The sequence below is a fragment of the Stenotrophomonas sp. YJH_SMC_27 genome, from assembly GCF_059369815.1.
The window spans coordinates 1-57,671 of sequence record NZ_JCAFTA010000019.1; the positions used below are offsets into that span (position 1 = coordinate 1).

Sequence of the window (57,671 nt, forward strand, 5' to 3'; positions counted from 1 at the left end):
CCCGAGCGACTCGGCCAACTCCACGGCTTGGTGCTTGAACTCATCGGTATAGCTACGACGGGTGATACGGGACATAAGGGACCTCCAGGTGCGATCAAAGTATCGCTTCTTGGCGTCCGCTGACGGGGGGCCAGATCAGTCAGCCGCATGGATGCGGCTGCCAAGCCTCCAGGGACGGATTCACGGCGTCCCCCGCGTACCCAACCCGACCGGCCCACCCGCGGCTTCTCCTTTCCGCGACCACCCAGACACCACCCACGAGGGGCTGCGCCGATGGCTGGAAACTTCCTGACTCTGCGCAACGCCAGTTATGGAAGCGTTCTCACAACGCTGCACGACAGCACACCCGCTGACCAAAGTCCGCAAAAAACGTTAGCTGGTTCACACTTTTACGCCGCGTTGATCTTGATCAATGGACTTGTCGTAATCGGCCTGCACAATGGCGGCCCGTTCGGCACGGCGCGCCGTCAATCGATGCAGCGCGAGGGGGCGTCGGGCGGGAGCAGTACTGATCCAACGGGTACAGGGAGCGCGGGGAACTGTCACTGGGGAGCGGCAGCCGCGCAGGTACCGACCGGATCCGGTCGCCGGTTGCGTCTGCGGGGATGGGGACGCAACCGGCCACCTCTATCTGAATGGGGAAGCCCGATCACGACGTCTTCACATTTCCCGCTGAACGGGGCAAATCGTTGTGATTCATGGTGTTAGGGGTTTTAATTCATCCATGACCTGCTAACCTGCGACGATGATTCGACGCACTCTGGCCTGCATGCTCACCCTCGGCCTGGTCGCCTGCGCGACCCAGCCGAAGTCCCCACCGTCTTCGCCGCAGGCCAGCAGCACGCCGCGCCAGCCGTCCGCCAAGGCCCATGGTCCGGCCGAGGCCGCGCCTGAAGCCGCTGCCGCCACCGCACCGCCGGTCGATCTCACCCCGGTGCCGTTCGAGGTTGCACGGGCCCGCTTCATTGCCGATACCGCCAAGCGCTATGGCCTGAGGCCGGAGCAGATCAGCAGCGTGCTCGACCAGGCGCAGGTGCGCCAGCCGATCATCGCCGCCATGTCGCGTCCGGCCGAACGGGTCAAACCGTGGAACGAGTACCGGCCGATGTTCATCAGCAAGGCACGCATCGATGGCGGCCGCGCGTTCCTGGCCCAGCATCGTGCCGAACTGGATCGCGTGCAGCAGCGCACCGGCGTGCCGGCCGAGGTGATCGTGGCGATCATCGGCGTGGAAACCAGCTACGGAAAGAATGCGGGCAATCATCGCGTGCTCGATGCGCTGTACACGCTGGCGTTCTACTACCCGCGCAGTGGCGACCCGGCCAAGCTGGAGCGCGAAGTGCGCCGCGAGCTGTTCTTCCGCGATGAGCTGGCCAAGCTGTTCGAGCTGGGCCGTGAGGAAAAGCTGGACATCACCACGCTCAAGGGCAGCTATGCCGGTGCGATGGGCATGGGCCAGTTCATGCCGTCCAGCTATCTCGATTACGCCGTGGACGGTAATGGCGATGGCCGTCGCGACCTGTTCACCAGCTACGACGATGTGTTCTCGTCCATCGCCAATTATTTCGTGAAGAAGGGCGGCTGGGTCCGTGGTGGCCAGGTGGCCGTACCGGCCACGCTGGCGCCGGGTCGCGAGGAGTTCAACCCGACCGAATGGATGCCGACCTGGTCGCTGGCCGACCTAGCCCAGCGCGGCTACCAGCCCAGCGCTACGGTGCAGCCGGGCGCCACCGCAACGCCGATCACGCTTGAGGGCAGCACCGGCAAGCAGTACTGGCTGGGCTTCCAGAACTACTACGCGATCACCCGCTACAACCTCTCGAAGATGTACGCGATGGCCGTGTTCCAGTTGTCGCAGGCCATCGCCGGACAGGAGCTGCCCCCGGCATGAACATCAGATGGCTGGTCCCGAGCTTGATCGTCCTCGCGCTGGCTGCCTGCAGCAGTGCGCCGAAGAAGCCGGCCACGGCCGGCCACGGTGGCAAGCCCAGCGGCACGGTGGTGCAGGGTCGGGGCTCGCGCCCGGCGCATTGCCCGGAAGGCTCGCCCTATGCCGCGGCCAAGGAAGACCCGAACACGCGCGGCAACTACACCGCCGGGGGGCTGTACAAGCCAGGCGTGCGCGACAGCACCCCGGACTACATTCCCAACGTCGCCTGCATTCCCGAGCCGGAAGTGACCGCCGAAGAGCGTTCGGCCATCGGCAACAAGTCGCCGTACGTGGTGCTGGGCAAGTCGTACAAGGTGCTCGACGACACCCGCAATTATGTCGAGCGCGGTACCGCGTCGTACTACGGCGCCAAGTTCCACGGCCGCCTGACCTCCAACCGCGAGGTCTACGACATGTACCAGTTCACCGCCGCGCACAAGACGCTGCCGCTGCCCAGCTTCGCCCGTGTGACCAACCTGGACAACGGCGAGTCGGTGATCGTGCGCGTCAACGACCGTGGCCCGTTCCATGATGGCCGTGTGGTCGACCTCAGTTATGCCGCCGCAGTGCGGCTGGGCATCACCCAGCGCGGTACCGGCAATGTGGAGGTGCGCGCGTTGCAGCCGGGCGAGGGCAACCTGCTGGCGCAGAAGCCGTCGCGCCGCGAGCGCCGTGCCGCCGAAACGGCTGTCGCGGCGGCCAGTACGCGCCCGGTAACGGCTGCGCGTGCCACCGCCGACAGCGACATCGATCGCCTGGTCAAGCGCCTTCCGGCCGACGCCACGCCTGCGCGTGGCCAGCCGGCCACCACACAGGGCGTGGCCAGCGCGGTGCCGGACGTGGCGGTCAGCAGCCTGCCGCCGAGCGCACCGCCGGTGCGCAGCCCCACAATGGCGCCGGTTGCAGTCGCCAGCGCCGCGCCGCGCACGGTCGCGCCGGCCGCAGTGCGTACGGTGCCCGCCACCGCAGCAGCCCCCAGCCTGTCGCAGCAGGTGGTCGGCGCGGTGATGGTGCAGGTCGCCAGCTTCTCCAGCCGCGACAATGCCAACCGCGCGATGGGCCAGCTCAACGCGGCCGGCATTGTCGGCGCGACCATCAGCGACATCGCCGCCGGTGGCCGCACCCTGTTCCGGCTGCGCGTTCCCGCCAGCGACCATGCCAGTGCCGCGGAACTTGTCGGCCGCATCGCCGGTCTGGGCCTGGGTTCGCCGCAGATCGTCAAGGATTGACCCGCCTGGGCTGGTGCTGCCGGCCCAGGCTCGCCCGGCCTTACAATGGCCGCTTCGTTCCACCCTCCATTCCTGGCCGTCCCCTGGAGCCTGCTGTCCAATGAATTTCCGTTCCGCCGCCACCGCCCTGGCCGCCACCCTGGTGGTGGGCCTGGCTTCCGCCCAGACGCCGCTGCCGACCCCGGCCACGCCTGCGCCTGCCGCCGCCGCCCCGGCCACCGTTGCCACCCCCCCGGCGCCGGTGCCGAGCGTATCCAAGGCCTGGGTGCTGATGGACTACGCCACCGGCCAGGTGCTGGCTGGCGAAAACATCCACGAGCAGCTGGCCCCGGCCAGCATCACCAAGGTGATGACGTCCTACGTGGTTGCCGCCGAGGTCAAGAACGGCAAGGTCCGTGCGGATGACCAGGTGATGATGAGCGAGCGCGCCTGGCGCGAAGGCGGCGCCGGCACCGATGGCAGCTACAGCGGCTTCCCGGTCAACCAGACCGCACGCCTGGAAGACATGGAAAAGGGCATGGCGATCCAGTCCGGCAATGACGCCGCGATCGCCCTGGCCGAGCATGTGGCCGGCAGCGAAGAAGCCTTCGCGTCGCTGATGAACAGCTACGCCGCCAAGATCGGCATGAAGAACTCGCACTTCGTCAACGCCCACGGCCTGACCGCCGAAGGCCACCACAGCACCGCCTATGACCTGGCACTGCTGGGCCGCGCGATGGTGCGTGATTACCCGGAAACCTACGCGTACAACAAGATCAAGGAATTCCAGGTCGGCAACATCAAGCAGCCGAACCGCAACCTGCTGCTGTGGCGAGATGGCAGCGTCGACGGCATCAAGACCGGCCACACCTCCGAAGCCGGTTACTGCCTGATGAGTTCGGCGCAGCGCGGCGACCAGCGCCTGATCGCCGTGGTATTGGGTGGTGCGTCGGAAAAGCAGCGCGCTGATGACAGCCTGGCCCTGCTGAACTGGGGTTTCCGCTTCTTCGAGACCCACCGCCTGTACGAGCCGGGCAAGCCCGTGGCCGAGCACAAGGTCTGGAAGGGCACCGCCGACAAGGTGCAGCTGGGCGTGGCGCAGCCGATGCTGGTCAGCGTGCCGCGCGGCCGCTACAACGACCTGAAGCCGAGCATCGACGTGCCCAAGACCCTGGAGGCACCGTTCACTGCCGGCCAGCAGATCGGCACCGTGAAGGTCACGCTGGACGGCAAGGTCGTCGCCGAAGCGCCGCTGGTTGCCGTGGCTGCCGTCGAACAGGCCGGCTTCTTCAAGCGCCTGTGGGACAGCTTCTGGATGTGGTGGGAATCGGAATGATCCACGCCCCGGCGTGGTGAATGAAAAGGCCGGCGTATGCCGGCCTTTTCGTTCCGGGATGTCGGATGCGGATGGGGGGGGTGCCGGCCGCTGGCCGGCTCCCCATGAATCAATCCGGAAATGCGAGAGCCGGCCAGCGGCCGGCACTACCGGCAGCGCCTCACTTGCAGCGAGCGATGCAGTAACCGGTGTGCCGACCAACGGTCGGCACCTACCCGCTTCACCCTCAGCGCCTCGCCTACAGCGAGCGGCTGATGGTGAAGCTGCCGAACACCGGCGATTGGCGCTGGCCGTTGAATTCGCGCGTGCTGTGGTACCGCGCGGCAGCGAACTTCCAGCGGCCGTACATCACCGCCACGCCGTACCCGCCGTAGGCCACCACATGGCGCTTGTCCACGCTGTGGCTGTTGCGGAAGGTGTTGCCATCCAGCGTGATGTCGCGGATCACCCAGGCAGCGTCGGAGGTCGCGAACAGGTGCCAGGACCACCCGCTTGGGCGGCCGCCGCGGGTCGGCGCCGTGTTCTCACCTGCCGGGCGCAACGGCGTGCTGCCGAAGTCATCCGGCAGCTTCCAGCCGAAGCGCACTTCACCGCCCAAATTGGCCTTGGTTTCCAGGTTGCCGATCGACCCGCCGTAGTGGCTGATCGCGTCCCAACCCCAACCGTCGGCATTGACGCTGGCATCGCCCGGCCAGCGGCGCATGCGCTCATGGGTCAGCATGAACAGTGGTTCGTTGTGCAGCTGGTTGTCCCAACCCTTGAATTTCTCGTCGCCCAACACTTCATGCACGGCATTCTGCACCTGCTTGCCCTGCGCCCACGGGCCGACCACGCCCAGTGTCAGCTGGGTGGTCTGCAGGCGGTCGCCGCTGCGCGCATTGAAACCGAAGTTTGCGATCAGCACGCCGGCGTAAGGGCGGTCGTCCTCGATCAGGTCCCTGCGGCTGAAATCGGTTGGGGTGAAAATCCCCTGGCCGATGCTGAAGATCATGTTCTGCTGTTCGAACCTGCCCGGATGCAGCCCTTCCAGGTACCGGTTCACCCAGCGCGCCATGCGCGGCAGGCAGGGGTCGTCGGTGTAATCGACCAGATTGGGGGAGACCAGGGTCAACAGCGCACCGTTGGTATAGCCCTGGTCCTGGTGGCGGCCGCCGAACAGGTCGTTGTCGACGCGGAAATTGACCTGCGGCGGATGGTCGCGCATCGCGTCCGGGCCACATTGTTCGGCCGCCTGGGCGGCAAGCGGGAGGGCAGCAGCCAGCAGGCCGTACAGGCCGAGGGCCGCAAGGCGGCGGTGGGAAGGGGGACTCATTGGGAGGGCTTTGTTCTGTCTGTCGTTGTATGCCGCGACACGGTACTCGCGGGGACGTGACGGAACGAGCGCGTTCGAATCACTTGTCTGTTCCGAAAACGACATTGTCTCGTGAGGACAATCCTGAACCCTCCTGTAGCGGGCTTTGGGGCAATGACCAATGCTGAACGTCTGTTCAGCTGCAACGCAGCGACTCACCAGTGCGCCGTTTGACGTTGATGAATACTCTTGGGTTTGTTGCCCTGCGGCCCGATAATGGCTTCATGGAAATCAAGTCCGACAACCCCGACCACGGCTTCCAGTTCCCCGGCCAGTTCGAGCTCAGCGCCATGGGCCCGGCCAACCGCGGCCTGGAACATGAGCTCCCCCGCCTGCTGCTGGCTGCCGGCATCGATGTGGTCAACGAACGCATCAGCTGGAAGCACTCCTCCAACGGCAAGTACGTGTCCGTCCGCATCGTGTTCAAGGCCGAAAGCCGCGAGCAGTACGACCTGGCGCACCAGGCGCTGCGCGACCACCCGGAAGTGAAGTGGACGCTGTAGCCGACAGCTGCCCGGCCGAAGCCGCCCCGGAACACCGCGCGCCGCGTCCGGCGGTGGTCCGTGACCTCGGCCGCCAGGCCTACGAGCCGGTATGGCGCGCCATGCAGCGCTTCACCGACCAGCGCAACGACAACGATGCCGACGAGCTGTGGGTGGTCGAGCACGACCCGGTGTTCACCCTGGGCCAGGCCGGCAAGGACGAGCACGTGCTGGCACCGGGTGAGGTCCCGGTGCTGCACGTGGACCGAGGTGGCCAGGTGACCTACCACGGTCCCGGCCAGATCGTGGTCTATCCGCTGCTGCGCCTGCCGCGGCTGGGGATCGGGGTCCGCGACTACGTGTGCCGCATCGAGCAGGCCCTCATCGATACGCTGGCCGAGTGGAACATCGGTGCCGAACGCCGCGAGGGCGCCCCGGGCGTCTACGTCGGTGGTGCCAAGATCGCTGCGCTCGGCATCCGTGTGCGGCGCGGCTGCACCTTCCATGGGCTGGCCTTCAACGTGGCCATGGACCTGGAACCCTTCCACCGCATCAATCCCTGTGGCTATCAGGGGTTGCAGGTGACCTCGGTAGTAGACTTGGGCGGGCCCTCCGGCATGGAGGCCGTCAAGCCGGTACTGCTGGAGCACCTGGCCCGCCAGTTCGGCCTGCTGCTCCAGCCCACGCACGAACTGCCCGATCTTTCTGCGGCCGCCTGACCGCTCCCGGAACTGCCATGACTGAAACCACCGCCCGTTCCATTCCCCTGCAGATCGTGCAGGGCGACTCCCCATCCGCCGCGCCGTTGCAGGCCGGGGTCAAGCAGCTGGGCGGTGACAAGATCAACCGCTCGCCGGTGCAGTTCGCCGACGCGCCGGTGCTGCGCAAGCCGTCATGGATCCGCGTGCGCATTCCCTCGGGAAATGCCGTGCAGAACCTGAAGGCCAAGCTGCGCGAAAACCGCCTGGTGACCGTATGCGAGGAAGCCAGCTGCCCGAACATCCACGAATGCTTCGGCCATGGCACCGCCACCTTCATGATCCTCGGCGAGGTCTGCACCCGCCGCTGCTCGTTCTGCGACGTGGCCCATGGCCGCCCGAAGCCGCCGGATGCCAACGAACCGGCCAGCCTCGGCCAGACCGTGGCCGACATGGGCCTGAAGTACGTGGTGGTGACCAGCGTCGACCGCGATGACCTGCGTGACGGCGGTGCCCAGCACTTCGTCGACTGCATCACCGCCATCCGCGAAAAGTCGCCGGGTACCCGCATCGAAGTGCTGACGCCGGACTTCCGTGGCAAGGGCCGCATGGAGCGCGCGCTGGAGATCCTGGCGCAGAACCCGCCGGATGTGTTCAACCACAACATCGAAACCGTACCGGACCTGTACCGCAATGTGCGCCCGGGTGCGGACTACCAGTGGTCGCTGAACCTGCTGAAGAACTTCAAGGCGCAGCACCCGGGCGTGCCGACCAAGAGCGGCATCATGCTGGGTCTGGGCGAAGACTTCGAACAGATCAAGGCCACCATGCGCGACCTGCGCGCGCACGATGTGGACATGATCACCATCGGCCAGTACCTGCAGCCGACCGCGCATCACCACCCGGTACTGAAGTACTGGACTCCCGAGGACTACAAGGCGCTGGAGGACTACGGCTACGAGCTGGGATTCAGCCACGTGGCCTCCGGCCCGATGGTGCGCTCGTCGTACCACGCCGACGTCCAGGCCAAGGGCGCCGGCATTTCCTGACACCCTGCCGGTGGGTGGGAGCTACTTCTCCTGTGGGTGCGGACCCTTGGTCCGCACACCTCTGCCTGCCGTAGAGCCGAGCCCATGCTCGGCTGCTTGCTGCCGGCCAGCCGAGCATGGGCTCGGCTCTACATGCATTCACAATTTGCTACACCGGCCCGGCTAGGCTGGTTTTCCACCGAGCGCGGCCGGGTGACAAACCCGGCAACTTTCGGCACTGTCGTGGTGTCTTAACACCCCGCAGTCTCCCCCTTGGCAAGGCGCCTTCGAGCACGTCAATGAAATTCAAAGCCCCCGCATTCCTGATGGCCCTGGCGCTGGTGGCGCCGCTGGCGCTGGCGGCCAAGGCCGACTCGCCGGCATTGCCCGCTGCGGTAACCGCCGATCAGGTGACCACCTCCAAGCTGGTGTACGGCCTGCTGTCCGACAGCCGTTATGCCTACCGCCCGCGCGCGCTGGACGAGGCCACGTCCAAGGACGTGTTCAAGCGCTACCTGGAGACGCTTGACGGCGGCAAGCAGTACTTCACGCAGGCCGACGTGGCGCGCTTTGCGCCGTTCGAAGCCAACATTTCCTCGGCCATTCGCGGCGGCGAGCTGGAGCCGGCATTCCAGGTGTTTGCGGTCTACAAGCAGCGCGTCGGCGAGCGCGTGGCCTACGCGCGCAAGCTGCTCAAGCAGGAACCGGACTTCACCACCGACGAGCGCTTCGAGTACGACCGCAAGAAGGTGCCGTGGGCCGCCAGCAGCGCCGAGCTGGATGAGCTGTGGCGCAAGTCGGTGAAGAATGACTGGCTGCGCCTTAAGCTGGCCGGCAAGAAGCCCGATGACATCCGCAAGACGCTGGACAAGCGCTATGCCACGCTTGAAAAGTCGGTCAACGAGCTGAAGGGCGAGGACGTCTTCCAGTTCTTCATGAACGCCTACACCAGCGCTGTCGATCCGCACACCGACTACTTCACCCCGCGCACCGCCGAGAACTTCAACCAGGCGATGTCGCTTTCGCTGGAAGGCATCGGTGCGCAGCTGCAGCGGCAGGACGACATGGTGGTGATCCGCGAGATCATCGCCGGTGGCCCGGCTGCAGTGGATGGCACGCTGAAGCCGGGTGACCGCATCGTCGGCGTCGGCCAGGGCAAGTCCGGCCTGGTCGAGGACGTGATCGGCTGGCGCATCGACGACGTCGTGGCCAAGATCCGCGGTGCCAAGGATACCCAGGTGAAGCTGGAATTCATTCCGGCCGCCGAGGGTGCCGACGGCAAGCACCACACCCTGGTGCTGACCCGCCAGAAGGTGCGCCTGGCCGAACAGGCCGCGAAGGGAGAGACCATGACCATCCCGGCCGCCAATGGCGAGCCGGCACGCAGGATCGGCGTGATCAAGCTGCCGACCTTCTACCAGGACTTCGAAGGCCGTCGCCGCAATGCGGCCGACTACGCCTCGGCCACCCGCGACGTGGCCAAGCTGCTGGCCGGCTTCAAGAACGACAAGCTGGACGGCGTGGTGCTGGACCTGCGCAACAACGGAGGCGGTTCGCTGGATGAAGCCATCGAACTGACCGGCCTGTTCATCGAGCAGGGCCCGGTGGTGCAGGTGCGCGAGTCTGGTGGCCGCGTCACCGTCAACAGCGACCGCAACCAGGGCGTGGCGTGGGATGGCCCGCTGGCGGTGCTGATCAACCGCGGTTCGGCCTCGGCCTCGGAAATTTTTGCTGGTGCCATCCAGGACTACGGTCGTGGCCTGGTGATCGGTGAAACCAGCTTCGGCAAGGGCACCGTTCAGAACATCGTCGACCTCGACCGTTGGCCGAGCGGCGAGACCCAGCGCTTTGGCCAGGTCAAGCTGACCATCGCCCAGTTCTTCCGCATCAGCGGCAGCAGCACCCAGCACAAGGGGGTGGTGCCCGACCTGGCCTTCCCGGCCAGTGTCGACGCCACCGAGTTCGGCGAGAGCACCTACGACAACGCCCTGCCGTGGACCCGCATCGCCGCCGTGCCGCACACCCAGTACGGCAACTTCGCGCCGCTGCTGCCGAAGCTGGAAATCCGCCACGACGCACGCATCGCCACCGACAAGGAGTTCCAGTGGTGGAACGAGGACGTGGAACAGTTCCGCACCGAGGCGGCCAAGAAGTACATTTCGCTCAACGAGGCCACGCGCCGCGCCGAGCGTGAGCGCCAGGATGCCCAGCGCAAGGAACGCCAGCTGCAGCGCAAGGAGCTGGGCCTGGCCCTGGACCCGCTGGCCGATGACAGCAGCGATGACGGCCTGACGGGCAACGAGCGCGACATCGTCAAGGACGCCGCGCGCGAGAAGGCGGCCGAGAAGCGCCCGGACCCGCTGCTGCGCGAGTCGGCGTCCATCCTGGCCGATGCGGTGAACCTGCTGGCCAACGACCGCCCGCTGTCGGCACAGGTGCTGCCGCAGTCGACCGGCGCCGGTCGCTGGGCGGACTGAGCCGGACACGGTATGTGATACCCGAGGGCCGGCATTGCCGGCCCTTCTGCTTTTTTCGTGCATGAACCGGCTGCAAACGGGGCCGCCTGACGCGGGTGCTTTCGACCTGCCGCACACAGCAACGGGGCTACCCTTGCCGGTACCGTCCTCGCAGGAGCACCCATGCGGTCCTCCCTCGTTTCCAGTGCTGTTGTGGCGCTTGGCAGCGCCCTGATCCTGTCGGCCTGTGGTGGCCGTGCCGCCGACAGCACGCTGCTGCGCGAATCCTTCGATTCCGGCGACACGTTCTCGCGTACCGTCGATGGCCGCCCCGGCGATGCCTGTGAAGCGGCGCGACGCACCCTGCTCAGCCAGGGGTACGCCATCGCCCGTGCCGATGACGCACAGGTGGAAGGCAACAAGAACTTCCAGCCGCGCGAAGACGACCATGAGCAGCTGGTGCTGCGCATCTCCTGTGCGCCCCGGGGCGATCAGGCGTTGGTGTTCGTAAGCGCCGTGCAGGACCGTTATGCGTTGAAGAAGAGCCCGACGTCCGCCAGTGTCGGCGTCGGTGCACTGGGCTCGGTATCACTGCCGTTCGGCAGCAATGACGATTCGCTGGTGAAAGTGGCGAGCAGCACGGTTACCGACGCCGATTTCTATCGCCGTTTCTTCCAGCGCCTGCAGCAGTACCTGCCACAGGCTGCGGGCACGCCACCGCCGCCACCACCCGCAGCAGTTCCTGAGCCCGCGCCGGTCCGCACGGACCAAGGGTGAACGTGCACGGCTGGCTGATGGGCGCGGCCCTGTTGCTCGCGCCTGTGATGGGCGTGGCGGCCACAGCCGGCGACTGCGCCCAGGGGCTGCTGCTGCGGCTGGGCTGGCGCTTCGACGAGGCCGCGCTGAAGGAGCCGCAGGTGCATGGTGGCGCGGTGTGCACCCGTGCGTCGCTGGCCGAGGCGCAGGCAGCAGGCGATCTGCACGTGCGCTGGCCGGCGCACATGTCCGCTGCTGCACGCCAAGCGCTGCTGCAGCAGTTGCTGGACGATCCGGCCACGATCTGCGCCTATGCGTTCCAGCTGGGGGCGGCCACGCAACGCGCCGCCTCGGCCTTGCAGGCCAACACCCGCTTCCGCTTCTCCGGCCTGCAGATGGGCTGGATCGGTTTCGGCCTGCAGGGCCCGCGCGCTCAAGGCTGGCAGCGTACGCACAGTCTTGGCCGCGGTTTCGTTCCCAGCGCGGGCAACAGCAAGGCGCTGCAGGCGTTCTACAACGGTGCCGTGCGTGCCGAATGCGGTGTCGGCCGCCAGGTCGCGCAGCTGGCCACCCAGCGCGAGCTGTATGGCGATGCTGCCTTCGATACCGAGTTCTCTGCGGATGAGCTGTCGATCGGCACCTTTCTCGCCCTGCATGGGACCGACAGCATCCTGCTTGGCGCGCATGCCGGCGATTTCTTCGCCGATGGCAAGGCAGTGCGTACCTCGGCGATGGGGCGCCAGGCGTTCGTCGGTGTGCCTGGTTTCATCGAGCATGCATACGACAAGGGCACGCTGGACGACCTGAGCAACCAGGCCGAGAACTTCGTGGTGGTCGAGGTGGGCGAGGACGCTGCGCGGGCGCTGGCCACGCATGGCGGCCTGGCCTGGTACGACCAGCGCAACGTCGAACTATGGAAACTCGCGCAGGACATCCCGCGCACCGGCCAGCGCTACTTCGAACGCCTGCTGTTCGAGCGCGACCCTGAGGTGCGCGCGGCGCTTGCGCCGCGCTACCACGCCACGCTGGCACGCATGGACCGCCTGCTGGACGATCCGTTCTACCAGCAGTTCGTGATCTATGTGCATCCGCGCGGTATACGTCCCATCGGCTACCACATCGCCCGCCTGCTTGACCGCAACCCGCGAACCCCCTTTTCGATCGACCTGGCGGTGCACAATCTGCATACCACGCTCTACCGGCGTTGGCGCGAGGCGCAGCTGCGCCACTGCGCGGCTACCGGCAGGCCAGGCAGCCTGACCCTAGACCCCAACTGAAGGTGAAACAATGGATATTGCAATGATCGGCCTCGGCCGCATGGGCGCCAACATGGCCCAGCGCCTGCATCGCGGCGGCCACCGCGTGGTCGGCTACGACCCGGGCGAAGGGGCCCGCCAGCGCGCCGCCGAGGCCGGCCTGGAGGTGGTTGATTCGCTGGCCGCCGCGGTGGCCGCGCTGCCGGTGCCGCGCGTGGTGTGGCTGATGGTGCCGGCCGGCGAAACCGTCGACCAGACGCTGGGCCAGCTGACCCCGCACCTGGCCGAGGGTGACATCGTCATCGATGGCGGCAACTCCAACTACCAGGACTCGATCCGCCGCGCCAAGGCGCTGGCCGAGGACGGCCTGGGCTACGTCGACTGCGGCACCAGCGGAGGCGTGTGGGGCCTGCAGGAGGGCTACAGCCTGATGGTCGGTGGCGAAGCGCCGGTGGTGGAGCAGATCGCGCCGCTGCTGCGTACGCTGGCACCGGCCGAGGACCGCGGCTGGGCGCGTGTCGGCCCATCCGGCGCTGGCCACTTCACCAAAATGGTGCACAACGGTATCGAGTACGGAATGATGCAGGCTTACGCCGAAGGCTTCGCGCTGATGGAGCGCAAGCAGGAGATGGAGCTGGACCTTGCCCAGGTGGCCGAAGTCTGGCGGCACGGCAGCGTGGTGCGTTCGTGGCTGCTGGACCTGAGTACCGAAGCACTCAAGCGCAATCCGTCGCTGGATGGCATCGCGCCGTATGTGGAGGATTCCGGTGAAGGCCGCTGGACCGTCGCCGAAGCCATCGCGCTGGACGTGCCGGCCCCGGTGATCACCTTGTCGCTGCTGGAACGCCTGCGTTCGCGCGAATCCAACTCGTTCACCGACCGCCTGCTGTCGGCGATGCGCAACGAGTTCGGTGGGCACGCCATCAAGAAGTCGTAAGCAATCGGGGTCGGACCCCTTTCCGCAGGAAAGGGCGCTGACCCCCATGGCGCCAGGGGCAGTCGAGCATGGCTCGACTCTGCAAAAGCATTTTCCGATTGTTTGCACGTCATCCACGCATGGCGTGGATCTACTGGCAGATCGCGGGAAAGTGCCGAAGGCCAGGTGGGGGCGGTTGCGGGGGTGTCTGCGGCATGGATGGCGCGGCCAAGCCTCCAGGGACGGATTTACGGCGTCCCCCGCAACCCGACCCACCCCGCCATCCCACGGATAGCCGGCTTTTGCTGTTGAGGTTGCCGGCCAGCGGCCGGCACTACCGCTTCTGCGGGTGCAGGGCGCAGCCCTGCCGATCACCCCAACGCGATTCGCCGCCCTTCGCGCGCACTGTCCATGCCCGCCTGCAGCAACTGCATCAACTGCAGTGCCTGCACCGGGCTGACCGTAGCTTCGCCGTCGCCGTGCATCGCCGCGGCGAACTGCGCATACAGCCGCCGGTAGTCGCCAGGCAGGTTGTCCACCGTCGTGCGCTGCACGTTGTCTTCGGCATCGCAGCGCACCAGCTCACCATGCCGCGGATCGATACCCCAGCCTGGCGCACCGGGTGCCACACCGCGGCGCAGCTGCGCCTCCTGCACGTCCAGGCCGTGCTTGATCCAGCTTGCCTTGCTGCCATGCACGCTGAAGTGCGGGGTCTGTGCCGCGACCAATGAACCGGAATGGAGGATCGCGCGATGCCGCGGGTAGTGCAGCACGGCGTGGAAGTAATCGATGCCGCTGCCGCCTTGGCGCAGCACGGCAAGATCCGCATCGATCGCCTCGGGCCAGCCGAACAGCACCAGCATCTGGTCCAGCAGATGCGGACCCAGGTCGTACCACAGGCCACTACCGGGCCCGTCCTGCTCGCGCCAGCGATCGCGCACCTGCGGCCGGTAACGGTCGAAATGCGCATGGCACTCGGCCACGTCGCCGAGTGCGCCTTCGGCCAGCAGCGCCTGCAGGGTGAGGAAATCCGCATCGAAGCGCCGGTTCTGGAACACGGTGGCGATGCGGCCGGCGCTGCGTGCCGCAGCCAGTACCGCTTCGGCTTCAGCGACATCCAGCGCAAACGGCTTGTCGACCAGCACGTGCTTGCCCGCGGCCAGCGCCGCGATTGCAAGCGGCGCGTGCTGCGCGTTCGGTGTGGCAATCACCACTGCGTCCACGGCCGGATCGTCGAACACGTCCTGCGGCATCGCACGCACGTGCACGTCGCTGAACGCGCGCAGCAATGTGTCGCGCTGCGAACTGACGATGCTGTGCAGCGCCAGCCCGGGTGTGTGCTGGATCAGCGGCGCATGGAAGACGCGGCCGGCGAGGCCGTAGCCGATCAGGGCCAGTTGCAGGTCGGGGCGCATGGCAGAGCTCCGGCTGTGGGAAGGGCAGGGTATACGACGGGTGGTGACAGGCCAAACTGAACCGTTGCCCCAGGAAACGGTCCGATTCACGGCGGCATGACCGCAGCGCCACGCCTGCTCTACGGCGGCTTGTCCAGACTGGCAGCACATCCCGAAGGAGTACGACACGATGAGCAATACCTCCCGCACACTGATTGCTTCTGCCTTGACGCTGGGCCTGGCGCTGTCCTCCTCGGCTGCATTTGCAAAGGATCCCGCTGCCAAGAGCCCGCCGACCAGCAGCCATCCGGCCACGCATGCTGATCGCCATGACTCCAATGAGCCTGTGACCGATACCTGGATCACCACCAAGGTGAAGGCCGACCTGCTGGCCAGCAGCAACGTTCCGGGCACGGAGATCAAGGTGGAAACCGTGAACGGCGTTGTCAGCCTGAGCGGCGCGGTGGCCTCCCAGGCCGAGAAGGACAAGGCGGTTGCCACTGCCAAGGGCATCAAGGGCGTGACCCGCGTCGATGCCGCTGCACTGAAGGTCAGCACTGCTGCCAAGCGCTGACCTGGCGGAGTGGGCGCCCCGGTATGGGGCGCCCACTCCCGCGTGAAGCCGAGCCGTGCTCGGCTGCCGTTGGGTTCCAGCCGACCGTGGGCTCGGCCGTACAGCGCCGAAGTACCAGCCGTTCAGCCAGCGGCGCTGGAAACTCCAGAGTTTTGACCCGCCTGCGCTATATTGCCGGTTCCGCCGCACTGGGGCCGGGTACGGCCCATGCTTTGCGGCCGTGTTGATGAGGAACTATGGCGCTGGTTTTCAGTGATGACATCTGGGACCGCTGGCGGATGCCCGCCCTGGCGCTGGCCGCCGCAGCGATCATCGTGGTGCCGTGGTTGACACTGCGCCACCTGCAGCAGGACAGCGAAGATGCGATGGCCTGGGTCAATCATACCCAGGCTGTCGGCGTGGCCTTGCAGCAGCTGCAGGCCGATGTACGCGATGTCGAATCGGCCGCGCTGACCCTGTCCAAGGGCGTGGACGCGCCTGGCCTGCGCGAGCGCATGGCCAAAGCCAATGAACTTCCCGGTCGCCTGGCTGAACTGGGCCGGATGACCCGCGACAATCCTGAGCAGCTGATCCGCATCGGCCGCATCGAGTCGATGCTGGAAGGGCGCATGGCGCTTGCCCGCGAACTGGCAAAGTCAGAGCCCAACAGTGACCAGCGCGAGCTGGTGCAGGACCTGAGCACGCGTTATCCGATCCGCGGGCTGGTGGAGGAACTGCAGGCCAGCGAGCAGAAGCTGCTGGCACAGCGCGCCGAGCAGGCCGCCCGCCAGCGCAAGCAGACCGAGTTGGTGTCGTGGAGTTCGCTGGTGGTCCAGCTGGCGTTGCTCGGCCTGGTGCTGTGGCTGCTGCAGCGGCAGATCGGCCGACGCCTGCACGCCGAGCGGCAGTCATTGCGTTCGGCCGCGCGTGCAGCGTCGGTGCTGCAGACGGTGCGCGAGCCGATCGTGCTGCTCGACCGCGATCTGCGCGTGCAGCTGCACAATCCTGCTTTCGCCGAGCTGTATGGTCTGCAGGATGAGCGCGCCGAGGGCCTGGTGCTGGATAACGTCGGCAACGGTGCGTGGCAAGACCCGGTGATGCGCCAGCGACTGTCCGATGTGCTGCTGCGCGGCCGGGAACTCTGGGACTTCGAGCATGAACAGCGCACCGCCGATGGCTTGGTGCGCTACATGCTGCTCAACGCTCGGCGCATGCCGCTGCCGGACACCGATGACGAAGTGGTGTTGCTCACGGTCAGCGACGTCACCGTGCAGCGTGCGGTGCAGCTGCGTGTGGAGGAACTGAACCGCCAGCTGGAAGGCAAGGTTGCACAGGTGTCCGAGGTCAACAGGGAACTGGAAGCCTTCAGTTACTCGGTCTCGCACGATCTGCGGGCGCCGCTGCGCCACGTGGCTGGATTCTCCGACAAGCTGTCGCGCCATCTCGGCGATGCGGCCGATGACAAGAGCCGCCATTACCTGGAAGTGATCTCCAGTTCGGCGCGGCGCATGGCCGCGCTGATCGACGACCTGCTGGTCTATTCGCGGCTGGGCCGTGCGGCAATGCGGCACCAGGCGGTGGACATGCAGTCGCTGGTGGCCGATACCCGCGCCATGCTCGATTCCAATCTGCAGGCCGAGGCTGAGGCCAGCGGCCACGTGCACCAGGTGGAGTGGAACATCGCGCCGCTGCCGATCGTGGTGGGTGACGAGAACATGATCCGCCAGGTCTGGCTGAACCTGCTTGGCAACGCTGTGAAGTACTCGGGCAACCGCGAACCGGCGAAGATCCGCGTGGATTACCAGCCCCAGCCCGACGGCGGCCATCAGTTCACGGTCAGCGACAATGGTGCAGGCTTTGACATGGCCTATGCCGGAAAGCTGTTCGGTGTGTTCCAGCGCCTGCACAAGGCCAGCGACTACCCCGGAACCGGTATCGGCCTGGCCAGCGTCCGTCGCGTGCTCACCCGCCATGGCGGCCGTATCTGGGCCGAGGCCGAACCGGACGTCGGCGCCACCTTCCACTTCTACCTGCCCCCCGCGACCGACGCGGACAAACAAGGTCCCTCTGCATGACGACTCTGCGCACCATTCTTCTCGCCGAAGACAGCCCGGCCGATGCCGAAATGGCGATCGACGCCCTGGAAGAGGCGCGTCTGGCCAATCCCATCGTGCACGTCGAGGATGGCGTGGAAGTGATGGACTACCTGCTGCGCCGCGGCGCCTTCGCCAACCGCGAGGAAGGCCTGCCGGCGGTGCTGCTGCTGGACATCAAGATGCCGCGCATGGACGGCCTGGAAGTGCTGCGGCAGATCCGCGAGCACGAAGAACTCAAGCGCCTGCCGGTGGTGATCCTGTCGTCCTCGCGCGAGGAAAGTGATTTGGCCCGCAGCTGGGACATGGGGGTCAATGCCTACGTGGTCAAGCCGGTGGACGTGGACCAGTTCTTCGGTGCGGTGCAGACCCTGGGCAAGTTCTGGGCGTTGATCAACCAGGCACCGGAACTCGAGTGAGCCCATGCCCCTGACCGGTCCTGCCCTGGGGGCGCTGCGCATCCTGCTGGTGGAGGACTCACCGGAAGATGCCGAGCTGATGTCCGAACAGATGCTCGATGCGGGCCTGGACGCTCGTTTCGAGCGCGTCGAGAGCGAGGCGGAGCTGCGCCAGGCACTGGCCGCGTTCCAGCCGGACATCGTGCTGTCCGACCTGAGCATGCCGGGGTTTTCCGGTGATGATGCGCTGCGCATCGTGCGCGAGACGGCGCCGGAAGTCCCTTTCATCTTCGTCTCCGGCACCATGGGTGAGGAGAACGCGGTGGCGGCGCTGCAGAAAGGCGCCAACGATTACATCATCAAGCACCAGCCGGCGCGCCTGCCGTCGGCGGTGGCGCGTGCGATCCGCGATGCCCGCAGCGCCGTAGAGCGCGCACGGGTGGAGACCGAACTGATGCGCGCGCAGCGCCTGGAAAGCCTGTCGCTGCTCGCCGCCGGCCTCAGCCATGACCTGCGCAACATCCTGCAGCCGCTGCTGATCATGCCGGACCTGTTGAAGGCGCGTACCGACGATCCGCAGTTGCACCACCTGGCCGACGTCATCGCCGAGTGTGGCCGCCGCGGCCACGAGATGGCCGAATCGATGCTGTCGTTCGTGCGCGGTTCGCGCAAGCCGAGCGAGCGTATCGAGATCAAGGGCCTGTTCGATGCGGTGGCCCTGCTGTTGCGCAGCAACGTGCCCGATGCCGTGCGCCTGGAACTGCAGGTGCAGGACGAAGGCCTGGTAGTGGATGCCAACTACACCGAACTGCAGCAGGTCATGCTGAACCTGGCACTCAATGCGATCCAGGCGATGCCCAACGGCGGCCGACTGAGCCTGACCGCCAGCCATGCCGGCCAGCGCGATGGCGTGGACTGGATGCGTATCTGCGTTGCCGATGAAGGCATTGGCATGGATGCGGACACGCTGTCGCACCTGTTCAATCCATTCTTCACCACCAAGGCAGATGGCACTGGCCTGGGCCTGATCTCCTGCAAGCGCATTGTTGAGGGCGCTGGTGGCAGCATCCATGTCAGCAGCCAGCCGGGACAGGGCACCTGCTTCGAACTGCGCCTGCCGATGCACGAGATCATCGACGGCAGCGAGCCGATCGAACAGCTGGTGGCCTTGGGCAGCGGCCAGTCGATCCTGGTGGTCGATGGGGAAGCCACGCGCCTGTCGCTGCTCGGTAACGCGCTGTCCAGCCAGGGCTACCAGCTGCAGTTGGCCTCCGATGGCCCGGCGGCGCTGCGCTGGATGCAGCAGGAGGCAATGCCGGCGCTGGTGATTGCCGATGCCGGCTCCAAGCTGCTGCCGGCCAGCCAGCTGCTGGGCGAGATGGCTGCGCTCGGTTACCGCGGCCCGGCGCTGGTGCTGGAAGACCCTGCGGTGCCGGTCTCGGCCGACGCCTTCCCGGCCGGAGTGGAGGTGCATGTATTGCACAAGCCGCTGCAGATGCAGCAGGTATTCCGCGCCGTGGCCGAAGCGCTGGGCTGAGTAAGCATCGCCGGGCATGGCCCGGCGCTACCCACCGCCTTCGGTAGCGCCGGGCCATGCCCGGCGGCAGGTCAGGTCGATCAATCCACGGTTTCCCAGGGGAACCGCGGCAGGGCGTCCACCGCCTGTTCCAGGCGCCGTGACCAGTTCTGGTGGATATCGGCATACAGCGCTGAATCCGCGCCCAGCCGCAGTTGCCGGCCGATACGCAGTTCACCGTCGCGCAGCAGCGCCAGGTCGATCGGCAGGCCCACCGACAGGTTGGACCGGATGGTGGAGTCCAGCGAGACGATGGCCGTGCGCGCGGCGTCCTCCAGCCGCGTGGTCGGGCTGAGGATGCGATCCAGGATCGGCTTGCCGTACTTGGATTCACCGATCTGCAGGTAGGGCGTCTCCGGCGAGGCGGCAATGGCGTTGCCGAGCGGGTAGATCATGTACAGCCCGGGCCGCTCGCCGGCGATCTGGCCGCCGAAGATCAGCGTGGCCTGGGTGTTGACCCCGTCATGGCCGTGTTCGCTGTGGCTGCTGTGCACCTGGCTGTCCACCAGCAGCTGACCCACATACGCGGCGGCTTCGAACAGGTGGGTCATGTCGCGCAGGTTGGGCACGCGCCGCTCTGCGGCGTCGCGGCCCAGGCGCGACACCAGCAGCTGGGTGGTGGCCAGGTTGCCAGCCGCCATCAGCACGTAGGCTGCCTGGCCGGGATATTCGAACACGTGCAGCTTGCGATGCACGCGCACATCGTCCAGCGAGGCATTGGTCCGGGTGTCGGCAGCGAAGACCAGGCCCTCGTCCACCTCGATTCCAACGCAATAGGTCATGTCGGTGCCCTATCATGTGCGTCCCGGATTGTAGGCAGGCCGCCGTGACGACGGCATGTCCACGCCCCCCAAGTGCCGTCACCTGAACCGCATGACCACCGTGCTCCTGAGCCTGGGCAGCAACGTCCAGCCCCGCCGCTACCTCCACGCCGCGGTGACGGCCCTGCGCGAGCGTTTCGGCGCGCTGCGGGTGTCGCCGGCCTACCGTACTGCCGCGGTCGGCTTCGACGGCCCGGCCTTCCTCAACAACGCCGTGGCGATCGACACCGACCTGCCGCTGCAGGAACTGGACGACTGGCTGCACGCGCTGGAAGACGCGCACGGCCGCGATCGCAGCGGGCCGCGCTTCTCCGACCGGACCCTGGACATCGACGTGGTGTTCTACGGCGACCTGGTGGTGGAAGGCCCCGGCCACCTGCGCATTCCGCGCCCGGAACTGAAGCATGCCTTCGTGCTGAAGCCGCTGGCGGACATCGCGCCGGGCTTCATCGACCCGGTCAGCGGGCAGGACCTGGCCACGCTGTGGCGGGCGCACGCGCAGTTTGGCGAGGCGTTCGAGGTGGTGGACCTGGAATGATGGGTTGTTGTTGCCGCTGCGCTCGCCGGGCATGGCGCGGCGCTACCGGTGGTGCCGGCCGCTGGCCGGCAAGATTTCAGCTGACGGTGCGCCCACCATCCACGCGCAGGGTGTGGCCGGTGACGAAGCTGGCTTCGGCCACCAGCCAGTAGACCGCTTCGGCGATCTCCTCGACCGTGCCGATCCGCGCCAGCGGCGTGCGCGCCAGCAGCGCCTCGCGGGCGAAATCGTCCTTGCCCTGTTCCGGCCAGAGGATCGCACCCGGCGCCACCGCGTTGACCCGCACCTTCGGCGCCAGCTCCAGTGCCAGTGCGCGGGTGGCCATCTCCAGCGCGGCCTTGGCCATGGTGTAGGCGATGTGGTCGCGCATCGGATCGGTGCCGTGCAGGTCGGTCAGGTTGACGATGCAGCCCTGCTGGCGGCGCAGGTAGGGCGCCGCCGCTTGTGACAGCAGCAGCGGCGCACGTGCATTGACTGCATACAGTGCGTCCATCGCCTCGGCGGTGACCTGGCCGAGCGGGGTGGGGAAGAAGTTGGAGGCGTTGTTGACCAGCGCGTCCAGGCGGCCGAAGTGGGTGACGGCCTGTTCCACCAGGTCGGGCAGGGCGTCGGCGTCACGCAGGTCGGCCTGCAGGGCCAGCACGCTGCCCGGCCGCACATTGTCGAAATCGAACGCGGCCTGCTGCAGTTCGGCGCTGGAGGTGTTGGCATGCAGTACCACCGACCAGCCACAGGCGTGGAACTGGCGGGCGATGGCCGCACCGATCCGGCGCGCGCTGCCGGTGATCAGGACCACGGGGTGGGTATCGCTCATCGAGGGTCCTCCAAGGCTCGGCTATCCTGTGCACCATTGTCACCGCATTCGAAGACGCCATGCAGCCCACCTTCCCCCTGCCCGAAGCCGATGCCCTGGCCCACAGCGACCAGCTGGCCGCCGCCCTGCGCGCCGAGATCCTTGCCCAGGGCGGGGCGATGCCCTTCTCGCGCTTCATGGAGCTGTGCCTGTATACCCCTGGCTGGGGTTACTACAGCGCCGGCGCCAGCAAGTTCGGTGGCAGTGGTGACTTCACCACCGCGCCCGAGCTTGGCAGCCTGTTTGCCGGCAGCGTGGCCAATGCGCTGGCGCCGGTGTTCGCCCAGCTCGGCGCGCAGGCGCGGATGCTGGAGCTGGGCGGCGGCACCGGCGCCTTCGCCGAGGCAGTGCTGCTGCGCCTGGCCGAGCTGGATGCGCTGCCGTCGCGCTATGCCATCCTCGAACCCAGTGCCGATCTGCGCGAGCGCCAGCAGCAGCGTCTGCAGCAGAACCTGCCGGCCGAGCTGGCCGCGCGCGTGGACTGGGTCGACCGCCCGTTCGACGAGGACTGGGAAGGCGTGGTGTTCGCCAACGAGGTGATCGACGCGCTGCCGACCCCGCGCTTCCTGATCCGCGATGGCGAGGTCTACGAGGAAACCGTCGAGCTGGACGCCGAAGGCAATTTCATCCGTGGTGCGCAGCCGGCCGACATCCTGCTCAACGGTGCGGTGCGCCATATCGAGCGCTACCTGGAAAAGCCTTTCGCCGAGGGCTACCGTTCCGAAGTGTTGCCGCAGCTGCCGTACTGGCTGCAGGCGGTGGCTGGTGGCATGCAGCGTGGTGCGATGCTGTTCGTCGACTACGGCTACAGTCGCAGCGAGTTCTACCAGCACGACCGCGATGAGGGCACCGTGCGCGCGTTCTACCGCCACCACGTGCACAACGACGTGCACCGCTGGCCGGGCCTGCAGGACATCACCGCGTCGGTGGATTTCACCGCGATAGCCGAGGCCGGCATGCACGGCGGTTTCGAGCTGGCGGGCTACTGCAGCCAGGCCAGCTTCCTGCTCGGCAACGGCCTGGACCAGGTGCTGCTGCTGGCCGAGGAACGCACCGACGAGGTCGGCCGCATCCAGTTGCGCGACCAGGTGAAGAAGCTGACCCTGCCGACCGAGATGGGCGAGCGCTTCCAGGCCATCGGCCTGCAGCGTGGCGTCGATTTCGAACCGGCCTTCGAACTGGGTGACCTGAGCTGGCGCCTGTGAGCGAGGTGTTGCCGGTGATCAAGCCGCTGCGGCGGCCGCGGTTTTGGGCCGTGCTGTGGGGTTTGGCCGTGCTGCTGGTGATTGTGGTCTGCCTGATCCCGCCACCGCCGATTCCGTTGCCGGAAAACAGCGACAAGGGCGAGCACTTCGTCGCCTACTTCATCCTGGCCGGCAGCGCTGTGCAGCTGTTCCGCCGCGGCAGGCCGCTGCTGTGGGTGGGCGTGGCCCTGGTGTTGATGGGCATCGGCATCGAGTTCGCGCAGGGCGCACTGACCAGCAACCGCATGGCCGACCCGATGGACGCCATCGCCAACACGGTGGGCGTGCTGGTCGGCATGGTCACGGCCCTGACCCCGCTGCGCGACCTGCTGCTGCGCTGGCGAGGGTGAGGTTCCTGTAGAGCCGAGCCCATGCTCGGCTGCCTTTCAACCGGAAAGCCGAGCATGGGCTCGGCTCTACAGTAGATCCACGCCATGCGTGGATCCGGCCGCAAAGCGCCAACCAAGGTTGGCACCTACCTGAGCGTGACCTCATCCAGCACCCACATCGCCGGGCGCGTGTCGCCGGTGAAGTTGATGCACAGGTCACCGGTGCCCTGCGTCCCCTTCGGCAGCGCCGCACGCAGCGTCACGAAGCCATCGGCATCGGGCGTGGCCGGCAGCGGTACTTCGGCCAGCACCTTGCCGCTGCAATCTCCGCGACGCACCTGCATCTCGCCATGCGCGCGCCTCGCTTTTTCGAAGCGACGCTTCGGCTCGTCGTGGGCCAGCTGGAAGTAGTAGGGGATGCGCCCGGCACGGACTTCCACGCTGCCGACGCCGTCCAGCTGCGCCTGCGGCCAGCGCCAGCAGGGCTGGAAGATATCCACGTTGAACACCGCGCGATTTCCTTCGCGCGGGCCATCGTCCTCCAGGCGCAGCACCAGCCCCTTCTTGCCCACGCAGCTGAGCAGCTCATCGCTGCGGCGGCTGAGCAGCGATTGTGCGCTGAACGCCGCGACCGTCGGCTTCGCCGCCAGCATCTGGCCCTGGTAGAACGCGGCGGCCTGCACGGTAGCGGGCAGCTGCGCGGTCAGCGGCTGCTGGTACAGCGGCGACTGCGCCGTCACCGGCTGGCCATCGGTGCTGTAGCGCACTTCATAGCCCAGCGGATTGGCCAGCGACACGGTCACCGTGTTGGCGGCGCGGTTGTTGGTGTAGTCCACGCCCACTTCGAACGGGGTCTGCGCGTAGGCCAGGCCCCAGGCGCGGTAGCGCTGCAGCTGCGCGGGCAGGCGCGCGAGGAAATCGCGGAAGTCGCGATGTTCCGGCGTGCTCCAGCCGGTCTCGGCCACTGCCGCCAGGCGCGGGAACAGGTTGTGCTGCAGGCGTGCGTAGGTGCGCGTGTGCTCGGTGAACATGTTGGCCTGCAGACCGAGAATGTGCTGGCGCTTGTCGGCCGCCAGCTCGGCCGGCACCGGCTCGTAGTTGTACAGCTTGCCGAGGTTGACCTGGGCCGGGCGGCCCGGCGGTTCGTTCGGCGAGGCCGTCTGCAGGTAATCCAGATAGAGGTAGCCCACCGGCGACATGACCACGTCATGGCCAGCACTGGCCGCGGCCAGGCCACCTTCGGTGCCCTGCCACGACATCACCGTGGCCTGCGGTGGCAGGCCGCCTTCGAGGATTTCGTCCCACCCGATCAGGCGCCGGTCGTGCTTCTCCAGGAAGGTCTCCAGGCGCTTGATGATGTGGCTCTGCATGGCCATTTCATCCTTGATGCCCAGTGCACGCATGCGCTGCTGCACCTGCTTCGAGGCTTCCCACTGGTCCTTGACTGCCTCGTCGCCGCCCACGTGCACGTACTTCGCAGGGAACAGTTCGATCACTTCTTCCAGCACGTTCTCGAGGAAGGTGACGGTGCTGTCTTCCACGTTGAACAGGTTCGGGAACACGCCCCATTCACTGATCGGCTTCAGCGGGGTGTCGATCGAACCCAGTTCCGGGTACGCGGCAATCGCGGCGGTGGCATGGCCGGGCACGTCGATTTCCGGAATCACCTGGATATGCAGCTTGGCGGCATAGGCGATCACTTCGCGGATCTGCTCCTGCGTGTAGAAGCCGCAGTACGGATGCTCCTGGCCATTGGCCGGATCGACGCCGCCATCACCCGCCGGCAGGCGGCAGCTTCCCACCTCGGTCAGCTTGGGGTAGCGCTTGATCTCCATGCGCCAGCCCTGGTCATCGGTCAGGTGCCAGTGGAAGGTATTGAGCTTGTGCGCGGCCATCGCATCGAGCACGCGCTTGATCTCGTCCAGGCTCTGGAAATGCCGTGCCGAGTCGAGCATGAAACCGCGCCAGCTGAAGCGCGGCGCGTCCTGGATCTGTACCGCGGGCAGCACGCCGTTGCTTCCGCCCGTGGCCAGCTGGGCAAGCGTGGTTGCGCCGTAGAACAGGCCGGTTTCGTTGCCGGCCTGGATCACCACGCCCTGCGCGGTGCTTTCCAGCGTGTAGCTCTCGCCGCTGTCACGGAAGGTGGGCACGATCTGGAAGCGGATGCCGCCCGGGGCGGCTGCCGTCTTGCCCTTGGCCGGCGTAAGGCGCGGACCGCCACTGCGCGCCAGCAGGTCGGTGAACTGGGTGGCGACGCGCTGCGCGGCTTCGCCTTCGGCGTGCAGCGCGGTATCGGCGCGTACGGTGATGCCGCTGCCCTGGCCGCGCTGCACGGTGGCTGGCGCGGGAATCAGCATCAGGCTGCCGGTGCGCAGCTGCGGGCCGGGTGCTTCGGTGGCCGGCGTGGGATCGGCGGCCAGCGCCGGCAGTGCCGGCAGCAGGGCAATCAGGCTGCCCAGCAGCGCGCTGCGCATCCGGGCGCGGGAAGGCTTGACCATCGGAACGACTCCTTGGAACGGTGCGATGAACGCTATACATGAAAAACGCCGGGCCCGGAATGACCAGGCCCGGCGTGCGTGCACGACTCGGCGATGTTGCCGCCGCTGGATCAGTACTTGAAGCGGAAGTTGAGGTAGTACTGGCGACCGTTCTCATAGAACGCGCTCGGGATCGAGGCGCTCTGGTAGTACTTCAGGGTCGGGTTGTTGAGGTTCAGCGCATCGAAGCTCACGCTCATCCAGTCGGTCGCCTTGTAGCTGAGCGACAGCGACAGTGTGCCGAAATCATCCTGGTAGTACGGGCTCGCGCCCTTCAGACCGATCAGGAACGAGGACCGGTAGGTGTAGCTGACGCGCGCACCGAAGGTATCATTCTCGAAGTAGGCACCCACGTTGTAGGTGTTCTTCGAGGTACCCAGCAGGTTGTTGCTGCCGTCTTCCCAGGTGTGGGAGGTGCTGCCGTCGGCGTAGGTGTAGTTGGCGTTCAGGCCGAAGTTCTCACCCAGCGGCTGTTCGTAGGCGAACTCCATGCCGTAGACCTTGCCGTCGGCGTTGACCGGCACGGCGACCTGGTAGGCCTCCAGCTGGTTGCTCAGCTCGCTGTACAGCATCTGGGTCTGGGTGCCGAAGGCCACGTAGTCCTTCAGGTTCATCGAGTACGCGCCCAGCGACACCAGGCCGCGCGGCATGAAGTACCACTCCAGGTTGGCGTCGAAGTTGGTCGACAGCACCGGCTTCAGCTTCGGGTTGCCGCCACCGCCGACCTTGGTCAGGTCCGAACCCCAGGACGATGCGCCCAGTGCCGAGAAGTCCGGCAGGGTCTGGGTCTGCGACGCGGCGAAGCGGAACACCAGGTCATCGGCCAGATCGAACTTCAGGTTCGCGCTGGGCAGGATGCGGTCGTGCTTGTTTTCGAACGACAGCGCCTTCCATTTGCCGAACAGGCTGCTGACGTCGGCGTTGGCGATATCGCTGACCGCCTGGTAGGTGTCGATGTCCTGCTTGATGTTGACGTAGCGCAGGCCGACGTTGCCGCTCCAACGGTCGCCGCTGAAGTTGGCCTGGACATAGCCGGCGAAGTTCTTTTCGGCCACCTTCCACTCGGCGCCATAGTTGTGGCGACCGGTCGGGCCGTCATTGCCGGCCAGCCAGGTGGAGTTGTTGAGCACTGCGTCCTTCAGCGCACCGGGGGTGTAGTACCAGATGTTGCGCGGGAAATTGCCGCCGATGCCGCCGGCGAAGCCACCCGGGAAGCTGCCGGTGGGGGCGCCCTTCAGTGCGTCCCAGATCGCGCCCGGCGTTGCGCCTTCCGGCGACAGCGCCTCGCGCTTGTGGTCGGCATAGCGCACGCCGAAGTCGAGCGAGTTCAGCACGCCGCCATCGTTGAAGTACTGATTGAAGTCCGCCGTGAACCACTTTTCCTTGTCTTCGGCAGTGACTTCCTGGTTGCCCCAGGTGCCGAAGCTGGTCACGCCGTTCGGGCTGATGTCGCCGCCGACGTTCCAGTCCACCGGCGAACCGTTGCCGTGGGTGGTCCAGTTGGCGCCGCCGCCGTCAGCCACGGTCACTTCCGCGATGAACTGGCGCGGCGTGGTGCCGGTACCCTTGGTGCTGCCGGCCTGGAACTTGGCGTTGAGGCTGTCGTTGATCTGCCAGTCGGCATCGAGGGTGATGTAGTTGCTCTTGGCGGTGGCCTCGCGGTAGATCATGTCGTACACCGCGTACGGCGTACCGGCGACGCCTGCGAAGTTGGCGTTGGTCAGCACGCCATCCTTGACCACATAGCCTGGCAGCGGGGCCTGGCCCGGGCGGGTGATCACGCCGGCGTCGTCCTTGTCGTCGCCCATGATCTTGCTACCCCACAACATGAAGTTGCGGTTGTAGTTGTTGGCTTCCATCTTGGAACTGAAGCCTTCCAGGCCCAGCGTCAGATTGTCGGCCGGCTTGAACTGCAGTGAGATCAGGCCACCCTTGCGCTCGCGGGTCTGCTCGAACAGGGTCGAGCCGAGCAGGGCGGGCGCATAGACACCGGCCAGGTCCGGGTTCGACTTGGCTACGGTGCCGTTCGGGTCGATCTTGAAGAAGCCCGACGGGATTTCCTGCGCTTCACGACGCAGTTCACGCTTCTGGCTGAACCCCTGCACCATCACGCCGAAGGTGCCGTCGTCGTTCTTGTAGTTGAACAGGCCCGACAGCTGCGGGTCGGTCGACTTGGCCTGGTCCGAGCGCACCGCGCCGATCGAGGCTTCAGCGGTGATCTGCTTGGAAAATTCCAGCGGCTTGCGGGTGAGGATGTTGACGGTGCCGGTGGTGCCGCCGTCCTGCAGCTTGGCCTGCGAGGACTTGTTCACCTCCACCGAGCGCACCAGTTCCGACGGCAGCAGGGTGTAGCTGACGCTGCGGCCGACATTGCTACCTTGGCTGAGCACGAACCAGTCGGCCGAGCCGACGCTGTGGCCGTTGATCAGGGTCTGGGTCAGGCTCGGGCTGGTGCCGCGCAGGCTGACACGGTCGGCTTCGTCGAAACCGCCTTCATCGGCGCTGGACGAGCTGATGTTCACGCCCGGCAGGCGCTGCAGGGTATCGGCCACGTTATGCGCGGGCAGCTTGCCCACGTCTTCGGCAGTGACCACTTCCACACGCGCATTGGCTTCGCGCTTGGTGTCCAGCGACTTTTCCATCGAGCCACGGATGCCGGTAACGGTCACGGTGTCCAGATCGGTGGCGGTCGGGGCCGCCTGCTGCGCGTGCGCACTGAAGGCGATGCAGCTGACGATGGCGGCCGAAAGCAGGGTCTTGCGGGTGTTCATGATGTCTCTCCTCATCACTCGATTGGGTGCCGGCGGCGGTGTTCGGTTACGGTTGCGATGACATGCGCGGGGCGGCGGCGAAGTCCCGTGCGTTGGCGTGCCACGTACTGCGTGCTGCGATTGCGTTGAAGCCTGTTGCGGTGTCAGGCGGCCGATTGCTGCAGGTACCAGCTGGCAGCGCCGACCACGCCCAGCTGGCCGTGCTCGACGACCTTCACCGGGATGCGTGCCAGTGCTTCGCCCATCGGCCCCTTCTGCAGGTAGCGTTCGACGAAGGTGCTGGCGCGCAGGTATTCGCGGATCTGCGGCAGGATGCCGCCGGCCAGGTAGACGCCACCGTGGGCGCCGTAGAACAGGGCCATGTCGCCGATGGTGCTGCCGAGCAGGCCGCAGAACACATCCAGCGCCTGGCGCGCATGCGCATCGCTGTCGGCCATGGCCGCAGCGGTGACTGCATCGGGGCTGGCCAGCGTCGGTGCCCGCCCCTGCAGCGCACACACCGCGCGGTACAGGTTCATCAGGCCCGGGCCGGAGATCGCATGTTCGATCGACACATGGGCGCGGTCGCGCTGCATGTGGCGGACGATGGCCATTTCCAGTTCGGTGCTGGCGGCCAGGGTCGGCTGGCCGGCCTCGGTGGGCAGCACCACCGGGCCGTGCGCGGTGGGGATCCACAGCGCGGCGCCCAGACCGGTACCGGGGCCGACCACCAGGGTCGGGCCGCGCGTGGCGGTGTCCGGCCCGCACAGGTGCAGCACGCCGCTGGCGTCCACCTGCGCGGCGGCATAGGCCACCGCTTCGAAGTCGTTGACGATGTAGACCCGCTGCAGGCCGACGTCGGCTTCCACCTGGCGCGCCGACAGCGGCCACGGCAGGTTGGCGGTGATCACGGTGCCGTCCTCGCGGGCGTAGCCGGCGCTGGCGACCACGCAATGCGTGGGCCGCGGGCCTTCGCCGAGGAAGTCGGACAGGATCGCGCTGAGGCCGGCGTGGTCGGCATTGCGGTACTTGCGGTACTCCAGCACCTGCACCGGGTGGGCGGCATCACCGCTGGCCTGGACCCGGGCCACGCGCACATGGGTGCCACCGACGTCGGCGGCCAGGAACGAGGGCGCAACGCGGGACAGGACATGGGCCGGGGCGGGGTGGCTGGCGGTCACGCGGGCTCCTGCTGTCAGGTGGGGCCGGCCCGGAACCGGGGCGGCGATTGTGGCGGAGTCTGTAACCGCGCTGACAACGATGTCAACGAGTTCGTGACACTTTCGTTGCTGCGTTGCAACGAACGCGGCGTGCAGTAAACGTTTACATGGTGTGAGTGCGAGTTTCACGTGGGAGCCATTGCCGCACGTGGCTCTAGGACTGCCGCGCATTCAGCGGGGCGTACCGCGGTGGACTTGCGCAATGCAGCACGAGGTTCAGGCAGGCGTGCATGGAAGTTGACAAACCGCCGTTGTCCATCGAAAGAATGTGACAACGTTGTTCCCAGCCACTCTCCGACGCCGCGTTCTGCGGCCGTCGCCGCAGGAGCCCTCCTGATGTCCGCCGTCCCCGCTGCAAGCGCGCGCCCGAACGTGGCCACCTCCATCGCCATCGTTGGCGTGTTGTTCTTCCTGATCGGCTTCTTCACCTGGCTCAACGGCCCGCTGATCACCTTCGTCAAGTTGGCCTTCGAACTCAGCGAGGTCGGTGCCTTCCTGGTGCTGATGGTGTTCTACCTGTCCTATTTCTTCCTGGCCCTGCCGGCGTCCTGGATCCTGCGCCGCACCGGCATGAAGAAGGGCCTGAGCCTGAGCCTGCTGGTGATGGCCGGGGGGGCCGCGCTGTTCGGTGAGTTCGCGACCCAGCGCTGGTACCCGGGTGCGCTCGGCGGGCTGTTCGTGATCGGCAGCGGGCTGGCCCTGCTGCAGACGGCGATCAATCCCTACATCTCCATCCTCGGCCCGATCGAGACCGCAGCGCGTCGCATCGCGCTGATGGGCATCTGCAACAAGATCGCCGGCATGCTGGCGCCGGTGCTGATCGGCACCCTGGTACTGCATGGCATCGGTGACCTGGACAAGCAGGTACAGGCGGCCGACGCGGTCACCAAAGTGGCCCTGCTCAATGAGTTCGCCGCCAAGATCCATGCGCCGTACCTGGCCATGGCGGGCCTGCTGGTGCTGCTGGCCGTCGCCGTATTGTTCTCGCCGCTGCCGGAGATCAAGTCCTCCGAGGCCAACGCCACCCCGACGGCCGCCGGCGCAGCCGAGCGCAGCAGCATCTTCCAGTTCCCGCACCTGTGGCTGGGCGTGCTCTGCCTGTTCGTCTACGTCGGCGTGGAAGTGATGGCCGGTGATGCGATCGGTACCTACGGTCATGGTTTCGACCTGCCGCTGGACCAGACCAAGATGTTCACCTCGCTCACCCTCGGCGCGATGCTCATCGGCTACGTGGTCGGCCTGCTGGTGATCCCCAAGGTGGTCTCGCAGTCGCGCTACCTGACCATTTCGGCGGTGCTGGGCGTGGTGTTCTGCCTCGGCGCCTGGGCCACCCACGGCTACGTGTCGGTGGCCTTCGTGGCCCTGCTGGGCTTCGCCAACGCCATGATGTGGCCGGCGATCTTCCCGCTGGCGATCCGCGGCCTGGGTCGCTTCACCGAGACCGGCTCGGCCCTGCTGGTGATGGGTATTGCCGGCGGCGCGATCATTCCGCAGCTGTTCGCCGTGCTCAAGCAGCACATCGACTTCCAGCTGGTGTTCGTGCTGCTGATGGTGCCGTGCTACCTGTACATCCTGTTCTACTCGGTGATCGGCCATCGTGCCGGCCTGCCGCAGGACAAGGCTTGATCGGCGATGATGGACGGCAGCCAACCCCAGGGAAAACCCATGCGCAGAGCGACCATCAAGGACGTTGCGGAGAAGGCCAAGGTCTCGCTGAAGACGGTCTCGCGGGTGATCAACAACGAGCCCTCGGTGATGCAGGCCACCCGTGCGCGGGTGCTGCGTGCCATCGCCGAGCTCGACTACGAGCCCGATCCGTCCGCGCGCAACCTGCGCAGCGGCACTACCTTCGTGATCGGGCTGGTCTACGACAACCCGAACCCGTACCACATCATCGGCGTGCAGAACGGCGTACTGGCCGCGTGCCGCGAGACCGGTTTCGGCCTGCAGATCCACCCCTGCGATTCCAGTTCGCCGCTGCTGGCCGACGAGCTGGCCGATTGGGTGCAGCGTTCGCGCCTGGCCGGGCTGGTGCTGACCGCGCCCATGTCCGAGCGCCGCGACCTGATCCAGGCGCTGACCGCGCGCGGCATCAAGCTGGTGCGCATCATTGCCGCCACCGAAGACCCGGCCGATGGCGCCTGTGTGTTCGTGGACGACCGCGAGGCCGCCTACGAGATCACCGAGCACCTGATCCAGCTGGGCCACCAGCGCATCGGCTTCCTCTGGGGCGGCAGCTCGCACCGGTCTTCGGGCGAGCGCTACGCCGGTTACGAAGCCGCGCTGAAGGACTACGGCATGACCGTGGACAAGCACCTGGTGGTGCAGGGCGATTACACCTTCGATGACGGTTTCCGCGGTGCGCGCCGCCTGCTGGCGCTGCGCGAGCCACCTACCGCCATCTTCGGTTCCAACGATGAAATCGCCGCCGGTGTACTGGCAGCCGCAAAGTCGGCCGGCATGAACGTGCCCTACGACCTGTCCATTGCCGGTTTCGAGGACAGCCCGTTCTCGCGCCAGTCGTGGCCGCCGCTGACCACCGCCAAGCAGGCCACCGAAGACATCGCCCGCCACGCCGCGCGCCTGCTGATCGCGCAGCTGCGCAGCGATGCCTACGACGACGCGCCGGCGCCGCTGCACAACCAGGGCTTCGTGCCGCAGCTGGTGGTGCGTGGTTCGACCGCGCCGATGCGCCCCGCCGGCGCACGCCCCCTTCCTTCCGATCCTGCCTGAGCCTGCCATGTCGCTGTCAGACCCCACGTCCACCCTGATGTTCGCCGAGGCCGCTGAAGCGGCCGACGTGGTTGCGCGCCAGTTCTCGCGCAACCACGCCATCATCGAAACCCTGGCCGCCAGCCTGCGTGCTGCACCGCCGCCGTTCGTGGTCACCTGTGCACGCGGCAGCTCCGACCATGCCGCCACCTATGGCAAGTATCTGCTGGAAACCCAGCTGGGCCTGGTGGTCGCGTCGGCCTCGCCATCGGTGGGGTCGGTCTACGCCGCACCATTGCAGCTGCGCGGCGCACTGTTCATCGTCATCTCGCAGTCGGGCAAGAGCCCGGACCTGCTGCGCAACGCCGAGGCCGCCAAGGCGGCCGGTGCGCGCGTGATCGCGCTGGTCAACGTCGAGGATTCACCGCTGGCGCAGCTGGCCGACACGGTCATTCCGCTGCACGCAGGTGCCGAAAAGAGCGTGGCGGCGACCAAGAGCTACCTGGCGTCGCTGGCCGCGCTGCTGCAGCTGGCCGCGTACTGGAAGCAGGACAGCAGCCTGCGTGCGGCGCTGGACCTGCTGCCCGACGCGCTGCGTGAGGCGTGGCAGTGCGACTGGAGCGCGGTGACCGAAGGCCTGGTCGAGGCCACCAACCTGTTCGTGCTCGGCCGTGGCCTGGGCTTGGGGGCGGCCCAGGAAGCGGCGCTGAAGTTCAAGGAAACCTGCAGCCTGCATGCCGAAGCCTACAGCTCGGCCGAGGTCAAGCACGGCCCGATGGCGCTGGTTGACCGTGGATTCCCGGTGCTGGCCTTCGCGCAGCCCGATGAAACCGGCGCCGGCACCCGCGCGGTGGTCGAGGAATTTTCTGCCCGGGGCGCGCAGGTGTGGCTGGCCGGGGCCGGCGGCAACCTGCCGGTGGCTGCAGCGCCGCATCCGTTGTGCGCACCGTTGCTGACCGTGCAGAGCTTCTATCGCGCAATCAATGCGCTGGCGCTGCGCCGTGGTTTCAACCCGGATCTGCCGCCGCATCTGAACAAGGTTACGGAGACGGTGTGATGGCCACGGTCCTGCGCAACGCCCGCATCCTGGCTGGCGAGGAGTTCCGCGACGATCTGGCGGTGGTGATCGAGGACGGTCGCATCAGCGCGCTGCTGCCTGACGCTGCACCGCAGCTGGGCCAGGCGGCCGAGCAGATCGATCTGGACGGCGGCTGGCTGCTGCCCGGCTTCATCGATGTGCAGGTCAATGGCGGTGGCGGCGCGCTGTTCAACAACACGCCGGACGTGGCGGCGCTGCGCACCATTGCGCAGGCGCATCGTCGTTTCGGTACCACCGCGATGCTGCCGACGCTGATCAGCGATGACGTGGCGGTGATGCGCGAAGCCATCGGTGCGATGCGCGAGGCCATCGCGCAGGGCGTGCCGGGCGTGATCGGCATCCACCTGGAAGGCCCGTACATCGCGCCGGCGCGCAAGGGCACGCACGATGCCAGCAAGTTCCGCGTGCCGGACGAAGAAGAGATCGCGCTGGCCGCCTCGCTGGACAACGGCGTGACCCTGCTGACACTGGCGCCGGAACGCGTGCCGCTGGAGACCATCCGTGCGCTGGTCGAACGTGGCGTGATCGTTGCTGCTGGCCACACTGCTGGCACGTACGAAGAGATTCGCGCCGGACTGGATGCTGGGGTGCGTGGCTTCACCCATCTGTACAACGCGATGTCGCCGCTGCAGGGCCGTGAGCCCGGTGCGGTGGGCGCTGCGCTGGAAGACCGCGACAGCTGGATCGGCGTCATTGTCGATGGCGTGCATGTGCATCCGGCCAGCCTGCGCGTGGCGCTGGCGGCCAAGCCGCGCGGCCGCGTGCTGCTGGTGACCGATGCGATGCCGCCGGTCGGTGCCGATGATCCCAGCTACGTGCTCTACGGCGAAACCATCACCGCCATCGACGGCGTGGTGCGCAATGCCGCCGGTTCGCTGGCCGGCTCGGCGCTGGACATGGCCACCGCCGTGCGCAACACCGTGCAGCTGCTCGGCCAGCCGCTGGCCGAAGCCGCACGCATGGCCTCGACTTACCCGGCGCAGTTCCTCAACGTCGACGACCGCCTGGGGCACATCGCCGAGGGCTACCAGGCCGACCTGGTGCTGCTGGATGATGCCCTGCAGGTGCGTGGCACCTGGATTGCCGGACAGTACGAGGCCGCCTGATGAACCCGACGCCGCCACGCCGACTGGGCTCGATCGACGCCCTGCGTGGCATCACCGTGGCGGCGATGCTGCTGGTCAACAACCCGGGCGACTGGAGTGCGGTGTTCGCACCGCTGCGCCATTCGGAATGGCATGGCTGCACGCCCACCGATCTGGTGTTCCCGTTCTTCCTGTTCCTGGTGGGCGTGTCGATGGCGTTCAGCGTAGCGCCGCGCGCGCTGGACGTGTCGGCGCGACCTGCACTGGCGCGCGGCGTGCTGGAGCGCGCGCTGCGCATCCTGCTGGCCGGTGCGCTGCTGCACCTGCTGATCTGGTGGGCGTTGGATACCCATCACTTCCGCATCTGGGGCGTGCTGCAACGCATCGCGGTGTGTGCGGCGTTGGTGGGCGTGCTGGCGGTCTACGCGCGGCCGCGCGTGCAGGTGGGCGCTCTGATCGCGCTGCTGGTGGGGTACACCGTGTTGCTGCTGGGCATCGGTGACCTGGCGCCATGGACCAACCCGGCCAGCCGCCTGGATACCGCGTTGTTCGCGCCGTGGATCTATCAATGGCACGCCGATGCCGGGCTGGGCCATGACCCGGAAGGATTGCTGAGCACGCTGGGCGCGCTGGCCAGTACCGTGCTCGGGCTGTTGGCCGGAGGCCTGCTGCGCAGCGGACGTGCCGCGGCGCTGGCCGGGCTGGGTGTGGCGACTGCGGTGTTGGGCCTGCTGCTGGCGGTGGTGCTGCCGTTGAACAAGCAGTTGTGGACGCCCAGCTACGTGCTGTGGACCGGTGGCCTGGCGGCGCTGGGGCTGTGGCTGGGCCACCTGTTGATCGACCAGAAGGGCTGGCCGGCGCTGGGCCGGCGCTTCGGCGTCAATGCGATCACGGCGTATCTGGGCGCATCGGTGATGTCGGTGGTGCTGATGGCTACCGGGGTTTGGGGGTGGGTCTGGCAGCGACTGGCCACCGCAATGCCGCAGGCGCTGGAGCTGGCGTCCATGCTGCAGGCGCTGGTGTTTGTCGCGCTGTGGTGGGGCGTGGCATGGTGGCTGGACCGGCGGAAGATCTATCTGAAGATCTGATGGCACCTCATCCACGCCATGCGTGGATGCTCTCCGCGCGGCCTGTGACCGCTGCAAAGATGAATAATTTCAGCCACGTGGAGGTGGGGTGATGGCCGATCAAGTTCGCAACTGAACTGTGATGGCCGCCACGCAATTTCACCTATCGAAACCGTTCACCACACGGCAGACTGCCTGCGCAGTACCGCATATCCGCAGTTCCTGATCCCTTGTCCAGGAGTGCTGTATGTCCCGTGCCGTTCCGCGCGCTTTCCGTCCGCGCCGCCTCACCGTTTCCGTGCTGCAGGCCCTGGCTGTCCCGTCCGTCATGCTGCTGAGTGCCAGCGTCGCCTGGGCCGGCTGTGACAGCGCCGCCCCCGTCGCCGGCCAGACGGTCACCTGCGATGCCAATGCGCCGAACCCGCAGACTGTTCCCATCACGGCCAATGGCGCGGCCGGCATCACCATCAATATCGCCAACACGGCACAACTGCAGCAGAGCGGCGGCAGCAGCGCGATTTCGCTTGTTGGTGCTGGTGGGCATCTGTTGTCCAACCTGGGCACGATCAGTTCGGTGGGCGGTGTGGCGGTCCAGCTCGGTGGCGGCAGCCGTGTCGAAAATGCGGGCAGCATCAGCACCGGCAACAACACCGCCCTGCAGTTCGTCGGTGCGGGCGACAGCGTGCTGGTCAACCGCGGAACGATCAGCGGGCGCACCGGCGTACAGTTCGATTCAGGCAACGACCGCCTGGACATGCAGGCCGGCAGCATCAGCGGCGGCGTCCTGCAAGGGGATGGCAACGATGTGCTGCTGCTGGGCAATGGCACCATCGACAGCGTCGACCAGGGCAACGGCGATGACCAGATGACCGTCACCGGCGGCACCGTCACCGGCCTGGTAGCGCAGGGCAGTGGCCGCGATGATTTCGTCATGAGTGGCGGCACGATCGGCGCGCTGCAGCAGGGCGACAACATCGATACCTTCCGCATGAGTGGTGGCCGCATCATCGGCGCGTTCGAGGATGGCGACCAGGCGTGGATGACCGGTGGCCGCATCGGCCGCGTCAACATGAAGCTGGACAAGAACCTGTGGGACCAGTCCGGCGGCACCGTGGATGGCAATGTGGTGACCGGTTTCGACACCGATACCATCATCATCTCGGGTACCGCCTACATCGGCGGCAACATAAGCGTCAGCGGCGGCAACGACAGCGTGACCATCACCGACGGCACCGTGCGCGGGCAGGTACTGCTCAGTACCGGCGATGACACCTTCAACTGGAATGGCGGCGGCATCGTCTACGGCGCGATCGACATGGGCCCGGACAACGACGTGGCCAACCTCAGCAACCTCAACCAAGGCAACCTAGGTGCGGTGCCGCTGTTCGACGGCGGCAGTGGCATCGACCAGCTCAACCTGAGCAACGTCAAGACCACGGGCGTGGGCCGCTTCCAGAACTGGGAGACGATCAGCCTGACCAACAGCACCGAGCTGAGCTTCGATGGCGACCTGGTGCTGGGCGACAGCGCAACCGGCACCGGCACGCTCACCGTGGATGACACCAGTACCGTGTATGCGGGCAGTGGCAGCCATGCCATCCGTCCGTTCAACAGTGGCGCACTGGTGGAGATGGTCAATGCCGGGCGCATCGACCTGACCGGTACCGGCGCGGGCGACGTGTTCACCGTGCGTGGCAATTATCGAGGCGATGGCGGTGGCCTTTACCTGCGTACCGTGCTGGGCGCGGACAAGTCCACCAGCGACCGTCTGGTGATCGACGGCGGTACTGCCACCGGGACCACCGGCATCGGCGTGCTCAATGCCGGCGGTAGCGGCGCCGCCACGCTGGCCGATGGCATCCTGGTGGTGCAGGCCTTGAATGGTGGCCGCACCGCGCCGGGCGCGTTCTCGCTGTTCGCACCGGTTGCGGCCGGTGCCTACGAGTACTTCCTGTTCAAGGGCGGTGTCAGTGCCGGTACCGCCGAGAACTGGTACCTGCGTTCGACGCTGGTGACCGGGCCGACGCCAGCACCCAACGGTGGCGGCAGCGCGACACCGCCACCGCTGACGCCTCCAGTGGCCCCACCGCCGCCGATCATCCCGGCACCGCCGCCGCCGCCCGAAGGCGCCACCGATCCGGACCTGACCGCGGGCGAGACCGCGCCGCCACCACCGCCACCGGAACCCGCGCCGGTGGCGCCACCCAGCGATCCAGCCGTGCCGGACGTGCCAGTGGCCGGCGGTGCGCTGCCCGGAACCGGTGCCCCGCCGACGCCGGGTGCACGCCCCGCCGAGGGCGCGGTGGTGCCGCTGTACCGCGTGGAGACTGCCACCTATGCCGTGGTGCCGCCGCTCCTGCGCGAGACCTCGCTGGCCAGCCTCGGCACCTTCCACGAGCGGCAGGGCGAGCAGCGCCTGCTGTACAACCAGGGCGCATTCCGCACCGCCTGGGGCCGCTTGGTGGGGCAGAGCAGCGAGATCCACTGGAAGGGCGATGCGCAGCCCGGCTTCGATGGCGATGTGATGGGCCTGCAGGCTGGTCTCGACGTGTGGGCCGCTGCCTCCGACAACCATCGCAACCAGATCGGCGTGTTCGTCGGCCGCACCCGCGCGCAGGGCAAGACCACCGGCCTGGCATTGGGCTGGGAGAACGTGCAGGTGGGCCAGAACCGCCTGGACGACAAGCACGTGGGCCTGTACTGGACGTTCACCGACAGCAGCGGCGGCTACATCGACGCCGTGGCGATGCAGAGCCGTTACGACGGCCGCGTGCGTTCCTCGCGCGGGCTTGGCTTCGGCTTGAGCGGTGATGGCACCAGCGTGTCTGTGGAGGCCGGCAAGCCGCTGCTGCGGTTTGGGCAGTCCGCATGGTGGCTGGAACCGCAGCTACAGGTGATCTGGCAACGCACGTCGCTGGACGACCGCCGCGATGAGGTGTCGAGCGTGCGTTTCGACAACGACAACGCCTGGACCGGCCGCATCGGCCTGCGTCTGGCCGGCGATTATCAATTGGCCGACAACGGCTGGCAGCCGTATTTCAAGCTGAATTACCGGCATGGCCGCTCCGGCGAGGACCGCATCCGCTTCGACGACGACACGATCATCAATTCGCAGCGCTCACGCGCGCTCGAAGCCGGTGTCGGCGTGGTAGGGCGCTTCAACCGCACCATCAGCGCGTACGCGGTGGCCGACTACACGCGCGAGCTGGGCGGTGACCGCAACGAGAAGCGCCGCATCATCGAAGGCAACATCGGCCTGCGCGCGGACTGGTAGCGCGCGGTACGGATGTCATGACTCGTTCCGGTGGGTGTCGACCTTGGTCGACACGTCCTGAAATGCCGTTCGCTTTGGGCGATCGGGAATTGCTATGAATTTATGAATCCGTAGATGAGATTACCTTTCTCGAAATGGACATGAAGAATGGCTTCGCTGGGCTCGCCATCCCCGAGGAGATAGCACTCAACTGCAATGTCACCATCACCATAGTCATACGTGGTCATCAACGGTATCAAGTCGCCTGCTGCGCCGTACGCAGGTAGAGGGATGGAAATGGCGGCACCTTCTAGGAAGTACACCGGCAGAAGCTCGTAGATTTCCAGAATCATGACTGAGGTCAGGCCAAAGTCCTCCTGCAGTGTGCTGCTATCCCGATCTGATATCGCCTGCACGAATTTCCGAAGTAATTCATATCTCTTGTCGTCCATGGCTTGATCTGATGGCTTTCTCATGGGGCGATTTTTCCAGCAGGATTGCAACATCTAGCAGCATTCGTTGGCTCGTATCGGCAGCAGCTCGGGCGCGACCAGCGCCCCGGCATGATCGGCCAACACCACCACCGCATGCAGCAACCCTTCCTCCACCTGCGGCGGACACTGCGCCTGCGCATCGTCCGTCTCGCGCGCCGACTGTGCAGCCAGCAACACGCCGCCGCAGGCGGACAATGCGGCAAGGCAGCGCGTTGCCTCGGCCAGTTCCCGACCGCGCGCCTCGCTGAGTTGCCGCTCGCGCCACGCCTGGCCGTCGGCTCCGTGGCTGTGAGCGACGCCGTGCAACCGCGCGAAGAATGCGGAGGGCGGCGCCTGTTCGTGGACTTCGGTGAGCGCATCTTCCAACGCTTCGGCTGCGGTAGTGGACAGCTGCAGGCCGGGCAATGCAGCACCGAGCAGTGCATGCAGGCGTGGATAGGTGGGGTAGGGCGTGTTCATGGCAGCAACCTCACAAGGCAAGGCCACCTGCGGGATGCAAGGTGGCGGGCGGTGCGGGTTGGCGTGCCGGTGAAGCTCTTCACGAGGAAGGACGCCGGCGGATCCGGGGATCCCCACGCACCGCCCGCCGCAGAACGACGGACGGTGCATTGTTCGGGCCGGCAACGACGTTGCAAGCCCGCTCGTGAAAAGCTTCATTCAGGACGCCAATCCCGGTCAGCGCAGGAAGCGCCGACGGAGGCAACCTTCTCGCGTTCTACGTGGCGATGACATGGGCAAAGTTGCAATTTACTGATCGCGTGCACGCTGTCTTGCTGCAACCCGCGGCGGGGCCAGATACGACAGTTCGCGCATGGCGAAAGCCATCACCTGCGGGCTATGCTGTGCGCCTGCCTCAACGACAAGGAAACGTCACATGCAGGTTCGCAAGGGAGTGCGTCGCATTGGTGCGCTGGTGATCGCGCTGGTGGCTGCCAACGCCATGGCCGATACGCCCAAGGCAATCGAAGTGCCCTCGCCGGAGGCGGAGGCCGAGATCCTCAACCTGCTTGAACGGCAGGCGCTGTATCGCGACCGGGTGGACTGGCCTGGCACCCGCACACGACTGCAATCGGTGCAGGGCGACCCCGTGAAGCGGCTGGCGTTGCTGCGCGAAGCCATTGCGGTCAGCACGGGCAATCATGGCGTATGGACGACGACCCAGCGCCAGAGCGAATCCCTTGCGCGCGCTCAGCAGGTCGCCGCCGCCGCCGTGGAAAGGGCCAAGGCCGCCGATGCGGTGGATGCGCGCATCGGCTGGCTGGTCATCGAGGGCTATGCCTCCACGCCCGGCGCGACGCCACAGGAAGCGTTCCGCCAGAACATCCAGCGCGCCGCGCGGTGGCAGCAGGTCATCCGTAGCATGGACGACGGCATGCGCTGTGGCTGGATCGTCGACCTGCGTGACAACAGCGGTGGCAACATGTGGCCGATGCTGCTGGGCATGGCACCGCTGCTGCGCACCTCGGTGGTGAACAACGAAGATGTGGGGGCGTTCGAAACCGCACAGGGGCCGGAGCGCTGGACGTTGACCGCGACCGCCGTGCAGCGTGCAGGCAAGTCGGTGCTGGACTTCGGCCAGTCCGGGTATGTGCTGCGGCAGCCCGGCGCGCCGGTGGCAGTGCTGTTTGGACCGCGCACCGGCAGTTCGGGCGAGGCCTCGGCGCTGGCGTGGCGTGGTCGTCCGCAGACGCGGAGTTTCGGTCAGCCCACTGCGGGTGTCTCCACTGGCAATGTCGTGCACACGCTTGCCGATGGCAGCCGCCTGCTGCTGACCACCAGCGTGATGCGGGACCGCAATGATCGTGGCGACGGCTTGAAGATCGAGCCCGACCAGCGCGTCGAGGGTGACGCCGCCACCGTGGCCGCCGCCCAAGCCTGGCTGCTGGCCCAACCCGCCTGCCAGGGCCGCTGATCCATGATCCTGATCGGCCAGCAGGAGCGGGTGGTGGTGGTCGGCCCCACCGAGGCCCACCACTGCCTGCGCTGCCAGACGGAAACCGAGTTCGCGCCCCAGTTGCGCTACAAGATGGCGCGCATCGACCTGCTGTTCGGCCTCACCTACCATCGCCGTTATGAGCTGGCCTGCACCCGGTGCGGGCACGGCTGGGTGCTGGACACCGACACCATGGACCAGCAGCTGGGTGGGGTGCCGATCCCGTGGCGGCACCGCTTCGGCCTGCCGCTGATGCTGGTGGTGGTGGCCGGTCTGGCGGCGTTGGGCTGGCTGTGGCGGCATGGATTCCTCGGTTGAGGAGCGGGCCTGCTAAAGTCTGCCCTGCAATCACGTACCGGAAGCGACCATGGACCACGACACCCCGTTCGACCCCCTCAACGACCTCGAGGTGCGCCTGCTGCAGGCCCAGGACGGCACGCTGACCGCAGCGCAGTTCCTCGATGGCCTGCTGACCTCGACGGCGTTCGTGCTGCTGGACAAGGCCATTGGCGAAGATGGCGCCTGGGACGAGAGCATCTCGCCGCTGGTGCTGACCAGCGAAAGCGGCGAACCGATGTTCGCGGTATTCACCGCCCCCGAGCGCGCGGGCCTGTGGCACGAGCAGCTGCCGCAGTTTGCGCATGCCATGCCGATCGCGGTGCACGCGCTGCTGGCCGGTATCGGCGACGGCGTCGGCCTGGTGCTGAACCCGGGCCTGGACGTGGGCATGGAGATGATTCCCGATGCCGTGGCCCAGCTGAAGCAGCGTGCGGCGGCGATCACCCGTGGGATGGCGCACTGATCCAGGGAATTGGGGTTGCCGGCCAGCGGCCGGCACTACCAATAGCGGTGCACGCGGCTGTCGCGGATCAGCGGGCCGCCGCGAAGGCTTTTACCCGCGCCTTGGTGGGAGAGACAGTGTGTCTTCTCCTATTGAGGGTCAGTCTTTTCTGACTCTCACACAGCTGACAAATGTGATAGCGTCGCTTCGGGCGGCGTAAGGATTGTGCAGTCGCCTTCGGGAAAAGGACGGTGCAAGGCCGGCCTTTGGGAAATGGAATCCAAATCTGAAGGAATGCCTAGTGATCGATGCATTGCGTCGTGTTGCGTTGCGTTCGACTGTGCTGCCAGTTTTCTTGATCGGTCTTATTATCTCGGGACCAGTCGCGGCTCAGTCGGTTGCGGACGGTATCCATCCCTATTTGGAATACCGGAAGCGAATCCAGAACGCTGAATCGCTGTCCACTTTGGATACGGGGCTGTTCGGCGAGGGCGTAAGTCTATACGACGGAAGCACGCAGTTCCGCGTGGTCGAAATCGACCTGCCAGGCAACAGTAATCTGCCCGTGCAGTTTGCACGCCGATTGAATATGCAGTTGCAGCCGCAAGGTAGCATCCGCGACCACGATGCTCGCCTGTTGGGCCTGGGAAATTGGGATGTTGAAGTGCCTCATGTGGCGGTAACCTACGCGAATTCCACCGGTCTTCCTGCAAGGGTATGCACTGTGGGGAGTGTGCCGGGCAGCGGCATCTTCAATGTCAGGGAGTTCTGGAGCGGGCTCAACGTACACCTCCCAGGTCGAGGCGACACTGCCATGCTTGGCATTATCGCAGGCACCCCCTTGCCTACTGCAGGAACGAGCACCCGACTTACAACCAAAGAGCGCGATGCTATTGACTGCATCACTATGGACAATGGTAGTCGCGACGGGTTCCGGCTTACAACGACCTCGGGTGAGCGCTACTACTTCAATCAATTGACCACGCGCCGTGAGGCACCGTTGCAGAAGCTCGTACCCACTACGCGTGGCAACGATCCGGTGTCAGTCATCCTGGAGCGAACGCGCTATTACCTTTTGGCAACCAGGTTGGAGGATCGGTTCGGAAACTGGGTCCAGTTCTCATACAACGGCGAGGGCCTGCCCACGCGGATCTGGAGCAACGACGGGCGCGAAATCGGGTTTGTCTACAGTCAGGGACGAATGACCAGTGCCACTGCCAATGGGCGCTCCTGGGGCTTCCAGTACCAGACGACCCTGGCGGAAAACCTGTTGACAAAGGTCACTCGTCCAGACGGTAGCTCATGGCGCTATGCCTACTCAGGAACACTTCTGCCGTCGGCCCCGCTACCCATCGATACGCTGCCAGGCTTGCCGTGGTGTAGGGACTCCTCCCTTCCGCTGTCAGCTGACTATGTTGTGACTGCAACACATCCGGCGGGCGCTACGGGTACCTTTTCGTTCGTTAATCAACGGCATTGGCGACACGGCGTGCATCTCACCGAATGCATGCAGAAGGGCGATCCCCGTGAGGATCCAGAGTACGTATTGGGTGTTCCTCATTTCTTCGATGTACTCAGCATCGTCGGCAAGGCCATCACCGGTCCTGGCCTGTCGACCATGCAGTGGACCTATGACTATGGCAATTCTCCTTCTGACCTGTGGGGAAGCCAGAATGAGCCCGCCGTCTACCCTTGTGCGACGTGCATCCAGACGAAGGTCGTACAGGTTCGTCGCCCGGATGCTACTACTCAGAAGTTGACCTTTGGCAATCTCTACATGCTCAACGATGGGCGGGAACTGCGCGAGGAGGTTCTCGATGCCCAAGGGCGTGTGGTACAGACACGATCCAGTGACTACTTGGCCGATGCTTCGGCTGCCGGTCAACCCTTCATTGGGGAGTATGGTGCGATTCTCGGAAGCTTGAACGATCCAGCAACAGTTCGCGTGCGTCCTGTTACGCGGACACAGTTGCAACAGGACGATACTACCCACACTTGGCAAGCGGCAGCCTACGACCGCTTTGCACGCCCAGTGGAGCAAGTTCGCACTGGACCTAGCGGATCCGTTCGTGAGCGGCTCGATTATCACGACAATACAGTTCACTGGGTGTTGGGACAGCTGTCACGAGTGACCGATCTTGCCAGTGCAACCATAGTTGCCGAAGCGGCCTTCGATGCCAATGCCATGCCAGTCGAGACGTTCGCATTTGGAAAACGGACCCAGACAAGGACTTATCATGCAGACGGTACCGTCGCATCGGTCCGTGATGGAAACGGCAACACCACTAAACTCTCCGAGTGGAGGCGCGGGATTCCTGGGCTGGTGCAGTTTGCAGACGCGACGACGTCAAGAGTTCTGGTTGACGAGAATGGTTGGATAGCAAGCGCAACTGATGAAAGTGGATTTGCCACCAGCTACGGCTATGATGCAATGGGGCGAGTTGCCAGCGTCGTCTATCCCGCAGGGGATGCGGTGAACTGGACTCCGATGACCCGCGTCTTTCAACAGGTGGGTGCGGAGGAGTACGGCATTCCTGCGGGGCATTGGCGACAGGACATCGCAACTGGAAATGGGCGCTTGGAGACGATCTATGATGCCCTCTGGCGACCCGTTTTTACGCGCGAGTACGATGCTGCCAACATCGCGGAAACGCAGCGGTTGCAGCGCTTCAGCTATGACCATGAAGGTCGGCTGTTGTTTGCGTCTTACCCGGGCAGGGGAGCGAATCTGACCACGGGAAACTGGAGTGAGTACGACACGCTCGGTCGCAGGACTGCTGCTATCCAAGACAGTGAGCTGGGTACGCTGGTAACAGTGACCGAGTATCTGCCAGGCGCCCGAATCCGGGTGACCGACGCGCGCGGAAAGCAGACCCAGACCAGTTTCCAGGCTTTCGATAAGCCGGCCTACACGGCCCCGATCGCTATCGTGAAGCCTACAGGCGTCGTGCTGGATATACCGAGAAATGTATTCGGTAATCCGGTGAGCGTTACGCAGCGTAGCAGCGATGGATCGGTCTCGCTGACACGTCGATATGTCTACGACATGCATCAACGTCTTTGCAAGAGCATCGAGCCTGAGACTGGTGCCACTACGCTTGGCTACGACGCGTCCGACAACATCCTCTGGTCAGCCACGGGAATGAATCTTCCCGCAGTCGACTCCTGCGATGCATCCAGTGCCTATTCCTCTGGACGTCGCGTAGACCGTGGCTACGACGCCCGCAACCGGTTGAGGACCTTGACGTTCCCGGATGGCAACGGCGACCAGCAATGGGTCTACACCCCAGATGGGCTACCGCAGCAGGTTACGACGAGGAACGCCATCAATACCAGTCCGGTCGTCAACACATACGTGTACAACCGGCGGCGATTGCTGGTGGGCGAGAGTGCCACGATTGCCGGTGCGTTCAACTGGGCGCTTGGCTATGGCTATGATGCGCGCGGCGTGATGGCCAGCATCCAGTATCCCAGTGGCCTGTCGGTTGATCTGGCGCCCAACGGTCTGGGGCAGATCACGCGTGTTGGGGGATTTGCATTGGGTGTTTCCTATCATCCCAACGGGGGTATGCGCGCATTCACTTATGGAAATGGCATCGTCCATGGCATGACCCAGAACGCGCGCCAGTTGCCTGGGCGCGTAACAGATTCCGCAGGTGTGCTGGACGATGTCTACAGCTACGACGGCGGCGGAAACGTGACGAGGATCGAGGACGTTCTCGACGCGGGTCGCAATCGGACCATGCAGTATGACGATCTGGACAGGCTCACCCGGGCGAGCTCAGCAAGATTCGGTGGCGACGGAGTAATGACCTATAGCTACGACGCACTGGACAACCTGCGATCAGCTCGATTAGCCGGAGTGAAAGACCACATCTACTGGTATGACAGCAACAATCGTCTTACCAATGTGCAGTCTTCCGATGGTGCAACCACCATGGGGCTGGGATATGACGTGCAGGGCAATCTCGCCACGCGCAATGGACAGGCCTTCAGGTTCGATTTCGGAAATCGCCTGCGCGAGGCTGAAGGTGCCGAAAAGTATGCTTATGACGCACATGGGCGTCGCGTGCTGAGCCAGGCGCCAGGCGGGGATATCCTGTCGCTCTACGACAGCGCAGGCGTGCTGCGCAGACAAGAAAACCAGCGGACGGGTGAAGGCACGGAGTACATTCACTTGAATGGCAGTCTGCTTGCCAAGTCTGTGACCGCCATGGCGCCGGGGGTGCCGGTGATTACTGCGCCCTCATTCAGCAGTACTGGGAGTTTCACGGTTGGCTGGTCGAGCGTAGTGGGTGTATCGACTTATGAGCTGCAGCAGAGAACCGGACAGGGGGGCTGGCTCTCTGCCTATTCTGGATCGGCGCTGGCATGGTCGACCACTGGCAAGCCTGCCGGGAGTCATGGGCTCAGGATTCGCGCTTGCCGTGCCGTACTGTGCGGCGGTTGGAGCGCCGAAGTGACAGTGGTGGTTGAGTTGGCACCGACGGCTGCGCCCACGATCACGGCTCCAGCCAGCGCAACGGGCGGCAACTACATTGTGGGCTGGACAGCGGTTGCAGGCGCTACCTCATACAGGTTGGAAGAGCAGAAGGATGCCGGTGCGTGGGGGGAAGTGCAGAATTCTGCAGAGCGCAGCCGATCTTTCAGTGCGAAGCCAGGCGGAACTTACGGGTATCGTGCACGTGGCTGCAACACGAGTGGCTGTGGTGTCTATTCCCAAGCTGTGACAGTGAAGTCCGTTCATCTGCCGACTTCGGCCCCGGCATTGAACGCTCCAGCCAAAGTGCTGGGGTCTGCATATTCGATCAATTGGAACGCGGTGAGCAACGCCACTTCGTATCAACTGGATGAGCGCTTCAATGGAGGAGGCTGGGCTACCATTTCCAGTGCGGCGGCCGTCAGCTACGCCGCTTCCGGCCGCGCTCATGGGGTGTACGAATACCGCGTTCGAGGCTGTGCTTCGGTAGGGTGCGGACCATATTCGGGCGTATCCGCAGTCCAGGTGGTGATTGCTCCGGCAGCAGCGCCGTCGATCAGTTCGCCAGCGTCGAGCAACACGGGTAGCTACACCGTGAACTGGTCGTCTGTGGACCGCGCAACGAGCTATCTGCTGCAGGAGCAGATCAACGGCGGAGGCTTTGGCAACCTTCAAAACGACGGGTCGCAGCAGCGAGCTGTCAGTGGCAGGAGTAACGCTACTTATGGATATCGAGTTGCCGCATGTAACGAAGCGGGCTGCAGTGTCTTCTCGCCAGCTGCAGTCACGGCGGTGAACATTCCTCCACCAATTCCAGAAGCACCGGTCCTGTTTGAAGCCTGGTACTACTATTCCGAGGGACATACGACCTACCAAGGCGGGTGGACGGAAGTTGCGGGCGCCACGCGTTATGAATTCAGCGGAACGGCGGGTTGTGTGGCCACGCTTCCTTTCTGCTCAGTTGTTGTGCGTGGCATGCCCAAAATCACTGCCTTCCGGGTTGTAGCCTGTAATGCGAGCGGCTGTTCCCGGCCGTCCAACGAGTTGGTAGTGCAGGATGGCTTTGAGCGATGAATTGCCATGAAGGCCGTCTGGGAGGCGACAGTGATGCTATCGATCATTTTCAGAACGTTGCTGATCTTGACTCTGGTTGCGTGGGGCTCTGCTGCCAGGGCGCAGACGATCACCTATATCCACACCGATGCGCTTGGATCGGTGGTGGCCGAATCGGATGCCAATGGCGCAGTGACCAAGCGCCACATCTATGAACCCTACGGGACAGTAGTTGGTGGTCAGGTTGATGATGGTCCTGGATATACCGGGCATGTGAGCGATTCGGCCACTGGGCTGAGCTACATGCAGCAGCGGTATATGGATCCGCAGTTGGGTATATTCCTGTCGGTGGATCCGGTGACGGCACATCAACAGCCAGCTAGCCAATTCAATCGATACCGATATGCGGACGGAAATCCCTACAAGTTCACGGATCCTGATGGGAGGGCCGCGCTGCAACTGCTCGTTCCTTTCGTCTTCATTCCGATTGCTGGTGCGACCATCTACTACACAAGTACCACTCCTGAACAACGTGTGGAACTTGGCAATAGGCTGGAAGCGGGAATCAGGGAGCTGGTGCAGGAGTCAAAACCGGCACCACATGAGCCTGCATTGAAGAGTGATGGTTCGATAGTCTCGGATCGAGAGCCTGGAAGTGATGGAAAGCGTGGCTCAACTGGAGGGCCTGGTGCGGGGAAGCGGTTCCCGAAGGAGTCTCCCGAAGCTAAGGGGAGCAAGGAGGGTGTCCCATGCGTCTACTGCGGAGTTCCTACAACCAATACGCAAGGATTGCCAAATTCCCGAGAGAGGGACCACATTGATCGAAAGTCGAGAGGTGGAAATAATAGTCCTGAGAACGAGAGAGACGCCTGTAGGACGTGCAATCGAGACAAGGCGGCAAGGAACCCCGATGAGTGGAGTGGAAGATGAATGACAGAGCGACGAAGGTGAGATTTGCCTTGGATGACGGCGGGGTGGAGATTATGCATGTCCGACTTTTGCCGGATGGTTCGCTTGTGCTGGACAATATTCCATTTTATGCATACGGGGTTAGTTGTGGAGATACTATCGCGACGGAGCGTGACGAAGATGGCTTAATGTTCGTGGGAGTTCTCGCTCGGGGGGGGCATTCCACATATCGAGTCAGGTTGCCAGCATTCGCAGGAGATGAGCGCTTCCTGATGCGTTGGTCAGAACTGGAAGTTCTTGGCTGTACCTACGAAGGCTCTAACGTTGGTGAAAGACTACTCTATGCCGTGGATGTGCCGTCTCACGCTGCAGTGGCCGAAGTGTATAGGCTCTTGGAGCAAGGTGAGAGCGAGGGTGATTGGGAGTTTGAGGAGGGATTCTACTGTTCTCCTGATTTCATTTCTTCGGAACTTCACTAATCGTGGTCTTACCATGTTTTTCCTTTGCATTGGGGTTGCGGCGGCGAAAGTTCAGTGGGAAGGAAGTCGATGAGCGTAGGGTCATCAACTCGCAGAATTTCCTATTCGGATCCTTAAGCGCATCAAGGCTCTCATGTCTCCGGTGAAATGTTCTGTTCCGGTCCTCAGGCGCGGCGAAACGTCCCCATTGTTTAGCCCATTGACGGTAGCCCAAGGGCTCCCATCAGGCATTCGACTACTCTCAGGCATGGCCGCCCATTCACCGTGCGGTTTAAGGCGTACGCGGGGCTGGTATGCGTCACGATGCGAACGGGCAGAAGCAATCCTCCAAGAAGTCCATCGGCAAAGCGGGCGCTTCTCCGGCGCAGCGAGGCCTGCAACTCGTATTCGCCCAATCGAATTCTGTTCGGATTGCCACCTCCGATCGAGTTCGAAGGCGTGGATACGAATTAGATGGTTGTAGTCATGGATGGGGCAGGGAAGTGACCCGGCACTGTGACCCAATTGAAGCAACGGGCTGCGGCGATCAACCGTGGGAAGGCGCACTGATCGAGGAAGCTAAGGCGGCAGGCAAGTACGTACTGTTCAATGGAGAGGAGCATCGTGGGCAGGCGTTCTAACCGATCGCTGTGGGTCTATGAGATCGGCCTTGTTGCGGGTTTGGCACTGGTAGCTGCGTTCATCACCCGGTTCAATCCGGTGGAGACACTCCGGCTGGGTGGATGGCTGTTCCTCTTGATGCAACCCATCTTGTTGGGTGCTCATGCTGTCGACCACTTCTCGCGTAAGCGTCGTCGATAGACGGGCGATCGGTGCCGGCCAGCAGCCGGCATCACCAGGTGCTTCAGCGGGCGGCGGCGATGGCTTTCACCCGCGCCTTGGCCAGCGCTTCGCCGATGGCCGGGCCCTTCAGATGCGTGGTATCCAGATCCCGCGCCTGCACTGACAGCGCCGCCTGGTGCAGGCGCTTGAGCGTTTCGCCCTGTGGGTAGTCGGCGTCCTCGAAGCCGAGCCGGCCGCGCTTGTCGGCCTCGCAGCACAGTGCGATGCGGGCCACGCGTTCCGGCCGGCGCAGCGCATCACAGCGGCCCAGCAGTTCCAGCACGGTGGCATCGCGCAGTTCATCGATGCGGTGCACGTTCAAGTGCTCGCGGCACACCGCTTCGGCCAGCTGCTGGTGTTCGGTGGGAATCTTCAACCGCGCACACAGTGCCTTCAACGGCTTGATGCCGCGCTGCTCGTGCATGATGTGGCGCGGCCATTCCTCCGGCGGGGTCAGGCCCTTGCCGAGATCGTGGGTGAGGGCAGCGAAGCCGACCAGGTCATCGCCGGGGGCGAGCTTCGCGGCCATGTCGCTGACCATTTCCTGGTGGATGCCGGTGTCGACTTCCGGGTGGAATTCAGCACGCTGCGGTACGCCGTACAGTGCTTCCAGTTCGGGCAGGATCGGGCCCAGTGCCTGCGCATCGTGCAGCGTGCGCAGGAAGGCGGAGGGCCGTTCACTGACCAGCGCCTTGCGCAGTTCCTGCCAGACGCGTTCCGGCACCAGCGCGTCCAGTTCACCGCTGGCGGCGACCTCGCGCATCAGTGCCATGGTCTCTTCGGCGACGGTGAAGCCTAGTGGTGCAAAACGGGCCATGAAGCGCGCCGCGCGCAGCACGCGCAGCGGATCTTCCACGAACGCAGGGCCGACATGGCGCAGCAAGCGTTGCTCGATATCGCGCACACCGCCATAGGGATCCACCAGCGTGCCGGTATCTTCGTCACAGGCAATCGCGTTGATGGTGAAGTCGCGGCGCTGCAGGTCTTCTTCCAGCGTCACCGCCGGATCGGCATCGACCACGAAGCCGCGATAGCCACGGCCGGATTTGCGCTCGGTGCGCGCCAGCGCGTATTCCTCGCCGGTCTCCGGGTGCAGGAACACCGGGAAATCGCGGCCGACGGCGGTGTAGCCCTGCGCTTCCATCTGCGCGGGCGTGGCACCGACCACCACCCAGTCGCGGTCGCCGGCAGGGCGCTGCAGCAGGCGGTCGCGCACGGCGCCGCCGACAAGATAGATCTTCATGGTCGGGATCATCGCATGCCCGACTTGTAGAGCCGAGCCCATGCTCGGCTGCTCAGGCGGTAGCGCTACCGGACAGAACAGCAGCCGAGCGTGGGCTCGGCTCTACAGAAGGAGGGTGATCAATCGCCGCCCTGCTCGGCGTCGGCCGCGCAGCTGAAGCGCTTGCGCTTGTCCACCAGGCGGCCCATCAGGCGGTCGCTCAGCGGCAGCGCATCACCATTGAGGCGCCAGTCGTAGATCACGCTGAAGGCCAGCACGCGGGCAACGTACTCGCGGGTTTCCTTGTAGCTGATGGTCTCGATCCACAGGTCCGGATCGAAGCCCGGGCGCTGGCCCTGCCAACGTGCGGTCGGGGTCGGGCCGGCGTTGTACGCGGCGATGGTCACGTACGGCAGGCCGTCGTACTTGTTCATCAGCTGGCGCAGGTAGGCGGTGCCGATCGCGATGTTGGTGTCCGGGTCGTACAGGCTGTCGGCGCCGCCGTAGCCGGTCAGGCCGATGGACTTGGCCACGCTGGCACCGGTGGCCGGCAGCACCTGCATCAGGCCCATGGCGTTGGCAGGCGAGCGCGCACGCGGAGTGAAGGTGCTTTCGGCTCGGATCTCCGCAGCCACCCAGGCCGGGTCGATGGCATTGCGTGCCGACTCGCGGCGGATGGTGGCGTCGTGGTGCAGCGGGAAACGCAGGTCGTACAGGCGCTGTTCCTGCGGCTGCTTGCCGAGCGCGAACACGGCGCGGTCGAACCAGCCGTTGTCCTGCGCGACACGTACCGCCAGGCGGCGCTGGGTGTCATCGAAGCGCGACAGCGCGCTGTTCCATTCGGCCACGGCCCAGCTGGCGCGGTCGATCTGGTACAGCGCCATCGCGCGCTGGATGGCCGGGTCGCGCGCGACCGCTGCCTGTGCCTGCGCGCTGTCATTCGGCTTCCACGGGCACAGCGTGTAGCCCTGCTGCAGCTTGTCGGCGGCCAGGAAACCGTGGAAGGTCGGTGCGCGTGCGGCTTCGCGGAACAGCGGCTGCGCCTGCTGGGCCTGGCCGGTCTTCTCCAGCATCCGGCCTTCGAAGTAGCGCCAGCGCGGGTCGCTGCGCTGCTTGCTGCCCATCTTGCGGATGGCGGTCAGCGCCGCCGGCCAGTCGCCGCGCGACATCGCTTCGCGCACGCGCCATTCGTGCAGGCGTTCGTCATACGCCGATTCCGGCACCGCGTTGAGGCGGCGCGCCGAATCGGGCAGGTAGGACGCCACCGTCCACAGTGCGATCTGGTATAGCACCTGGCCCTGCTGCGCGGCACTCAGGCCCAGCGCCTGGGCGTACTGCGGCAGCTGCTGTTCGGTGGCGGCCGGGTCGGCCTTGGCCAGCTTGGCCAGGCCATCGGTGGCGATGCGCCGGCTGCGTTCGTTGCGCGGCCAGTTCAACGCGCTGGCATTGGGCTTGTCGACAAAGGCAGCGTAATTGTTCGCCAGCGCCAGGTCGGTGGCAGGCAGGCCACGTGCGGCGCTGCGCATCACGGCCGGCTGCTGGGCGTCGGCGGCGGCATCGATGCGTTCCCAGCGCAGGGCGTCGCTCAGGCCACCCTGCGCCTGCAGCACGGCGAAAACGGCATCACAGCCGTCCGGCAGCGACTTGCCGTTCTTGCGCCACAGGTCCTGCGCCTCGCTGATCCACTGCGGATCGACCTTGCCCGTCACCTGGCGCGCGGTCAGTTGCGCACAGCGCAGGCCGGCGTTGTCGGTGGGCACCCAGTTGGCGAGCAGGGTGGGCCAGTCCTGGCGGCGTGCGACCGAGGGCAGCCACACGCTGCGGAACGTGTTGGCCACGGCCTGGCCGTCATAGCGCTTGAGGAAGGCCTGTGCCTGCGCGGTATCGACAGTGTCGATGTTACGGCGCAGGTTGGCGTACTCCAGCCATCCGTAAGCCGGATGGCGGCTGAGTGCAGCGGCCTGGCCGGGATCGAACTGGCCGCGTTCGGCGGCTGCGATCGCGGCCTTCAGCTGCGCGTTCTGGGCGTCGAGGGACTGGGCGTTGGCGCAGCCGATCAGCAGCGTGGTGGCCAAGGGCAGCAGGGACAGGGCAGTTGAAGTGCGTCGGGTCATGGCGACCAGCATAGCGGGCGATGGCTGAATTCAGTTTCGCATTGCGTGCACGCCGAGCGTCGGCAACGACAGCTGAATGACCCCGCGCAGGCCACTGCCGCAGGGGACGGGAGGCGTCGTAACGTCGGCCTTGGGCGAACGGCCCGGCTGCAGGGAGCGGCACATGGCGTTCAGTAGCGCAGGAAGAAGCGGTCCGCTGGCGGACATCAATGTCACGCCACTGGTGGATGTGATGCTGGTGCTGTTGATCATCTTCATCGTGACCGCGCCGATCGTGGCCCGGCCGATTGCCGTGCAGTTACCACAGGCCACCGATCGCACGATCGATCGCCCCGAACCGCCGCCGCCTATCGAGCTGCGCCTGGATGCTGCCAACCAGCTCAGCTGGAATGGCCAGCCCATGACGATCAGCGAGCTTCAGGCGCGCCTGCAGGCACAGGTGGGCGAACATGCCGGCAACCTGCCGGAGCTGCGCATCGCCACCGATCCGGCGGCCGAGTACGAAGGCATGGCGAGGATTCTGGCCGCGGCCGAGGCGACCGGTATGGAGCGGATTGCCTTCGTGCGATAGAGCGTTGTCTCACTGCCGCTCATGCGGTGATTGCTGCATGAGCGGCGCTTGCCCCGCTGACAGCGTCGCATCCAGGATCCGCAGAAAAGCCATTTCAATCTGCGCTGGAACCGGGGTCGGATTTGCTCGCCACTTTCCGCTCTCAGGGTCATGTTCAACGTCGAAAGCAGTCAACTCGGCTCTCTCGAAATCCACCACAACCGTCAGTCCCTCTCCCGAGGCCAAGGCCGCATTGCTGGGAGAGGGGCAGTCGTTGCACTCGATTACGCCGCCCGCTCTCGATTCGCCTGCCAGGAAAAGAAGCAGCGTCATCACCATCGTAATGCCCGGCGCGCCACTTGCTGGTTTCATGATCGATCCTCCTGCGATTGGCTGGAGGTTCGAGTCTGCACCGGACCGATCAGCGGGGCCTTCTGAATCAAGCAATTTCAGACTACTTCTGAAATGGTTCGGCAAAGACCTGTTCGATAAATGCGGCAACTCCCGGCGCGCGATGTCGCGGCCGGCATCAAGGCCGCGTGCCGTGAACACCATCGCAAGGTCATAACTGTAGCTATTTGACGCAAAGCGCCTGTAATTGCGTCAATTCCACGTGAAAGAGTGTCGACCGTCACGCCGGGCCTTTTACCACTTGTTTACAAAGGAGACGCTGCCGCCATGCAGGGGGGAGCGCGGCAGTCCATGTCCCGACATTCCTTTGGAGAGAGAGCGAATGAATCACCTGCACCACCGCCCGTTGGCGGTTGCCGTCGCGCTGTGCGTGATGGCCCTGGCACCGCTGGGTGCCGCTGCACAATCCACCACCAACCTCGATGCGGTGGAAGTGACCGGCACCCGCATCAAGCGCGCTGAAGTCGAAGGCCAGGTGCCGATCCAGACATTGACGCGCGGTGACATCGAACGCACCGGCCTGACCTCGATCGGCGAAGTGCTGCAGCAGCTCACCGGTTCCGGTTCGGCGCTCAACGCCAAGTTCAACTCGTCCGGCAACTTCGGTTTCCCGCCCGATGGCAGTGGCGTGGGTGCCGGCTCGGCGCAGGTCGACCTGCGCCACCTGGGGGCCAAGCGCGTGCTGGTGCTGGTCGATGGCATCCGCTGGGTCAATGAGTCGTCCGCCTCCGGCGTCGGCTCGGCCACCGACCTCAACACCATTCCGTTGGCCATCGTCGAGCGCATCGAGGTGCTGGAAGATGGCGCGTCGTCACTGTACGGCTCCGATGCCATTGCAGGCGTGGTCAACATCATCACCCGCCGCGATTTCGATGGTGGCCAGGTGACGCTGAACTACGGCGAGTACAGCAAGGGCGACGGCACCCAGAAGGGCGTGGACCTGGCTTGGGGCAAGAGCGGCGACCGCTTCAGCCTGTTCCTGGGCGCCAGCTGGACCAAGCAGGATCCGGTGTTTGCCAAGGACCGCGAACAGTCGCGCTTCCCGATTCCCGGCACCGGTCTGGCCTTCGGCAGCGGCGGCATTCCGCAGGGCCGTTTCATGTTCACCGACCCGAACACCGGTGCGGTGCAGAACATCGTGCCCAATACCGGCGTGAGCAATCCGCGCTACGACGGCAGTGCCGGCTGCAGCCGCACGGATGACTACCACTGCTTCGCTACCGCCGACCGCTTCAACTTCGCCGAATACAACATGGTGCTGACACCGTCGGAGCGCAAAGGCCTGTTCGGCCAGTTCCGCTTCGACATCACCGACAACGTGCAGTGGTACGTCAAGGCACTGGGCAACCGTCGCGAGTCGACCAACCAGGCCGGCCCCGAGCCGCTGTTCTTCGGCCCCGATGGCGCCACCGGCAATCCGCTGGCCGACAACATCACCGTGTCTGCACTCAACCCGTACAACCCGTTCGGGTTTGACCTGGTAGCGGGCGACAACCTGAGCCTGATCGGCCGCCGTCCGGTGGAAGGCGGTGCGCGCGTGTTCAAGCAGGAAGTGGACACCACCTATTTCGCCGCCGGCCTGGTCGGTGACTTCCATGCCGCCGACCGCAGCTGGTACTGGGACGTCAACGGCATGTACAGCAAGAACAAGGCCGAACAGACCAACTACGGCAGCTATGACATCTACAAGGTGAACATGGCGCTGGGCGATCCGGCGGTGTGCGCGGCCACGCCGGGCTGCGTGCCGCTGAACATCTTTGGTGGCGTCGGTTCGATCACCCCGGACATGCTGAAGTGGATCCAGCCGGTGGTGCGCGACCGCAGCCAGAACGAGCTGAGCCTGTTCACCGCCAACCTGTCCAGCGAGCTGTTCTCGCTGCCGGCAGGTCCGGTGTCCTTCGCCACCGGTTTCGAGTACCGCAAGTACAAGGGCTCCTACCAGCCCGATCCGCTGACGGTGATTGGTCACTACAACGGCGTGCCGTCGCAGCCGACCTCCGGTTCCTACGATGTCAACGAGGCTTACCTGGAGTTGAGCGTGCCGATCTTCGCCGATTCCTCGTTCGGCAAGAAGCTGGACCTGAGCCTGGCCGGCCGTTATTCGGACTACTCCACCTTCGGTGGTGAATTCACGCCCAAGTACGGCCTGCGCTGGCAGGTGACCGATGACTTCGTGCTGCGCACGACCTATGCCGAAGGCTTCCGTGCACCATCGATCGGTGAGCTGTACGGCTCGGCCGCGCGTGCCGACCTGCAGCTGTTCGATCCGTGCTCTGTGGGCCTGGGCGGTACGCCGCCGCGTGGCAGCGCGGCCAACTGTGCTGCGCTGGGCGTACCGGCCGGGTTCCAGCAGGCCAACTCGCAGATCTCGGTGACCACCGGCGGCAACCGCGAGCTGGACCCGGAGCGCTCGCGCAGCTTCAGTGCCGGCTTCGTGTGGAGCCCGTGGTTCGGCAACAATGCCTCGTGGTCGGAGCGCTTCGATGTGGAGGTGACCTTCTACCGCCATGCCATCGACGGTGCGATCCAGGCAATCAACGCGCAGACCCAGCTGGACCTGTGCGTGGAGACGCTGGACCCGATCTACTGTGATGGCATTACCCGTGCAAGCACCGGTGCGGTCAGCAGCTTCAACAACCGCCTGACCAACCTGGGGTCGATCAAGACCGACGGCTGGGATGTGGATCTGTTCTGGACGCTGCCGCAGACGTCCATCGGCCAGTTCAAGCTGGGCTGGAAGAACACCTTTGTCGGCCGCTACGAGGCCACCGGCGCGGCCGGGCAGAAGCAGCCGCAGAAGCCCGGCGTGGAAGTGGCTGACAGTTCGATTCCCGAATGGACCAGCAACGCCAGCATCGGCTGGACGCTGGACCGCTGGAGCGCCAACTGGACGGTGCGGCACATCTCCGAGCTGACCGAGAACTGTGGCGATGCCGCGGCCTTCCCGGTGTGCAGCAACCAGGCTGCGGGTACCAACACGCTGTCGGCCACCACCTTCCACGACATGCAGGTGGGCTACAAGATCGACTGGATGAAGGGGTTGCAGCTGACCGCCGGCCTGAACAACGTGTTCGACAAGGATCCGCCGATCTGCCTGTCGTGCTCGTTGAACGGCTACGACGCCTCGACCTACGACATCCCGCGTGGCCGTTACTGGTACCTGCGCGCGGACCTGCGCTTCTGATGTGAGGGTGGCAGCGCCGGACAGTTCCGGCGCTGCCTTGCGGATGTAGCGCCTAGCCCGCGCTCGGCTGATTCTCTGAGCCGAGCATGGGCTCGGCTCTACAGGTGCGGCGCGGTCGTACCCCGCGTCTGATCAGAACGCCCAGGTGAACGTCAGCGAGCCGTTGCGGCCATCGCCGTAGGCACCGTAGCCGTTGATCTGCGACAGGTACTTCTTGTCCAGCAGGTTGTTGAGGTTGGCCTGCACGCTGAACTCCGACGAGATGCGGTAGCGCACGAAGGCGCTGACCAGTGCGTAGCC

At 65.5% G+C, this 57,671-nt stretch carries 44 protein-coding genes (1 of these 44 running past the window's edge); 31 read left to right on the plus strand and 13 right to left on the minus strand.

The genetic code is table 11. From position 1 onward, the window contains the following. Positions 1-745: 745 nt before the first annotated feature. From mltB to AC5P7R_RS20340, 3 genes are all read left to right on the plus strand, one after another. Positions 746-1,891 carry a lytic murein transglycosylase B gene (gene mltB / locus AC5P7R_RS20330; RefSeq protein ID WP_227854291.1) on the plus strand — a complete coding sequence of 382 codons (1,146 nt, stop codon included), beginning with the start codon at positions 746-748 and terminating at the stop codon, positions 1,889-1,891. Then, positions 1,888-3,159, plus strand: a complete 1,272-nt coding sequence (locus AC5P7R_RS20335) for a septal ring lytic transglycosylase RlpA family protein (RefSeq protein ID WP_019660679.1) — start codon at positions 1,888-1,890, stop codon at positions 3,157-3,159. The genes mltB and AC5P7R_RS20335 overlap by 4 nt, the downstream gene beginning before the upstream one ends. 100 nt (positions 3,160-3,259) lie before the next feature. Continuing rightward, positions 3,260-4,474 carry a D-alanyl-D-alanine carboxypeptidase family protein gene (locus AC5P7R_RS20340; RefSeq protein ID WP_021203735.1) on the plus strand — a complete coding sequence of 405 codons (1,215 nt, stop codon included), beginning with the start codon at positions 3,260-3,262 and terminating at the stop codon, positions 4,472-4,474. Positions 4,475-4,712: 238 nt separating this feature from the next. On the opposite strand, the gene AC5P7R_RS20345 is transcribed toward AC5P7R_RS20340, so the two are convergent. Beyond that, complete coding sequence (locus AC5P7R_RS20345; protein WP_021203734.1) at positions 4,713-5,786, minus strand: lipid A deacylase LpxR family protein; 1,074 nt, start codon at positions 5,784-5,786, stop codon at positions 4,713-4,715. A gap of 263 nt (positions 5,787-6,049) precedes the next feature. Between AC5P7R_RS20345 and AC5P7R_RS20350 the strand changes: the two genes are divergently transcribed. The 7 genes from AC5P7R_RS20350 to gnd all read left to right on the plus strand — a co-directional run bounded on the left by AC5P7R_RS20350 (position 6,050) and on the right by gnd (position 13,438). Next, entirely contained in the window at positions 6,050-6,328 is a 279-nt protein-coding gene (locus AC5P7R_RS20350; RefSeq protein ID WP_005411067.1) for a YbeD family protein, read from the plus strand. Then, a complete protein-coding gene (lipB, locus tag AC5P7R_RS20355; protein WP_227854290.1) occupies positions 6,316-7,026 on the plus strand; it encodes a lipoyl(octanoyl) transferase LipB in 711 nt (236 codons plus the stop codon). The genes AC5P7R_RS20350 and lipB overlap by 13 nt, the downstream gene beginning before the upstream one ends. 17 nt (positions 7,027-7,043) lie before the next feature. After that, the gene (gene lipA, locus AC5P7R_RS20360; RefSeq protein ID WP_019660674.1) at positions 7,044-8,054 is read left to right on the plus strand and encodes a lipoyl synthase; all 1,011 of its coding nucleotides are present in this window, start codon (positions 7,044-7,046) and stop codon (positions 8,052-8,054) included. Between the two features lie 278 nt (positions 8,055-8,332). Beyond that, entirely contained in the window at positions 8,333-10,510 is a 2,178-nt protein-coding gene (locus AC5P7R_RS20365) for a carboxy terminal-processing peptidase (RefSeq protein WP_227854289.1), read from the plus strand. 162 nt (positions 10,511-10,672) lie between these two features. Beyond that, positions 10,673-11,266, plus strand: a complete 594-nt coding sequence (locus tag AC5P7R_RS20370) for a DUF2242 domain-containing protein (RefSeq protein WP_019660672.1) — start codon at positions 10,673-10,675, stop codon at positions 11,264-11,266. Between the two features lie 17 nt (positions 11,267-11,283). Then, positions 11,284-12,522, plus strand: coding sequence for a hypothetical protein (locus tag AC5P7R_RS20375; RefSeq protein ID WP_134730126.1), 1,239 nt, complete (start codon positions 11,284-11,286; stop codon positions 12,520-12,522). Between the two features lie 10 nt (positions 12,523-12,532). Next, positions 12,533-13,438, plus strand: a complete 906-nt coding sequence (gene gnd / locus AC5P7R_RS20380; protein WP_111098686.1) for a phosphogluconate dehydrogenase (NAD(+)-dependent, decarboxylating) — start codon at positions 12,533-12,535, stop codon at positions 13,436-13,438. A gap of 350 nt (positions 13,439-13,788) precedes the next feature. On the opposite strand, the gene AC5P7R_RS20385 is transcribed toward gnd, so the two are convergent. Beyond that, the gene (locus tag AC5P7R_RS20385) at positions 13,789-14,832 is read right to left on the minus strand and encodes an oxidoreductase (protein WP_021204678.1); all 1,044 of its coding nucleotides are present in this window, start codon (positions 14,830-14,832) and stop codon (positions 13,789-13,791) included. 169 nt (positions 14,833-15,001) lie between these two features. Here AC5P7R_RS20385 and AC5P7R_RS20390 point away from each other — a divergent pair, with 169 nt between their 5' ends. The 4 genes from AC5P7R_RS20390 to AC5P7R_RS20405 all read left to right on the plus strand — a co-directional run bounded on the left by AC5P7R_RS20390 (position 15,002) and on the right by AC5P7R_RS20405 (position 19,392). Then, positions 15,002-15,385: a BON domain-containing protein gene (locus AC5P7R_RS20390; RefSeq protein WP_019660668.1), complete on the plus strand. Its 384-nt coding sequence runs from the start codon at positions 15,002-15,004 to the stop codon at positions 15,383-15,385. Positions 15,386-15,621: 236 nt separating this feature from the next. Next, positions 15,622-17,439 (plus strand): sensor histidine kinase, encoded by a 1,818-nt coding sequence (locus tag AC5P7R_RS20395; protein WP_019660667.1) that lies wholly within the window; start codon positions 15,622-15,624, stop codon positions 17,437-17,439. After that, complete coding sequence (locus AC5P7R_RS20400) at positions 17,436-17,876, plus strand: response regulator (RefSeq protein ID WP_005411057.1); 441 nt, start codon at positions 17,436-17,438, stop codon at positions 17,874-17,876. Before AC5P7R_RS20395 ends, AC5P7R_RS20400 begins: the two co-directional genes overlap by 4 nt. A gap of 4 nt (positions 17,877-17,880) precedes the next feature. Then, positions 17,881-19,392: an ATP-binding protein gene (locus AC5P7R_RS20405; protein ID WP_019660666.1), complete on the plus strand. Its 1,512-nt coding sequence runs from the start codon at positions 17,881-17,883 to the stop codon at positions 19,390-19,392. 80 nt (positions 19,393-19,472) lie between these two features. On the opposite strand, the gene AC5P7R_RS20410 is transcribed toward AC5P7R_RS20405, so the two are convergent. Further along, on the minus strand, positions 19,473-20,213 hold the full coding sequence (locus AC5P7R_RS20410; RefSeq protein ID WP_021204677.1) for a proteasome-type protease: 741 nt from the start codon (positions 20,211-20,213) through the stop codon (positions 19,473-19,475). A 91-nt stretch (positions 20,214-20,304) separates the two neighbouring features. Between AC5P7R_RS20410 and folK the strand changes: the two genes are divergently transcribed. Then, positions 20,305-20,790, plus strand: a complete 486-nt coding sequence (folK, locus tag AC5P7R_RS20415) for a 2-amino-4-hydroxy-6-hydroxymethyldihydropteridine diphosphokinase (protein WP_134731692.1) — start codon at positions 20,305-20,307, stop codon at positions 20,788-20,790. Between the two features lie 76 nt (positions 20,791-20,866). Here the strand turns inward: folK and AC5P7R_RS20420 are convergent, their stop codons facing one another. After that, complete coding sequence (locus tag AC5P7R_RS20420; protein ID WP_019660663.1) at positions 20,867-21,604, minus strand: pteridine reductase; 738 nt, start codon at positions 21,602-21,604, stop codon at positions 20,867-20,869. A gap of 59 nt (positions 21,605-21,663) precedes the next feature. On the opposite strand from AC5P7R_RS20420, the gene AC5P7R_RS20425 reads away from it, so the two are divergent. After that, a complete protein-coding gene (locus tag AC5P7R_RS20425) occupies positions 21,664-22,848 on the plus strand; it encodes a class I SAM-dependent methyltransferase (protein WP_227852058.1) in 1,185 nt (394 codons plus the stop codon). Further along, on the plus strand, positions 22,845-23,237 hold the full coding sequence (locus AC5P7R_RS20430) for a VanZ family protein (RefSeq protein ID WP_227854287.1): 393 nt from the start codon (positions 22,845-22,847) through the stop codon (positions 23,235-23,237). The genes AC5P7R_RS20425 and AC5P7R_RS20430 overlap by 4 nt, the downstream gene beginning before the upstream one ends. Positions 23,238-23,362: 125 nt before the next feature. On the opposite strand, the gene AC5P7R_RS20435 is transcribed toward AC5P7R_RS20430, so the two are convergent. The 3 genes from AC5P7R_RS20435 to AC5P7R_RS20445 all read right to left on the minus strand — a co-directional run bounded on the left by AC5P7R_RS20435 (position 23,363) and on the right by AC5P7R_RS20445 (position 29,684). After that, positions 23,363-25,714, minus strand: coding sequence for a family 20 glycosylhydrolase (locus AC5P7R_RS20435; RefSeq protein WP_111098689.1), 2,352 nt, complete (start codon positions 25,712-25,714; stop codon positions 23,363-23,365). A 110-nt stretch (positions 25,715-25,824) separates the two neighbouring features. Continuing rightward, a complete protein-coding gene (locus AC5P7R_RS20440; protein ID WP_021204672.1) occupies positions 25,825-28,524 on the minus strand; it encodes a TonB-dependent receptor in 2,700 nt (899 codons plus the stop codon). Positions 28,525-28,667: 143 nt separating this feature from the next. Further along, positions 28,668-29,684 carry a glucokinase family protein gene (locus tag AC5P7R_RS20445; protein ID WP_197575834.1) on the minus strand — a complete coding sequence of 339 codons (1,017 nt, stop codon included), beginning with the start codon at positions 29,682-29,684 and terminating at the stop codon, positions 28,668-28,670. Between the two features lie 375 nt (positions 29,685-30,059). On the opposite strand from AC5P7R_RS20445, the gene AC5P7R_RS20450 reads away from it, so the two are divergent. From AC5P7R_RS20450 to AC5P7R_RS20475, 6 genes are all read left to right on the plus strand, one after another. Then, positions 30,060-31,349, plus strand: coding sequence for a sugar MFS transporter (locus AC5P7R_RS20450; RefSeq protein WP_021204670.1), 1,290 nt, complete (start codon positions 30,060-30,062; stop codon positions 31,347-31,349). 39 nt (positions 31,350-31,388) lie between these two features. Further along, a complete protein-coding gene (locus tag AC5P7R_RS20455; RefSeq protein ID WP_005411045.1) occupies positions 31,389-32,456 on the plus strand; it encodes a LacI family DNA-binding transcriptional regulator in 1,068 nt (355 codons plus the stop codon). Positions 32,457-32,463: 7 nt separating this feature from the next. Then, the gene (locus tag AC5P7R_RS20460) at positions 32,464-33,492 is read left to right on the plus strand and encodes an SIS domain-containing protein (protein WP_021204669.1); all 1,029 of its coding nucleotides are present in this window, start codon (positions 32,464-32,466) and stop codon (positions 33,490-33,492) included. Continuing rightward, the gene (nagA, locus tag AC5P7R_RS20465; protein ID WP_111102097.1) at positions 33,492-34,640 is read left to right on the plus strand and encodes an N-acetylglucosamine-6-phosphate deacetylase; all 1,149 of its coding nucleotides are present in this window, start codon (positions 33,492-33,494) and stop codon (positions 34,638-34,640) included. Before AC5P7R_RS20460 ends, nagA begins: the two co-directional genes overlap by 1 nt. After that, positions 34,640-35,707: an acyltransferase family protein gene (locus AC5P7R_RS20470; RefSeq protein WP_021204667.1), complete on the plus strand. Its 1,068-nt coding sequence runs from the start codon at positions 34,640-34,642 to the stop codon at positions 35,705-35,707. Before nagA ends, AC5P7R_RS20470 begins: the two co-directional genes overlap by 1 nt. 226 nt (positions 35,708-35,933) lie before the next feature. Next, positions 35,934-38,960, plus strand: coding sequence for an autotransporter family protein (locus AC5P7R_RS20475; RefSeq protein WP_227854286.1), 3,027 nt, complete (start codon positions 35,934-35,936; stop codon positions 38,958-38,960). Between the two features lie 92 nt (positions 38,961-39,052). On the opposite strand, the gene AC5P7R_RS20480 is transcribed toward AC5P7R_RS20475, so the two are convergent. Both AC5P7R_RS20480 and AC5P7R_RS20485 read right to left on the minus strand, forming a co-directional pair. After that, complete coding sequence (locus AC5P7R_RS20480; protein ID WP_478436040.1) at positions 39,053-39,445, minus strand: hypothetical protein; 393 nt, start codon at positions 39,443-39,445, stop codon at positions 39,053-39,055. Then, entirely contained in the window at positions 39,446-39,892 is a 447-nt protein-coding gene (locus AC5P7R_RS20485; RefSeq protein WP_021204664.1) for a hypothetical protein, read from the minus strand. It lies immediately after the preceding gene. Positions 39,893-40,307: 415 nt separating this feature from the next. Here AC5P7R_RS20485 and AC5P7R_RS20490 point away from each other — a divergent pair, with 415 nt between their 5' ends. From AC5P7R_RS20490 to AC5P7R_RS20515, 6 genes are all read left to right on the plus strand, one after another. Further along, positions 40,308-41,345, plus strand: coding sequence for a S41 family peptidase (locus AC5P7R_RS20490; protein WP_227854285.1), 1,038 nt, complete (start codon positions 40,308-40,310; stop codon positions 41,343-41,345). Between the two features lie 3 nt (positions 41,346-41,348). Further along, positions 41,349-41,684, plus strand: a complete 336-nt coding sequence (locus tag AC5P7R_RS20495) for a hypothetical protein (protein ID WP_021204662.1) — start codon at positions 41,349-41,351, stop codon at positions 41,682-41,684. A 49-nt stretch (positions 41,685-41,733) separates the two neighbouring features. Continuing rightward, positions 41,734-42,168, plus strand: coding sequence for an SseB family protein (locus tag AC5P7R_RS20500; RefSeq protein WP_021204661.1), 435 nt, complete (start codon positions 41,734-41,736; stop codon positions 42,166-42,168). 280 nt (positions 42,169-42,448) lie between these two features. Further along, positions 42,449-47,701, plus strand: a complete 5,253-nt coding sequence (locus tag AC5P7R_RS20505) for an RHS repeat protein (protein WP_478436039.1) — start codon at positions 42,449-42,451, stop codon at positions 47,699-47,701. A 6-nt stretch (positions 47,702-47,707) separates the two neighbouring features. Beyond that, positions 47,708-48,610 carry an RHS repeat-associated core domain-containing protein gene (locus AC5P7R_RS20510; protein WP_478436038.1) on the plus strand — a complete coding sequence of 301 codons (903 nt, stop codon included), beginning with the start codon at positions 47,708-47,710 and terminating at the stop codon, positions 48,608-48,610. After that, positions 48,607-49,068 carry a DUF4265 domain-containing protein gene (locus AC5P7R_RS20515; RefSeq protein ID WP_021204658.1) on the plus strand — a complete coding sequence of 154 codons (462 nt, stop codon included), beginning with the start codon at positions 48,607-48,609 and terminating at the stop codon, positions 49,066-49,068. Before AC5P7R_RS20510 ends, AC5P7R_RS20515 begins: the two co-directional genes overlap by 4 nt. An 844-nt stretch (positions 49,069-49,912) precedes the next feature. On the opposite strand, the gene AC5P7R_RS20520 is transcribed toward AC5P7R_RS20515, so the two are convergent. After that, a complete protein-coding gene (locus AC5P7R_RS20520; RefSeq protein ID WP_031270845.1) occupies positions 49,913-51,133 on the minus strand; it encodes a multifunctional CCA addition/repair protein in 1,221 nt (406 codons plus the stop codon). A 119-nt stretch (positions 51,134-51,252) separates the two neighbouring features. Further along, positions 51,253-53,238: a transglycosylase SLT domain-containing protein gene (locus tag AC5P7R_RS20525; protein ID WP_111102092.1), complete on the minus strand. Its 1,986-nt coding sequence runs from the start codon at positions 53,236-53,238 to the stop codon at positions 51,253-51,255. Positions 53,239-53,389: 151 nt separating this feature from the next. Between AC5P7R_RS20525 and AC5P7R_RS20530 the strand changes: the two genes are divergently transcribed. Further along, positions 53,390-53,797: an ExbD/TolR family protein gene (locus tag AC5P7R_RS20530; protein ID WP_021204654.1), complete on the plus strand. Its 408-nt coding sequence runs from the start codon at positions 53,390-53,392 to the stop codon at positions 53,795-53,797. A 9-nt stretch (positions 53,798-53,806) separates the two neighbouring features. Here AC5P7R_RS20530 and AC5P7R_RS20535 read toward each other — a convergent pair whose 3' ends face one another. Continuing rightward, a complete protein-coding gene (locus AC5P7R_RS20535; protein ID WP_134731646.1) occupies positions 53,807-54,331 on the minus strand; it encodes a hypothetical protein in 525 nt (174 codons plus the stop codon). A gap of 229 nt (positions 54,332-54,560) precedes the next feature. Between AC5P7R_RS20535 and AC5P7R_RS20540 the strand changes: the two genes are divergently transcribed. Further along, a complete protein-coding gene (locus AC5P7R_RS20540) occupies positions 54,561-57,371 on the plus strand; it encodes a TonB-dependent receptor (protein ID WP_478405883.1) in 2,811 nt (936 codons plus the stop codon). Positions 57,372-57,503: 132 nt separating this feature from the next. Here AC5P7R_RS20540 and fhuE read toward each other — a convergent pair whose 3' ends face one another. After that, positions 57,504-57,671, minus strand: the end of a protein-coding gene (fhuE, locus tag AC5P7R_RS20545) for a ferric-rhodotorulic acid/ferric-coprogen receptor FhuE (protein WP_021204651.1). The gene runs 1,998 nt beyond the window's last position; the window shows 168 of its 2,166 coding nt (coding positions 1,999-2,166); its start codon lies beyond the right edge, outside the window; the stop codon is at positions 57,504-57,506.

Bases quoted from the DNA above. Each gene is read 5' to 3' on its own strand.
- mltB (WP_227854291.1), top strand. From the start codon at position 746: ATGATTCGACGCACTCTGGCCTGCATGCTCACCCTCGGCCTGGTCGCC.
- AC5P7R_RS20335 (WP_019660679.1), top strand. From the start codon at position 1,888: ATGAACATCAGATGGCTGGTCCCGAGCTTGATCGTCCTCGCGCTGGCT.
- AC5P7R_RS20340 (WP_021203735.1), top strand. From the start codon at position 3,260: ATGAATTTCCGTTCCGCCGCCACCGCCCTGGCCGCCACCCTGGTGGTG.
- AC5P7R_RS20345 (WP_021203734.1), bottom strand. From the start codon at position 5,786: ATGAGTCCCCCTTCCCACCGCCGCCTTGCGGCCCTCGGCCTGTACGGC.
- AC5P7R_RS20350 (WP_005411067.1), top strand. From the start codon at position 6,050: ATGGAAATCAAGTCCGACAACCCCGACCACGGCTTCCAGTTCCCCGGC.
- lipA (WP_019660674.1), top strand. From the start codon at position 7,044: ATGACTGAAACCACCGCCCGTTCCATTCCCCTGCAGATCGTGCAGGGC.
- AC5P7R_RS20365 (WP_227854289.1), top strand. From the start codon at position 8,333: ATGAAATTCAAAGCCCCCGCATTCCTGATGGCCCTGGCGCTGGTGGCG.
- AC5P7R_RS20370 (WP_019660672.1), top strand. From the start codon at position 10,673: ATGCGGTCCTCCCTCGTTTCCAGTGCTGTTGTGGCGCTTGGCAGCGCC.
- AC5P7R_RS20375 (WP_134730126.1), top strand. From the start codon at position 11,284: ATGGGCGCGGCCCTGTTGCTCGCGCCTGTGATGGGCGTGGCGGCCACA.
- gnd (WP_111098686.1), top strand. From the start codon at position 12,533: ATGGATATTGCAATGATCGGCCTCGGCCGCATGGGCGCCAACATGGCC.
- AC5P7R_RS20385 (WP_021204678.1), bottom strand. From the start codon at position 14,832: ATGCGCCCCGACCTGCAACTGGCCCTGATCGGCTACGGCCTCGCCGGC.
- AC5P7R_RS20390 (WP_019660668.1), top strand. From the start codon at position 15,002: ATGAGCAATACCTCCCGCACACTGATTGCTTCTGCCTTGACGCTGGGC.
- AC5P7R_RS20395 (WP_019660667.1), top strand. From the start codon at position 15,622: ATGGCGCTGGTTTTCAGTGATGACATCTGGGACCGCTGGCGGATGCCC.
- AC5P7R_RS20400 (WP_005411057.1), top strand. From the start codon at position 17,436: ATGACGACTCTGCGCACCATTCTTCTCGCCGAAGACAGCCCGGCCGAT.
- AC5P7R_RS20405 (WP_019660666.1), top strand. From the start codon at position 17,881: ATGCCCCTGACCGGTCCTGCCCTGGGGGCGCTGCGCATCCTGCTGGTG.
- AC5P7R_RS20410 (WP_021204677.1), bottom strand. From the start codon at position 20,213: ATGACCTATTGCGTTGGAATCGAGGTGGACGAGGGCCTGGTCTTCGCT.
- folK (WP_134731692.1), top strand. From the start codon at position 20,305: ATGACCACCGTGCTCCTGAGCCTGGGCAGCAACGTCCAGCCCCGCCGC.
- AC5P7R_RS20420 (WP_019660663.1), bottom strand. From the start codon at position 21,604: ATGAGCGATACCCACCCCGTGGTCCTGATCACCGGCAGCGCGCGCCGG.
- AC5P7R_RS20425 (WP_227852058.1), top strand. From the start codon at position 21,664: ATGCAGCCCACCTTCCCCCTGCCCGAAGCCGATGCCCTGGCCCACAGC.
- AC5P7R_RS20435 (WP_111098689.1), bottom strand. From the start codon at position 25,714: ATGGTCAAGCCTTCCCGCGCCCGGATGCGCAGCGCGCTGCTGGGCAGC.
- AC5P7R_RS20440 (WP_021204672.1), bottom strand. From the start codon at position 28,524: ATGAACACCCGCAAGACCCTGCTTTCGGCCGCCATCGTCAGCTGCATC.
- AC5P7R_RS20450 (WP_021204670.1), top strand. From the start codon at position 30,060: ATGTCCGCCGTCCCCGCTGCAAGCGCGCGCCCGAACGTGGCCACCTCC.
- AC5P7R_RS20455 (WP_005411045.1), top strand. From the start codon at position 31,389: ATGCGCAGAGCGACCATCAAGGACGTTGCGGAGAAGGCCAAGGTCTCG.
- AC5P7R_RS20460 (WP_021204669.1), top strand. From the start codon at position 32,464: ATGTCGCTGTCAGACCCCACGTCCACCCTGATGTTCGCCGAGGCCGCT.
- nagA (WP_111102097.1), top strand. From the start codon at position 33,492: ATGGCCACGGTCCTGCGCAACGCCCGCATCCTGGCTGGCGAGGAGTTC.
- AC5P7R_RS20470 (WP_021204667.1), top strand. From the start codon at position 34,640: ATGAACCCGACGCCGCCACGCCGACTGGGCTCGATCGACGCCCTGCGT.
- AC5P7R_RS20475 (WP_227854286.1), top strand. From the start codon at position 35,934: ATGTCCCGTGCCGTTCCGCGCGCTTTCCGTCCGCGCCGCCTCACCGTT.
- AC5P7R_RS20480 (WP_478436040.1), bottom strand. From the start codon at position 39,445: ATGTTGCAATCCTGCTGGAAAAATCGCCCCATGAGAAAGCCATCAGAT.
- AC5P7R_RS20485 (WP_021204664.1), bottom strand. From the start codon at position 39,892: ATGAACACGCCCTACCCCACCTATCCACGCCTGCATGCACTGCTCGGT.
- AC5P7R_RS20490 (WP_227854285.1), top strand. From the start codon at position 40,308: ATGCAGGTTCGCAAGGGAGTGCGTCGCATTGGTGCGCTGGTGATCGCG.
- AC5P7R_RS20495 (WP_021204662.1), top strand. From the start codon at position 41,349: ATGATCCTGATCGGCCAGCAGGAGCGGGTGGTGGTGGTCGGCCCCACC.
- AC5P7R_RS20500 (WP_021204661.1), top strand. From the start codon at position 41,734: ATGGACCACGACACCCCGTTCGACCCCCTCAACGACCTCGAGGTGCGC.
- AC5P7R_RS20510 (WP_478436038.1), top strand. From the start codon at position 47,708: ATGAAGGCCGTCTGGGAGGCGACAGTGATGCTATCGATCATTTTCAGA.
- AC5P7R_RS20515 (WP_021204658.1), top strand. From the start codon at position 48,607: ATGAATGACAGAGCGACGAAGGTGAGATTTGCCTTGGATGACGGCGGG.
- AC5P7R_RS20520 (WP_031270845.1), bottom strand. From the start codon at position 51,133: ATGAAGATCTATCTTGTCGGCGGCGCCGTGCGCGACCGCCTGCTGCAG.
- AC5P7R_RS20525 (WP_111102092.1), bottom strand. From the start codon at position 53,238: ATGCTGGTCGCCATGACCCGACGCACTTCAACTGCCCTGTCCCTGCTG.
- AC5P7R_RS20530 (WP_021204654.1), top strand. From the start codon at position 53,390: ATGGCGTTCAGTAGCGCAGGAAGAAGCGGTCCGCTGGCGGACATCAAT.
- AC5P7R_RS20535 (WP_134731646.1), bottom strand. From the start codon at position 54,331: ATGGTGTTCACGGCACGCGGCCTTGATGCCGGCCGCGACATCGCGCGC.
- AC5P7R_RS20540 (WP_478405883.1), top strand. From the start codon at position 54,561: ATGGCCCTGGCACCGCTGGGTGCCGCTGCACAATCCACCACCAACCTC.